This is a genomic window from Marinobacter halodurans (genome assembly GCF_004327985.1).
Lineage (GTDB): Bacteria > Pseudomonadota > Gammaproteobacteria > Pseudomonadales > Oleiphilaceae > Marinobacter_A > Marinobacter_A halodurans.
On record NZ_SJDL01000032.1, the window covers coordinates 1 to 57,671 of the forward strand.

General features: G+C 60.5%; 51 protein-coding genes (1 of these 51 running past the window's edge). 13 read left to right on the forward strand and 38 right to left on the reverse strand.

Annotated elements, in window-relative coordinates:
- Nucleotides 1–464: hypothetical protein (locus tag EZI54_RS24860; RefSeq protein WP_207389260.1), on the forward strand; the 464-nt coding region annotated here is incomplete at its 5' end.
- Here the strand turns inward: EZI54_RS24860 and pssA are convergent.
- From pssA to EZI54_RS17480, 4 genes are all read right to left on the reverse strand, one after another.
- Complete coding sequence (gene pssA, locus EZI54_RS17465; RefSeq protein WP_131483171.1) at nucleotides 458–1,297, reverse strand: CDP-diacylglycerol--serine O-phosphatidyltransferase; 840 nt, start codon at nucleotides 1,295–1,297, stop codon at nucleotides 458–460. The two genes, EZI54_RS24860 and pssA, sit on opposite strands and share 7 nt — an antisense overlap.
- A gap of 142 nt (nucleotides 1,298–1,439) precedes the next feature.
- On the reverse strand, nucleotides 1,440–2,456 hold the full coding sequence (gene ilvC / locus EZI54_RS17470; protein WP_131483172.1) for a ketol-acid reductoisomerase: 1,017 nt from the start codon (nucleotides 2,454–2,456) through the stop codon (nucleotides 1,440–1,442).
- Between the two features lie 58 nt (nucleotides 2,457–2,514).
- Nucleotides 2,515–3,006: an acetolactate synthase small subunit gene (gene ilvN / locus EZI54_RS17475; protein WP_123636764.1), complete on the reverse strand. Its 492-nt coding sequence runs from the start codon at nucleotides 3,004–3,006 to the stop codon at nucleotides 2,515–2,517.
- Between the two features lie 3 nt (nucleotides 3,007–3,009).
- Complete coding sequence (locus EZI54_RS17480; protein WP_131483173.1) at nucleotides 3,010–4,728, reverse strand: acetolactate synthase 3 large subunit; 1,719 nt, start codon at nucleotides 4,726–4,728, stop codon at nucleotides 3,010–3,012.
- A 521-nt stretch (nucleotides 4,729–5,249) separates the two neighbouring features.
- On the opposite strand from EZI54_RS17480, the gene EZI54_RS17485 reads away from it, so the two are divergent.
- A complete protein-coding gene (locus EZI54_RS17485; protein ID WP_131483174.1) occupies nucleotides 5,250–5,705 on the forward strand; it encodes a DUF4124 domain-containing protein in 456 nt (151 codons plus the stop codon).
- An 82-nt stretch (nucleotides 5,706–5,787) separates the two neighbouring features.
- On the opposite strand, the gene clpB is transcribed toward EZI54_RS17485, so the two are convergent.
- From clpB to rluD, 3 genes are all read right to left on the reverse strand, one after another.
- Nucleotides 5,788–8,370, reverse strand: coding sequence for an ATP-dependent chaperone ClpB (gene clpB / locus EZI54_RS17490; RefSeq protein WP_131483175.1), 2,583 nt, complete (start codon nucleotides 8,368–8,370; stop codon nucleotides 5,788–5,790).
- 177 nt (nucleotides 8,371–8,547) lie between these two features.
- On the reverse strand, nucleotides 8,548–9,291 hold the full coding sequence (gene pgeF / locus EZI54_RS17495) for a peptidoglycan editing factor PgeF (protein WP_242674511.1): 744 nt from the start codon (nucleotides 9,289–9,291) through the stop codon (nucleotides 8,548–8,550).
- Nucleotides 9,288–10,259 carry a 23S rRNA pseudouridine(1911/1915/1917) synthase RluD gene (gene rluD / locus EZI54_RS17500; RefSeq protein ID WP_131483176.1) on the reverse strand — a complete coding sequence of 324 codons (972 nt, stop codon included), beginning with the start codon at nucleotides 10,257–10,259 and terminating at the stop codon, nucleotides 9,288–9,290. Before rluD ends, pgeF begins: the two co-directional genes overlap by 4 nt.
- Before the next feature lie 99 nt (nucleotides 10,260–10,358).
- Here rluD and EZI54_RS17505 point away from each other — a divergent pair, with 99 nt between their 5' ends.
- The gene (locus tag EZI54_RS17505) at nucleotides 10,359–11,189 is read left to right on the forward strand and encodes an outer membrane protein assembly factor BamD (protein WP_131483177.1); all 831 of its coding nucleotides are present in this window, start codon (nucleotides 10,359–10,361) and stop codon (nucleotides 11,187–11,189) included.
- A 27-nt stretch (nucleotides 11,190–11,216) separates the two neighbouring features.
- On the opposite strand, the gene EZI54_RS17510 is transcribed toward EZI54_RS17505, so the two are convergent.
- Nucleotides 11,217–12,872 (reverse strand): NAD+ synthase, encoded by a 1,656-nt coding sequence (locus EZI54_RS17510; RefSeq protein WP_131483178.1) that lies wholly within the window; start codon nucleotides 12,870–12,872, stop codon nucleotides 11,217–11,219.
- A gap of 94 nt (nucleotides 12,873–12,966) precedes the next feature.
- Here EZI54_RS17510 and EZI54_RS17515 point away from each other — a divergent pair, with 94 nt between their 5' ends.
- The 3 genes from EZI54_RS17515 (at nucleotide 12,967) to EZI54_RS17525 (ending at nucleotide 16,770) form a co-directional block, all read left to right on the forward strand.
- Nucleotides 12,967–14,601 carry a sensor histidine kinase gene (locus tag EZI54_RS17515; protein WP_131483179.1) on the forward strand — a complete coding sequence of 545 codons (1,635 nt, stop codon included), beginning with the start codon at nucleotides 12,967–12,969 and terminating at the stop codon, nucleotides 14,599–14,601.
- A gap of 56 nt (nucleotides 14,602–14,657) precedes the next feature.
- The gene (locus tag EZI54_RS17520; protein WP_131483180.1) at nucleotides 14,658–16,037 is read left to right on the forward strand and encodes a sigma-54-dependent transcriptional regulator; all 1,380 of its coding nucleotides are present in this window, start codon (nucleotides 14,658–14,660) and stop codon (nucleotides 16,035–16,037) included.
- A 166-nt stretch (nucleotides 16,038–16,203) separates the two neighbouring features.
- Nucleotides 16,204–16,770: a GspH/FimT family pseudopilin gene (locus EZI54_RS17525; RefSeq protein WP_131483181.1), complete on the forward strand. Its 567-nt coding sequence runs from the start codon at nucleotides 16,204–16,206 to the stop codon at nucleotides 16,768–16,770.
- 55 nt (nucleotides 16,771–16,825) lie between these two features.
- Here EZI54_RS17525 and EZI54_RS17530 read toward each other — a convergent pair whose 3' ends face one another.
- From EZI54_RS17530 to murJ, 12 genes are all read right to left on the reverse strand, one after another.
- The gene (locus EZI54_RS17530; RefSeq protein WP_207389261.1) at nucleotides 16,826–17,302 is read right to left on the reverse strand and encodes a type IV pilin protein; all 477 of its coding nucleotides are present in this window, start codon (nucleotides 17,300–17,302) and stop codon (nucleotides 16,826–16,828) included.
- 11 nt (nucleotides 17,303–17,313) lie between these two features.
- Nucleotides 17,314–21,600 (reverse strand): PilC/PilY family type IV pilus protein, encoded by a 4,287-nt coding sequence (locus EZI54_RS17535; protein WP_131483183.1) that lies wholly within the window; start codon nucleotides 21,598–21,600, stop codon nucleotides 17,314–17,316.
- A 16-nt stretch (nucleotides 21,601–21,616) separates the two neighbouring features.
- Entirely contained in the window at nucleotides 21,617–22,156 is a 540-nt protein-coding gene (locus EZI54_RS17540) for a pilus assembly PilX family protein (protein ID WP_131483184.1), read from the reverse strand.
- A gap of 5 nt (nucleotides 22,157–22,161) precedes the next feature.
- Nucleotides 22,162–23,211, reverse strand: coding sequence for a PilW family protein (locus EZI54_RS17545; protein ID WP_131483185.1), 1,050 nt, complete (start codon nucleotides 23,209–23,211; stop codon nucleotides 22,162–22,164).
- Entirely contained in the window at nucleotides 23,208–23,669 is a 462-nt protein-coding gene (gene pilV, locus EZI54_RS17550; protein WP_165495787.1) for a type IV pilus modification protein PilV, read from the reverse strand. Before pilV ends, EZI54_RS17545 begins: the two co-directional genes overlap by 4 nt.
- A 13-nt stretch (nucleotides 23,670–23,682) precedes the next feature.
- Nucleotides 23,683–24,195: a GspH/FimT family pseudopilin gene (locus tag EZI54_RS17555; RefSeq protein WP_131483187.1), complete on the reverse strand. Its 513-nt coding sequence runs from the start codon at nucleotides 24,193–24,195 to the stop codon at nucleotides 23,683–23,685.
- 162 nt (nucleotides 24,196–24,357) lie between these two features.
- Nucleotides 24,358–25,308: a 4-hydroxy-3-methylbut-2-enyl diphosphate reductase gene (ispH, locus tag EZI54_RS17560; RefSeq protein ID WP_131483188.1), complete on the reverse strand. Its 951-nt coding sequence runs from the start codon at nucleotides 25,306–25,308 to the stop codon at nucleotides 24,358–24,360.
- Nucleotides 25,309–25,328: 20 nt separating this feature from the next.
- On the reverse strand, nucleotides 25,329–25,781 hold the full coding sequence (gene fkpB, locus EZI54_RS17565) for an FKBP-type peptidyl-prolyl cis-trans isomerase (RefSeq protein WP_131483189.1): 453 nt from the start codon (nucleotides 25,779–25,781) through the stop codon (nucleotides 25,329–25,331).
- 2 nt (nucleotides 25,782–25,783) lie between these two features.
- Nucleotides 25,784–26,302: a signal peptidase II gene (lspA, locus tag EZI54_RS17570; RefSeq protein WP_131483219.1), complete on the reverse strand. Its 519-nt coding sequence runs from the start codon at nucleotides 26,300–26,302 to the stop codon at nucleotides 25,784–25,786.
- A gap of 2 nt (nucleotides 26,303–26,304) precedes the next feature.
- Nucleotides 26,305–29,124 (reverse strand): isoleucine--tRNA ligase, encoded by a 2,820-nt coding sequence (gene ileS / locus EZI54_RS17575; RefSeq protein ID WP_131483190.1) that lies wholly within the window; start codon nucleotides 29,122–29,124, stop codon nucleotides 26,305–26,307.
- Between the two features lie 54 nt (nucleotides 29,125–29,178).
- Nucleotides 29,179–30,129, reverse strand: coding sequence for a bifunctional riboflavin kinase/FAD synthetase (gene ribF, locus EZI54_RS17580; protein ID WP_131483191.1), 951 nt, complete (start codon nucleotides 30,127–30,129; stop codon nucleotides 29,179–29,181).
- A 98-nt stretch (nucleotides 30,130–30,227) separates the two neighbouring features.
- Nucleotides 30,228–31,808 (reverse strand): murein biosynthesis integral membrane protein MurJ, encoded by a 1,581-nt coding sequence (murJ, locus tag EZI54_RS17585; RefSeq protein ID WP_131483192.1) that lies wholly within the window; start codon nucleotides 31,806–31,808, stop codon nucleotides 30,228–30,230.
- Between the two features lie 240 nt (nucleotides 31,809–32,048).
- On the opposite strand from murJ, the gene rpsT reads away from it, so the two are divergent.
- On the forward strand, nucleotides 32,049–32,318 hold the full coding sequence (gene rpsT / locus EZI54_RS17590) for a 30S ribosomal protein S20 (protein WP_123634204.1): 270 nt from the start codon (nucleotides 32,049–32,051) through the stop codon (nucleotides 32,316–32,318).
- Nucleotides 32,319–32,395: 77 nt separating this feature from the next.
- On the opposite strand, the gene proB is transcribed toward rpsT, so the two are convergent.
- From proB to rplU, 4 genes are all read right to left on the reverse strand, one after another.
- A complete protein-coding gene (gene proB, locus EZI54_RS17595) occupies nucleotides 32,396–33,520 on the reverse strand; it encodes a glutamate 5-kinase (RefSeq protein WP_131483193.1) in 1,125 nt (374 codons plus the stop codon).
- A gap of 79 nt (nucleotides 33,521–33,599) precedes the next feature.
- Complete coding sequence (cgtA, locus tag EZI54_RS17600) at nucleotides 33,600–34,790, reverse strand: Obg family GTPase CgtA (RefSeq protein WP_131483194.1); 1,191 nt, start codon at nucleotides 34,788–34,790, stop codon at nucleotides 33,600–33,602.
- Nucleotides 34,791–34,951: 161 nt separating this feature from the next.
- The gene (rpmA, locus tag EZI54_RS17605) at nucleotides 34,952–35,212 is read right to left on the reverse strand and encodes a 50S ribosomal protein L27 (protein ID WP_131483195.1); all 261 of its coding nucleotides are present in this window, start codon (nucleotides 35,210–35,212) and stop codon (nucleotides 34,952–34,954) included.
- Nucleotides 35,213–35,243: 31 nt separating this feature from the next.
- Entirely contained in the window at nucleotides 35,244–35,555 is a 312-nt protein-coding gene (rplU, locus tag EZI54_RS17610; RefSeq protein WP_131483196.1) for a 50S ribosomal protein L21, read from the reverse strand.
- 319 nt (nucleotides 35,556–35,874) lie between these two features.
- Here rplU and ispB point away from each other — a divergent pair, with 319 nt between their 5' ends.
- Nucleotides 35,875–36,843: an octaprenyl diphosphate synthase gene (gene ispB / locus EZI54_RS17615; RefSeq protein ID WP_131483197.1), complete on the forward strand. Its 969-nt coding sequence runs from the start codon at nucleotides 35,875–35,877 to the stop codon at nucleotides 36,841–36,843.
- Nucleotides 36,844–36,853: 10 nt separating this feature from the next.
- Here the strand turns inward: ispB and EZI54_RS17620 are convergent, their stop codons facing one another.
- Nucleotides 36,854–37,855: a glutathione S-transferase family protein gene (locus EZI54_RS17620; protein ID WP_131483198.1), complete on the reverse strand. Its 1,002-nt coding sequence runs from the start codon at nucleotides 37,853–37,855 to the stop codon at nucleotides 36,854–36,856.
- Nucleotides 37,856–37,991: 136 nt separating this feature from the next.
- Here EZI54_RS17620 and EZI54_RS17625 point away from each other — a divergent pair, with 136 nt between their 5' ends.
- Entirely contained in the window at nucleotides 37,992–38,933 is a 942-nt protein-coding gene (locus EZI54_RS17625; RefSeq protein WP_131483199.1) for a LysR substrate-binding domain-containing protein, read from the forward strand.
- Between the two features lie 128 nt (nucleotides 38,934–39,061).
- Entirely contained in the window at nucleotides 39,062–40,600 is a 1,539-nt protein-coding gene (locus tag EZI54_RS17630; RefSeq protein ID WP_131483200.1) for a WS/DGAT/MGAT family O-acyltransferase, read from the forward strand.
- Nucleotides 40,601–40,657: 57 nt separating this feature from the next.
- Here EZI54_RS17630 and EZI54_RS17635 read toward each other — a convergent pair whose 3' ends face one another.
- Nucleotides 40,658–41,338, reverse strand: a complete 681-nt coding sequence (locus EZI54_RS17635; RefSeq protein ID WP_165495788.1) for a DUF2057 family protein — start codon at nucleotides 41,336–41,338, stop codon at nucleotides 40,658–40,660.
- A 298-nt stretch (nucleotides 41,339–41,636) separates the two neighbouring features.
- Here EZI54_RS17635 and EZI54_RS17640 point away from each other — a divergent pair, with 298 nt between their 5' ends.
- Entirely contained in the window at nucleotides 41,637–41,834 is a 198-nt protein-coding gene (locus EZI54_RS17640) for a DUF6316 family protein (RefSeq protein WP_131483202.1), read from the forward strand.
- A 15-nt stretch (nucleotides 41,835–41,849) separates the two neighbouring features.
- Here EZI54_RS17640 and EZI54_RS17645 read toward each other — a convergent pair whose 3' ends face one another.
- The 8 genes from EZI54_RS17645 to glyA form a co-directional block, all read right to left on the reverse strand.
- The gene (locus EZI54_RS17645; RefSeq protein WP_242674512.1) at nucleotides 41,850–42,380 is read right to left on the reverse strand and encodes a phosphatidylglycerophosphatase A family protein; all 531 of its coding nucleotides are present in this window, start codon (nucleotides 42,378–42,380) and stop codon (nucleotides 41,850–41,852) included.
- On the reverse strand, nucleotides 42,373–43,332 hold the full coding sequence (gene thiL, locus EZI54_RS17650; RefSeq protein WP_131483204.1) for a thiamine-phosphate kinase: 960 nt from the start codon (nucleotides 43,330–43,332) through the stop codon (nucleotides 42,373–42,375). The genes EZI54_RS17645 and thiL overlap by 8 nt, the downstream gene beginning before the upstream one ends.
- Before the next feature lie 27 nt (nucleotides 43,333–43,359).
- Nucleotides 43,360–43,836, reverse strand: coding sequence for a transcription antitermination factor NusB (gene nusB / locus EZI54_RS17655; RefSeq protein WP_131483220.1), 477 nt, complete (start codon nucleotides 43,834–43,836; stop codon nucleotides 43,360–43,362).
- Nucleotides 43,836–44,312 carry a 6,7-dimethyl-8-ribityllumazine synthase gene (gene ribH, locus EZI54_RS17660; RefSeq protein WP_131483205.1) on the reverse strand — a complete coding sequence of 159 codons (477 nt, stop codon included), beginning with the start codon at nucleotides 44,310–44,312 and terminating at the stop codon, nucleotides 43,836–43,838. Before ribH ends, nusB begins: the two co-directional genes overlap by 1 nt.
- Nucleotides 44,313–44,357: 45 nt before the next feature.
- The gene (ribBA, locus tag EZI54_RS17665; protein ID WP_131483206.1) at nucleotides 44,358–45,470 is read right to left on the reverse strand and encodes a bifunctional 3,4-dihydroxy-2-butanone-4-phosphate synthase/GTP cyclohydrolase II; all 1,113 of its coding nucleotides are present in this window, start codon (nucleotides 45,468–45,470) and stop codon (nucleotides 44,358–44,360) included.
- Between the two features lie 65 nt (nucleotides 45,471–45,535).
- A complete protein-coding gene (gene ribD, locus EZI54_RS17670) occupies nucleotides 45,536–46,639 on the reverse strand; it encodes a bifunctional diaminohydroxyphosphoribosylaminopyrimidine deaminase/5-amino-6-(5-phosphoribosylamino)uracil reductase RibD (protein WP_131483221.1) in 1,104 nt (367 codons plus the stop codon).
- Nucleotides 46,640–46,690: 51 nt separating this feature from the next.
- The gene (gene nrdR, locus EZI54_RS17675) at nucleotides 46,691–47,209 is read right to left on the reverse strand and encodes a transcriptional regulator NrdR (protein ID WP_131483207.1); all 519 of its coding nucleotides are present in this window, start codon (nucleotides 47,207–47,209) and stop codon (nucleotides 46,691–46,693) included.
- A 58-nt stretch (nucleotides 47,210–47,267) separates the two neighbouring features.
- The gene (glyA, locus tag EZI54_RS17680; protein WP_131483208.1) at nucleotides 47,268–48,524 is read right to left on the reverse strand and encodes a serine hydroxymethyltransferase; all 1,257 of its coding nucleotides are present in this window, start codon (nucleotides 48,522–48,524) and stop codon (nucleotides 47,268–47,270) included.
- A gap of 253 nt (nucleotides 48,525–48,777) precedes the next feature.
- On the opposite strand from glyA, the gene ettA reads away from it, so the two are divergent.
- Together ettA and radA are read left to right on the forward strand one after the other, a co-directional pair.
- Nucleotides 48,778–50,439, forward strand: coding sequence for an energy-dependent translational throttle protein EttA (ettA, locus tag EZI54_RS17685; RefSeq protein ID WP_131483209.1), 1,662 nt, complete (start codon nucleotides 48,778–48,780; stop codon nucleotides 50,437–50,439).
- A 64-nt stretch (nucleotides 50,440–50,503) separates the two neighbouring features.
- Nucleotides 50,504–51,889: a DNA repair protein RadA gene (gene radA, locus EZI54_RS17690; RefSeq protein WP_131483210.1), complete on the forward strand. Its 1,386-nt coding sequence runs from the start codon at nucleotides 50,504–50,506 to the stop codon at nucleotides 51,887–51,889.
- Between the two features lie 13 nt (nucleotides 51,890–51,902).
- Here the strand turns inward: radA and EZI54_RS17695 are convergent, their stop codons facing one another.
- The 4 genes from EZI54_RS17695 to gltB form a co-directional block, all read right to left on the reverse strand.
- Nucleotides 51,903–52,274: a PilZ domain-containing protein gene (locus EZI54_RS17695; protein ID WP_131483211.1), complete on the reverse strand. Its 372-nt coding sequence runs from the start codon at nucleotides 52,272–52,274 to the stop codon at nucleotides 51,903–51,905.
- Nucleotides 52,275–52,408: 134 nt separating this feature from the next.
- Nucleotides 52,409–53,479, reverse strand: coding sequence for a uroporphyrinogen decarboxylase (hemE, locus tag EZI54_RS17700; protein WP_131483212.1), 1,071 nt, complete (start codon nucleotides 53,477–53,479; stop codon nucleotides 52,409–52,411).
- A 39-nt stretch (nucleotides 53,480–53,518) separates the two neighbouring features.
- Entirely contained in the window at nucleotides 53,519–54,937 is a 1,419-nt protein-coding gene (locus tag EZI54_RS17705) for an FAD-dependent oxidoreductase (RefSeq protein WP_131483213.1), read from the reverse strand.
- 70 nt (nucleotides 54,938–55,007) lie between these two features.
- On the reverse strand, nucleotides 55,008–57,671 hold the 3' portion of the coding sequence (gene gltB, locus EZI54_RS17710; RefSeq protein ID WP_131483214.1) for a glutamate synthase large subunit. Its footprint extends 1,785 nt past the window's final position; the window shows 2,664 of its 4,449 coding nt (coding positions 1,786–4,449); its start codon lies off the right edge, out of view; it ends in the stop codon at nucleotides 55,008–55,010.

Here is a 57,671-nt window from a genome sequence, read left to right on the forward strand (position 1 = left end):
GTCAACCGTTATTTTTCAGCGCTTTCCGCTACTTCCGAAAACCGCCGAACCGGGCCGGCTGCCCGTTCAAGGTGGCGCGCATTCTACACGGCTTTGCCACCCTGTCAACCGTTGCCCTGAAGAATCCTGAAACTCGAAATCCCAAACCAAAACAATCGGTTGCCTTTCGATTTCGGCCCCGCCTCTGTGGCGGGCCCCTCGAAAGAGATGCGCATTCTACAGACCCCAGCGGGCCTGTAAAGCCCTTTTTGACGCTTTTTTCCCAGCGTCTCGGTTTTCCGATACACATCGATCACAAAACGATCGGAATCACCCCGAAACGCTCAAAAAATACCCAGGTCAAGCCGGACCAAGAAGCTCTCAGGAAAAGAGCCTGCCCCCTCACCCCCAAACCTCATCCGAAACAAAAAAGGCCATGCCTGGAGTGGGCACGGCCTTTCTTGAAAAACGGAGGGGACTACTGATCGCTATCCGGTAATTCGGCGGCGGCCGGCTTTGGCTTCCGCATTTTACGAAACAGCGCCTGGGTCGGCCCGGACAGGCCGTAAATCAGGAAACCCGCAAAGAGCACGGTGCCCGGATCGAGCGTTACAACCACAAACACCAGGACAACCACCAGGATGGCTGCAAAGGGGACCCGCCCCCGAAGATCAAGATCCTTGAAGCTGCGATAGAAGATGTTACTGACCATCAGAATGCCGGCACCGGCTACAACGAGCACCGTCAACATCTTCAGCCAGAGCTGGGGCTCGAACCCCTGGAAACACCAGACCAACCCAGCCACGACTGCAGCAGCGGATGGACTGGGCAACCCCACAAAGTACTTCTTGTCCACCGAACCAATCTGGGTATTGAAACGGGCCAGACGCAATGCGGCTCCCGCCACGTAAATAAAGGTGATCGCCCAGCCGAACTTGCCGAAACCGTTCAGGGACCAGAAAAACGCCACCAACCCCGGCGCCACACCGAAAGCCACCATATCGGCCAGGCTATCGTACTCCTCCCCAAACTTGCTCTGGGTATTGGTCATCCGGGCAACACGACCATCCAGACCATCGAGGATCATGGAGACGAAGATGGCGATCGCGGCTTTCTCGAACATGCCATTGGCCGCCGACACCATTGCGAAGAAACCTGAAAACAGCGAGGCCGTCGTCAGCAGGTTGGGCAGCAGATAGATTCCCTTACGGCGAACACGCGCACCCTCGACCACTTCTTCCTCCACAACCTCTCCGTTTTCCTGCAGCGCTTCATCCGCGCTCGCCACACTGTTTTCCGATTCGTTTTTTTCGCTCATTCCCATTCAACCCACAAAACATGCAACGGGCATTATAGCCGATCCATTCCCCGGTACGGTCAAGTGACGAAAATGCTAAGCATGATGCCCATAACGAAAAAAGCGCGACCCGCAGGTCGCGCTTTCCCGAACCAGCTAACGCTTAGTTCTTTTCCTTGTCCACGATCTTGTTCGCGGAAATCCAGGGCATCATGGAGCGCAGTTTCTCTCCAACAACTTCGATGTCATGACCGGCATTGAGTCGACGACGCGCTGTCATGGACGGATAGTTGGTATTGCCTTCCTGGATGAACATCTTGGCATATTCCCCGCTCTGGATACGCTTCAGGGCATTGCGCATCGCTTCGCGGGACTGCTCGTTGATGACTTCCGGGCCCGTCACGTACTCACCGTACTCCGCATTGTTGGAGATGGAGTAGTTCATGTTGGCAATGCCGCCTTCGTACATCAGGTCGACGATCAGCTTGAGCTCGTGCAGGCACTCGAAGTAGGCCATCTCCGGAGCGTAGCCCGCTTCGGTCAGGGTCTCGAAGCCGGCCTTGACCAACTCAACGGTGCCACCACACAGGACTGCCTGCTCGCCAAACAGGTCGGTTTCGGTTTCGTCCTGAAACGTGGTCTCGATGATGCCGGTGCGACCGCCGCCGATGGCGCTGGCGTAGGACAGCGCGATGTTCTTGGCGTTACCGGACGCATCCTGGTGGATGGCGATCAGGTCGGGGATGCCGCCGCCGCGGACGAACTCCGTGCGAACGGTGTGACCCGGCGCTTTCGGCGCGACCATGATCACATCCAGGTCCTTGCGGGCAACGATCTGGTTGTAATGCACGTTGAAGCCATGGGCGAACGCCAGCACACCGCCATTTTTCAGGTTGGGCTCGATCTCGTTCTCATAGATCGCCTTCTGGTTTTCGTCCGGCGCCAGCACCATCACGATGTCGGCTTCCTTGGAAGCTTCGGCAACGGTCTTGACGGTCAGGCCCGCACCTTCCGCCTTGGCCGCGGATGATGAGCCGGCGCGCAGACCAACCACAACGTCAACACCGGAGTCCTTGAGGTTGTTGGCATGGGCGTGTCCCTGGGAGCCGTAACCGATGATGGCTACTTTCTTGCCCTGGACGATGGAGAGATCACAATCTTTGTCGTAATAAACCTGCATAACTTTCCCCTGTTACCTATCGGACCGCATCCGGTCGCAATTCAATGAATGGTTTCAATCAGATACTGAGTACTTTCTCGCCCCGGGCGATGCCGGAAACCCCCGAACGCACGACTTCCAGCACACCGGTGGTACCGACGGCCTGGATAAAGGCGTCGAGCTTGTCGCTGTCTCCGGCCAACTGGACGGTATAGACCGTACTGGTCACGTCCACGATCTGGCCGCGGAAGATGTCGACGGTTCGCTTGATCTCGGCGCGCTGCGATCCGCTCGCCTTGAGCTTGATCAGCATCAGCTCACGCTCGATGTGCGACCCCTCGGTCAGATCCACCAGCTTGACCACCTCGATCAGCTTGTTCAACTGCTTGGTAATCTGCTCGATAACCCGATCCGATCCCGTCGTGGTGACCGTCAGGCGCGAGAGGGTCTCGTCCTCAGTCGGCGCAACCGTCAGGGTCTCGATGTTGTAGTTACGCTGGGAGAACAGCCCGACAACGCGGGACAGTGCACCCGGCTCGTTTTCCAGCAAAACCGAAATGATTCGACGCATGGATCACACCCTCTCCGTTTTGCTGAGCCACATATCCTTCATCGAGCCACGGGCCACCTGCATCGGGTAGACGTGCTCGTGCGGATCAACATAGATGTCGATGAAGACCAGCTTGTCCTTCATCGCGAAGGCTTCCTTGAGCTTGGACTCAAGGTCTTCCTTGCGGTCGATGCGAATACCCACATGGCCATAGGCCTCGGCCAGCCTGATGAAATCCGGCAGGGATTCCATATAGGACTGCGAGTGACGGGATTCGTAGTTCATGTCCTGCCACTGCTTGACCATGCCCAGCGCCTGGTTGTTCAGGTTGACGATCTTCACCGGCAGGTTGTACTGCTTGCAGGTGCTCAGCTCCTGGATATTCATCTGGATGCTGCCCTCGCCGGTAACACAGATCACCTCATCGTCCGGGTAGCTCAACTTGACGCCCATGGCCGCCGGCAGGCCGAAGCCCATGGTGCCCAGGCCGCCAGAGTTGATCCAGCGATTGGGTTTGTTGAACTTGTAGTATTGGGCCGTGAACATCTGGTGCTGACCGACGTCAGTCGTCACGTACGCGTCACCGTTGGTAAGACGGTGCAGCGCCTCGATCACTTCCTGCGGTTTGATATGGGTATCGCTCTTTTCATAGCGCATGCCGTGGAAGGCCCGCCACTCGTCGATCTGTTTCCACCACGCCTTGAGCGCGTCCTTGTCGGGTTTGGCCTTGCTTTCCCGAACCAGGGAGATCAGCTCTTTCAGCACCGAGTCCACCGGTCCCACGATGGGCACGTCCGCCTCAACGGTCTTGGAGATGGACGCCGGATCGATGTCGATATGGATGATGCGAGCCCCCGGACAGAACTTCTCGGTGGCGTTGGTCACCCGGTCATCGAACCGCGCGCCAACCGCCAGGATCAGATCGGAGTGGTGCATCGCCATGTTCGATTCGTAGGAGCCGTGCATCCCCAGCCAGCCCAGGGACTGCTTATCGGATGCCGGGAAGCCGCCAATCCCCATCAGGGTATTGGTGACCGGGTGACCCAGCATATGCGCCAGTTCCGTCAGTTGATCCGAGGCCTTGCCGAGAACGACACCGCCGCCGGCGTAGATCACCGGCCGCTTGGCCGCCAGCAGCATTTCCGCCGCCTTGCGGATCTGGCCGGCATGGCCGCGGATCGCCGGGTTGTAGGAGCGCAGCTTGACCTTTTTGGGGTACTCGTACTCGTAGCGTTCGTTGGGCGTGGTCATATCCTTGGGGATATCGACCACGACCGGGCCCGGACGGCCGGTAGCGGCGATGTAATAGGCCTTGCGGATAACTTCGGGGATCTCCGACGGATGGCGCACACTGATGTTGTGCTTCACCACGGGACGGGACACACCAATCATGTCGGTTTCCTGGAAGGCATCCTCGCCAATCAGGGTGGAAGCCACCTGACCGCACAGGACCACCATCGGGATGGAATCCATGAAGGCGGTGGCAATACCGGTAATGGTGTTGGTCGCACCGGGGCCGGACGTCACCAGGACGGTGCCGGGCTTGCCACTGGCCCGGGCGTAGCCGTCCGCCATATGAACAGCGGCCTGCTCATGGCGTACCAGGATGTGTTTGACCTTGTCCTGCCTGAACAGGGCGTCATAAATATGCAGCGCTGCACCACCCGGATAACCGTAGATGTACTCGATCCCTTCATCCTGCAGGGACCGGATCAGCATGTCTGCGCCAGACAATAACTCCACTTTCTCTACCCTCTCTATAGAGTGAATGTACCGGACTGTCGCCGGTTGCCTGGGGATCCGGTGCATCGCTTCTTGTGGAAGCCGGACCGGACATTCCACCACACTGAGGGACGCAGAGGTTGTCTCTCCTGGCCAGCCGGGCCTCCTGAGGGTGCCGGAGGACGGCCATTCGTCGGGCTGCACGACATACAGCCCGTCACGCGGGATGCGCGAAAGGTTCAGTGTGGTAATCAACGGGGATACTGCTCGGGATTGCCTGCCGTATTCACCCCTGTTTTCAGGCAATCGCCAATTGTGACAGCGGGAAACGTGCTGTCAATAGCGAAACCTCGTCAAGGCGCGTACTGGCGGTGTCTCCGGGAATGTCTCGGTTACATAATTACCACAGCCCGGTGCTGGCCATCGCACAGTTTTTGGCTAATCCTAAGCAGAATGAGTCCGGCCATGGCAGAATGGCGATGTGACAGTTGAATCCGCCGGCATCCAACAGCCGGTTGAACAGGGAAACAGGTTGTATCTGCATGAATAAGACTGGAATCCTTCTGACATGCCTGCTTTCGGTCAGCGCCTTTTCAGCGACGGCAGGCTCCGTCTACAAGTGGACGGATGAGAACGGCGTCGTCCACTTCGGCGATCAAAAACCCATAAACAAGAAGAGCGAAACCGTCAACGTTCGTTCAGGCACATCAAAGGCCGACACCGGTGAAGCCCGAATGTCGCCACAGGAAAAGGTGGACGCTCTCGACAAGTCCCGCGCGGATCAGGCCGAGAAGGACAAGCAGAGCCGCGAGGAAGAGGCCCAGGCCAAGCAGCGCGAGAAAAACTGCGAGATAGCCACCAAGAACCTGCAAACCATCAACTCCCATGCGCGCATCAAGATCAGCGAGAATGGGGAGCAGCGTTACCTGACGCCGGAAGAGATCCAGAAGAAGAAAGACGAGTTCCAGAAAATCATCGACGAGGACTGCAAGAACTGAGGCCCGTCGATCACTCGCGCCAGCAGACAGAAAGGGGCCTCTGAAGGCCCCTTTTCCGTTGGGTCAGGTGTCATCGGCAGAATCAGGCGGCTTTGCGGCTGAAACCCAATTGATCGCCCTCGACGTCGGCCACAATGGTATCGCCCGGCGCAAACGCCCCCTTCAGCAGACGTTGTGCCAGCGGATTCTCGATCAACCGCTGGATCGCCCGCTTCAGCGGACGCGCACCGTAGACGGGGTCGTACCCCACTTCGCTGATCCGGTCCATCGCAGCATCCGTCAACTCCAGTGTCATATCCTGTTCCCGCAGCCGACGACTCAACGAGCCAATCTGGATACGCGCGATGCCTTCGATCTGGTCGCGGGCCAACGGATGGAAGACCACCACTTCGTCCACCCGGTTGATGAATTCCGGGCGGAAATGGGTGCCGACGACCTCCATCACCGCATCCTTCATGGCGTTGTAGTCATCCTTGCCGGCCATGGTCTGGATAAGGTCCGAACCGAGGTTCGACGTCATGACGATCACCGTGTTGCGGAAATCGACCGTGCGCCCCTGACCGTCCGTCAGGCGACCATCTTCCAATACTTGCAGGAGAATGTTGAACACGTCCGGATGCGCCTTCTCCACCTCGTCCAGCAACAGCACTGAGTAGGGACGCCGCCGCACCGCTTCGGTCAGGTAACCGCCCTCCTCGTAACCCACATAACCGGGAGGCGCGCCGATCAGCCGGGCGACGGAGTGTTTCTCCATGAACTCGGACATATCGATCCGCACCATCGCCTCTTCAGTGTCGAACAGGAACGAGGCCAGCGACTTGCACAGCTCGGTCTTACCCACCCCGGTCGGCCCCAGGAACAGGAACGAACCATTCGGCCGGTTGGGATCGGACAGTCCGGCGCGGGAGCGGCGGACGGCATTGGCCACCGCTTCGACGGCCTCGTCCTGACCAATCACCCGTTCGTGCAGGGCTTCTTCCATGCGCATCAACTTGTCGCGCTCACCTTCGAGCATCTTGGACACCGGGATACCGGTCCACTTCGAAACCACCTCGGCGATCTCTTCGTCGGTGACCCGGTTACGCAACAGCTTCATTTCCATCATCTCGGCCTGGCTGGCCATATCCAGCTGGCGTTCGAGCTCCGGAATCGTGCCGTACTGCAGCTCGGACATCTTGCCCAGGTCGCCGGCGCGGCGGGCGTTCTCCAGATCAATCCGGGCCTGCTCCAACTGGCTCTTGATCTTCTGGGAACCGTGCAGGGCCGCCTTCTCGGTATTCCAGACCTCTTCCAGGTCGGCGTATTCACGCTCGACGTTGCCGATCACATCCTTTAGCTCTGCAAGGCGTTTCTTGGAAGCCGCATCGGTTTCCTTTTTCAGCGCCTCGCGTTCGATCTTCAACTGGATCAGCCGACGCTCCAGACGATCCAGGGCCTCCGGCTTGGAGTCCATCTCCATACGGATCTGGCTGGCCGCTTCATCCACCAGGTCGATCGCTTTGTCCGGCAGCTGTCGGTCGGTGATGTACCGATGCGACAGCTTGGCCGCCGCTATGATGGCACCGTCGGTCACCTCGACGCCGTGATGCACCTCGTAGCGCTCCTTCAGGCCACGCAGGATGGCGATGGTGTCTTCTTCAGACGGCTCGGATACCAGCACTTTCTGGAAACGACGCTCCAGGGCCGCATCCTTCTCGATGTTCTCGCGATACTCGTCCAGGGTCGTGGCACCGACGCAGTGCAACTCGCCCCGCGCCAATGCCGGTTTAAGCATGTTGCCCGCATCCATGGAGCCTTCAGCCTTACCGGCCCCCACCATGGTGTGGATCTCGTCGATAAACAGGATGATCTGCCCTTCCTGCTTCGACAGTTCATTGAGTACGGCCTTGAGGCGCTCCTCGAATTCACCGCGGAACTTGGCGCCCGCAATCAGCGAGCCCATATCCAGGGACAGGACTTTCTTGTCCTTCAAGCCATCGGGCACCTCGCCATTGACGATCCGCTGGGCCAGACCTTCAACGATGGCGGTCTTACCCACACCGGGCTCACCGATCAGTACCGGGTTGTTCTTGCGCCGGCGCTGCAGGACCTGGATGGTCCGGCGGATTTCGTCGTCCCGGCCGATCACCGGATCCAGCTTGCCCTCGGCGGCACGCTCGGTCAGGTCGATGGTGTACTTGGACAGGGCCTGACGGTTCTCTTCGGCGGACGCATCGTCAACCGATTCACCGCCCCGAACTTCGTCAATGGCCTGCTCCAGCGCCTGGCGATCCACGCTGTGTTCGCGCAGAACCCGGCCCAGGGAGCCGCGGTCTTCCAATGCCGCCAGCAGGACAAGCTCACTGGAGATGAATTGATCCTTGCGCTGCTGAGCCAGCTTGTCGGCAATGTTGAACAGGCGGCCCAGGTCATTGGACATGGACACGTCGCCGGCGGAACCCTTCACCTCGGGCAACTTCTCGATCTCCCGGGCCACGGACTGGCGCAAACGGGCCGGGTCTGCCCCGACCTGCTTCAGCAGCGGTTTGATGGAACTCCCGTCCTGGTCCAGCAAGGCCTGCATCAGGTGGAGTGGTTCGATAAAGTTGTTGTCTTTGCCAACCGCAATGGACTGCGCATCGGCCAGTGCGGTCTGGAGTCGACTGGTCAGCTTGTCGATTCGCATGTTGTTTCCTCGAGTCTTGATGAATAACGCCGATATCGGAGGCGCTCAAACGGCCTCTGGCGTTGGGATCTGTTTTAAATGTAGGGGCGCCGGAGGGGACTTCAAGCGGCAGTCGGGGAAATCAGGTAGGCGGTTGCGCTGGATCAAATTTTGTTGAACATGGCGAGCGTGCTGGCGTCAGAGGCGCCAGATCAGGCTCGCCATGCGACCGGTTTCACCGTCACGGCGATAGGAATAGAAGCGCCCGGGGTCGCTGAAGGTGCAAAACCCGCCGCCGTATATCCGCTCCGCCCGCACGCCGGCCCGGCAAAGTCGGTGACGGGCAAGGGTATACAGGTCGGCCAGGTAGTGTCCCGGGCGCCCCGGAGCATCCCGGAAGGCGGACGCGGCAGTGCGATCGTCCTTCACGAACGCCTGCAAGACGTCGCTGCCGACCTCGAAAGCGTCCGGCCCGATGGCAGGCCCAAGCCAGACGCGGACACCGGCAATCGCCGGAAAGGTGGCAAGCGTCGCCTCCAGCACGCCTGAAGCCAGGCCGCGCCAGCCGGCGTGGGCGGCCGCCACTTGTGAGCCGTCGTCAGCACAGAACAGCACCGGCAGGCAGTCCGCGGTCAGGACGGCGCAGGCTACGCCGGGCTCACGCGTCCAGGAAGCGTCTGCCTCATGACCGGCGTCAGCGGGCAAGTGGGCCACACCGGTCCCATGAACCTGACGGATCCAACCGATCGACTCCGGCCTGACTTCCAGGGCGTCCGCCAGCCGGGCCCGATTGGCCGTCACTGCCGACACGGCATCACCAACATGATCCCCCAGGTTCAGCGTATCGAAGGGCGGCACACTCAGTCCCCCGACGCGCGTACTCACGGCTGCCCGAACGTTCTCCGGCAGCGGCCAGTCCGGCACAATCAGCGGCAGTTTCACAACGATTCCTGGGCGCGGGCATGAGCTCGGAGGGCCTCGAGGAGCTCAAGCATGTCGGCAGGCAACGGCGCCTCCCAGGTCATTTCTTCATCGGTGGCCGGATGGACCAGTGTGAGCTGACGGGCATGCAGGGCCTGCCTGTGGAACTGGCGAAGAACCTCCTTGAGTTCAGGCGTGCAGCCTTTCGGCAACTGCATTCGCCCGCCATAGACCGGATCACCGACCAGTGCATGGCGGATATGGGCCATATGCACCCGGATCTGGTGGGTCCGACCACTTTCCAGCTTGCAGCGTACGTGGGTGTGGGCCGGAAATCTTTCAACCAGCCGGTAATGGGTCACGGCCGGTTTGCCGTCCCGGACCACCGCCATCTTCTTGCGCTGGGTCGGGTGGCGACCGATCGGCGCATCCACCACGCCACCGCCGGTGATCGTGCCCACCATGACTGCATCGTATTCCCGCCCCATGGTGCGGGTCTGCAACTGGTCGACCAGGGAGGTGTGTGCAATCAGGCTGCGGGCGACGACCATCAGGCCGCTGGTATCCTTGTCGAGGCGGTGCACGATCCCCGCCCGCGGCAGCTTGTCGACTTCCGGCGCATGGTGCAGCAGGGCGTTGACGAGGGTGCCCGCCGCATGGCCGGCGGCGGGATGTACCACCAACCCGGCCGGCTTGTTGATCACCAGGACGTGCTCATCCTCGTAGACGATATCCAGTTCGATGGATTCCGCTTCCCAGGTCACCTGAACTTCCGGCTCCGCATTCACGGTGATGATGTCGCCAAGCATCACTTTGTCCCGCGGCTTCCGGGCCTCGCCGTTAACCGTCAGGTCGCCCGCCTTGATCCAGCCCTGGATACGGGATCGGGAGTGATCGGGCATCAACTCGGCCACCGCCTGGTCCAGGCGTCGGTCGCTCAGCTCGGCCGGCACTTCAAATTCACCGTTGATACGGTCTTTCGCGGACATTCAATCCCCTAAAATTTTCGTAAAGCATGTCAGGCCCCTGCACAAGGTGGTACAGGGCCGTTACAATGTCGAACGCTTTTCATTATACGGGAATCAGGCATGAGATCAGGTGTTCGCTTGCTGCTGTTGTCGGCCATCCTTGCGATGATCGCCGGCTGTGCATCCAAACCGGAAGAAGTCCTGCCGGAAAAAACCTACTACGAGCAGGCCCGATCGGCCATGAACAGTGGCAATTTCAACGAAGCCGAGCGCAACCTGGAATCGCTGGAAACCTACTATCCCTTCGGTCGCTATGCCGAACAGGCCCAACTGGACCTGATCTATGCCCGTTACCAGAATCTCGACCTGGAAGGGGCCCGTTCCGCCGCCGACCGGTTCCTGCGCCTCAACCCGCAAAGCGAACACGCCGATTACGCGCTCTACATGCGTGGGCTGGCCTCCTATAACCTGGATATCAGCCTGGCCGGCAAGTTCTTCCCCATCGATATCTCCGAGCGGGATCCGGGGGAGCAGCGCCAGGCTTTCCGGGACTTCTCCGAACTGCTGAGCCGTTACCCGAACAGCGATTACGCCGCCGATGCCCGCCAGCGCATGGTGGCCATCCGCAACCGCCTGGCCCGTCTGGAGTTGCATGCGGCCCGTTACTACATCAAGCGTCAGGCCTATATCGCGGCAAACAACCGCGCCCGCTACGTCCTGGAGAATTTCCCCCAGACGCCCGCCGTCGAGGATGCCCTGAAGATCCTGATCGACACCTACCGTTTCCTCGACCTGCAGAAAGCGGCCGACGATGCGACGGCGCTGCTGGCCATCAACTACCCCAACAGCGACGCCTTCGACAAGAACATGAAGTACCAGCCAAGCACCATGAAGGAAGAGGATCGCTCGCTGAGCAGCGTGGTGACCTTCGGCCTGATGGGCGACGAGTAACCGTACCCCGTCGCCCTCTCCCCGGCGCTATTTCCCCAGTTTCCAGCCATTGGTGATGGGATAGCGCCGGTCCTTGCCGAAGCCTCGCTCGGTAATCCGCACACCGATGGGCGCCTGCCGGCGCTTGTACTCGTTGATATCCACCAGCCGAACCACCCTTTCGACATCCGCACGCTCGAATCCCTGGGCGATGATCGCCTCGGCGCTCATGTCGCGTTCGATATACTGATGCAGGATCTGGTCGAGGATGTCATAGCCGGGCAGGCTGTCCTCATCTTTCTGGTCCGGAGCCAGTTCGGCCGACGGTGGCCGGGTAATCACCCGTTCCGGAATGACCGCCCCCAGGGTATTGCGATAGTTGGCGATCCGATACACCAGCGTTTTCGGCACGTCCTTGAGCACGTCGAAACCACCGGCCATATCGCCGTACAGCGTGGAATACCCGACCGCCATTTCGCTCTTGTTACCGGTGGTCAGCACCAGTGAGCGGAATTTGTTGGACAGGGACATCAGCAACACGCCGCGTAACCTGGCCTGGAGGTTCTCCTCGGTGGTATCCGGCTTTGTGCCTTCAAAGGGCTCAGCCAATGCGGCCATGAAGGCGTCGTACATCGGCTCGATGGAAAAGACGTCGTATTGCACACCCAGCGCCGTGGCTTCGGCTTCGGCGTCTTCCAGGCTGATGCCCGAGGTGTACCGGAATGGCATCATCACCGCCCGCACCCGATCCGCGCCCAGGGCATCGACGGCAACCGCCAGCGTGACCGCGGAATCAATGCCTCCGGAAAGGCCCAGTACGACAGAGGCGAAGCCGTTCTTGTTCACATAATCGCGCACCCCCCAAACCAGGGCGTTGTAGACATTCTGCTCCAGCGACGGTTCGGGAATCGGCACCTGTGCTACGGGCTGGCAGTGATGCTCCACAATGAACTCAACGGGATACAGACCTTCGGCAAACTGGGGCACCTCAACGGCCAGCTCCCCGGAATGGTCGACCACCATCGAACCGCCATCGAAGACCAATTCGTCCTGACCACCCACCATATTGACGTACACCACCGACACACCATTCTCTCGGGCGCGCCGCTCCAGCAACGCCTTGCGACGAGCCTGCTTGTCCATGTCATAGGGGGAGGCGTTCAGGTTCAGGATCACCTTGGCGCCCGCCACCGCAGCCTTTTCCACAGGCCCGTCCATCCAGACGTCTTCACAGACCGTCAATCCAACCGGCACGCCACGAATCAGCGTGACGCAGGGCTCGGTCCCCGCGGCGAAATAGCGCTTCTCATCGAATACCTGGTAGTTAGGCAACTGTTGCTTGAAGTAAGTGGCCCCACGCTCCCCCTGGTCAATAACAACCGCGGCGTTATAGAGCAGACCGTCACGGCGTACGGGCGTGCCCACGACCAGGGCCGCCGGCAACTTCTCTGCAGCCAGCCGCGCCAGTGCTTCTTCGACACGGCCGTCGAGGCTGGGTCGCAACAGCAGGTCTTCCGGGGGATAGCCGGTCAGGGCCAGTTCCGGGAAGACCACGATATCCGCCCCCTGCTCTTCCACAGCCCGGCGGGCCGAAGCCAGTATTTTCTCGGCGTTGCCCGGGATATCGCCAACCAGGCAATCCACCTGGGCCATGGTCACGGTGAGTCGCTGGCCGGGGGAAGCCTCTGTCTGGCCGGAATTCATGCCTTTCTCCTGTCCACAAGCGGGTTTAAACCGCTATTATACCTGCCAACGTTTTATCCCTTCGACAGGAAACAGGAATTTTCGACCGCCTGCCATGACTCCGGACAGCGTCACATCAGCCAGCGACATCCTGCCGTTCCAGGAAAGCCAGCGTCCTCGACTGTTCCACGTCTATAACCACTACCGGCTGGTGATCAGCCTGATCCTGGCAGGCCTGCTGTTTGTCGACCCGGGCACCCTGGACACCAAGTTCCGGGAGCCCGAGTTCTACCAGATCTGCGTATTGGCGTACCTGACGCTGACCGTCTTCACGGCAGTCATGCTGTTTTCCGGAGCCAGACCCAATCAGCGCCACATCATCCTGTCTATCCTGATCGACATCATTACCCTGCATACCTTGTTGCTGTTCAGCGCGGGCATGACCAGCGGGCTGGCCAACCTGATCATCGTGACGGTCGCAGCCGGTAACATCCTGACGCCCAGCCGGGTGGGCCTGTTCTATGCCGCACTGGCCACCATTGGCTCACTGGGCGTCGCGACCTGGTCGTCCCTGACGTTCGGGACCAATGCCGACGAGATCGTCCGGGCCGGCTCGCTTGGCATCCTCTATTTCGCGGCGGCCTTCCTGCTGCAGAACATCACCCGCCGCATGATCCGTAGCGAACAGCTGGCCAGTTCCCGGGCCCAGAGCCTGCACGAGCTGGAGCAAATCAACCAACAGATCATCCAGCGGATGCGGACCGGGATCATCGTCACCGATCGCTTCGGACAAGTGCGATTGGCCAACGCCGCCGCCCACGAATTGCTGTTTGGCGACAGGCCCGGCCAAGGCGAAATGGGGCGCCTGCCACCGCCTCTCAGGCAGCGACTGGACCAATGGGTCAGTACACCGGGCACCCGTACCGAGCCGTTCCAGGCCACACCGATAACACCCATGCTTCAGGCCAACTTCACCCGGCTGCATCAGGAGCGGGGCGACCACATCCTGATCTTTATCGAGGACATGAGCAAAGTAACCCTGCAGGCCCAGCAGATGAAACTGGCCTCGCTGGGACGGCTGACCGCCGGGATCGCCCATGAAATCCGCAACCCCCTTGGCGCGATCAGCCACGCGGCCCAGTTGCTGAATGAATCACCGAACTGCGATGCCGCGGACCGTAAAATGGTCGACATCATCCAGCGGCATTCCAAGCGGGTCAACGACATCATCGAGAACGTGCTGGACCTGTCCCGCCGCCGTCAGGCCAATATTGACCTGGTCCAGATCGACAGCTGGCTGCAGGAATTTGTCGAGGACTATCAGCATGGCGCAAGCAATGGGATGGACGGCAACACGCCGACCATCACGCTCGATCTTCCCGACCAGGCGCCACCGGCCCGCTTCGACAAGAGCCAGATGGCCCAGGTGCTGGTCAACCTGTGCGATAACGGCTTGCGCTACAGCAAGGCCCAAACCGGCAAGGCAACACTGAAAATCTGTGTGGGCGTCACCGGGGATGGCGAACGCAGCTATATCGACATTCAGGATCAGGGAGCCGGTATCAGCAGCGAGAAACGCGAACACATTTTTGAGCCGTTCTACACCACCGATCAGAGCGGCACCGGCCTGGGACTTTATCTGGCGCGGGAGCTGTGCGAAGCCAACCAGGCCCACCTGGCCTTACTCGACAACGGCCGGCCGGGGAGCTGCTTCCGGATCACCTTTGCCCATCACGGGCGGCTGATCTGACTGCAGACCTTGACGAGACGTACAAGAAGACTATTCGAAACAGGACGAGACGGGCAATGACAACGCCAACAGCGCTGATTATCGACGACGAACCGGACATCCGGGAATTGCTGGAAATCACCCTGATGCGGATGGACATTAAGGTCAGGACGGCCGCCGATGTCACCTCCGCAAAGGCGATCCTGGAAGCTGATCCGCCGCAATTGTGCCTGACGGACATGAACCTGCCGGACGGCAACGGCATTGAGCTGGTCCAGTGGATTCAGCAGGTCTGTCCGCAGACACCGGTGGCCGTGATCACCGCCTACGGCAGCATGGACACCGCCATCGAAGCCCTCAAGGCCGGCGCCTTCGATTTCGTCTCCAAGCCCGTCGAACTGCCCCGCCTGCGGGAACTGGTGAACAGCGCCCTAAAGCTGTCCAAACCGGAAGTCGAACGAACCGGGGATGATGACCCGGGTCTGTTGCTGGGCCAGTCTGAAGGCATCCGCCGGCTGCGCACGCAGACCCGAAAACTGGCCCGCAGCCAGGCCCCGGTCTTCATCAGCGGCGAATCCGGCAGCGGCAAGGAGCTGGTAGCGCGCATGATCCACATGCAGGGGCCGCGGCAGGAAGGTCCGTTCATCGCCGTGAACTGTGGCGCGATTCCCTCCGAGCTGATGGAGAGCGAGTTTTTCGGGCACAAGAAAGGCAGCTTTACCGGCGCCACCGACAACAAGGCCGGCCTGTTCCGCTCCGCCGACGGCGGCACGCTGTTCCTGGACGAGGTCGCCGACCTGCCCCTGAACATGCAGGTCAAGCTGCTGCGCGCCATTCAGGAAAAAGCGGTGCGCCCGGTGGGAGAATCCCGCGAGTTTCCGGTCGATGTCCGCATCCTCAGCGCCACCCACCGGGATCTGCCAAGCCTGGTCCAGGAAGGCGACTTCCGCCAGGACCTCTTCTATCGCATCAACGTCATCGAACTCAAAGTCCCACCGTTGCGCGAACGGCCGGACGACATCGAACTGCTGGCCCGCCATATCCTGACCCGATTGGCCCGGGACTACGAGTGCGATCCGGCAACCCTGACCCCCTCTGCCCTGGAAAAACTCAGGCAATACGATTTCCCGGGCAACGTACGTGAACTGGAAAACATCCTGGAGCGCGCCTTCACCCTGTGCGACCTGGACCAGATCGACGCCGATGACCTGCACATGGGCCACGCCCCGGTGCCCTCCAGCCGCATAGAGGCCGACCCGGACGCCGCACCCGGCGCTGCGGTGGAGCTGCCGGATGATGGCGAACTGGATCTGGAAAACTATCTCGAGTCCATCGAGCGCAAGGCAATTGAAAAGGCGTTGGAGGCGACGCGGTGGAACAAGACGGCGGCGGCTAAGAAACTGGGGATCAGTTTTCGGGCGTTGCGGTATAAGTTGAAGAAGTTGGGAATGGAGTGAGCGCCAGGAAAAACGATTTCAGTTCGACTTATTCTTTTCAGCTTCAGGATCATAGTAAATTCTGAGTCGACATCACATTACCGGGACGTATCGGGAAAGCCGTATAATTGCACGCAACCGGGACAGGACGTCCTAGCGAAATCCAACGGAAACCAAGGAGTCAAGGATGACAAATCTGCGAGCCTTTCAGGGGCTCTCGCTTATAGAGCTTTGCGTTTGTTTAGCAATCGCTTCGGCGGTAACAGCGTTCGCTTTGCCGGCCTTCGCTAACTGGATTGAAAAAAACAAAGACGAAGATGCTGTAAATTCCCTATGGGAGGCCATGTACTATGCGCGGACGGTCTCCATAACAAAACAAAGACTCATCATTATATGCCCTTGGTCAACGACATCTGGATGCCATTCCAATTGGAAAGACTCCATCGCCGTTTTTATGGACCAAGACAACAACTTAAAGCCCGACGAGGGGAAAATACTCAGACTATTTAATTCAGACTATACTGGTCGGTTAATCGCTCGACCGTCAGCAAAACGCTATTTTCGTTTCGCTCCAACGGGATTGCTCTCCGGACAGGCCGGTGGATTTATCTTTTGCTCTAAATCCGATAGATCTCAAGGCATAATGAAGTACCTCGCCATAAATTTTGGCGGACGTCTTCGGGTTGAAAATGACGAGGATGGCGACGGGCTGATCAAAACATCATCAGGCTCTGAGCTAACCTGTCCTCATTAAGCCGGGAGATATAACGACAAGTGCCAGAACGATGACGTTCCGGCACTTTAATCCATCACTGATCCCAGCTTTTCTCTGAGGCAGACAGCGCGCCACCGGAATTATCTGAATCCCACCCTCTTGCTCCGGTTGAGCTTAATTCAAGGTAACCATCTCCAGCTTGCGGGCCTTTTGGTATGGCTCTCAATACATACGAGTTTGCCTGCAGATTGTAGATCCTGAGGTTATAGGACTTGGGGTTACCATCAATTGGTGCCTCGTCCGGAAAAACAGACGCGGCCGGCGCGGTCAGAGTCGCCGAGAATGCAGCGGGTGGAGCAGCCCCGTCAGCCCCCAGGTATGTCCCATTTTGGGTATAGTAGCGCTCCATAGCGTTTGAAAACGACATTAAAGCGCCTTCTGCGTCACCACGCCGAGTGCTTTTGACCTGGTCAAGATAGCTGGGATAAGCAATCGCGGCGATGATTGCCACAATAGCCACAACAATCATCAGCTCGATGAGCGTAAAACCTCGCTCTTGTACAGCTCTCATACTTCTCATCCTCAACTACCTGTTATTTCGTGCCACCCAAGTCGGCCAGCGCGATTGGTGTCTTTACCCGTGTCTACCTCACGTTCCCCGGGCTGACCATTCTTCTTCTGGTAGTACTGCTTGTTACCCAATAAACCGGTAGAGCCCGTGGAGCTGTCATCTTGACGCTGCCCGCCATAGTTTCCGTCATCATCATCGACGGTCCCATCGTTGTTGGAATCGAAGACCGATGAATCTGGCGCTGATCCATCGGGACTGGTGGACATGAACCAGTTTGACCCACCCGAAGAACAGGCGTTTTGGCTTGGCGTGTAGGTTTCGTAGAAAAGTACTTCACCCCTGAATTTCGGCGTATTCAAAACTCGTTCGCCCTCTTCGGGCAGATCCGAATACCAACCGTACTGTTGTTTGACGTTGCCAGCCCAATCGACGCTATTTTCCGATACTTCCCTTAAATCCTCGCTGGCTGTGGTTGTAATGGTTTGCTCTTGAAGCGAATCCCGCTTGAGGCTACCAACTCCACGGTCCCAAATACCGTACATTGTCTGCTTAGACGTATCGCCGGGATCGCCATTTTCAAAATATTTACCGGTACCGAAATAGACCATATAGTCCTCGCCGTTCGTACCCTCGGATCCTACAGGCGAATCATTATTTCTCAGGACCAGCGGCGCCATAGCGATCGGCTGACGCTCTATTACGCCATCACCATCGAAGTCGTTCGCTGCTGTAAATAGGGGCGCAGGTTCAGCATTATTACCGGTACCCGAACTGAAGGCGGATCCCCACTTGCTAGAATCAGAATTGGAAACATCGAACGTCCACATGTTCCCTTCCAAGTCCCCGGCGTAAACCCGATCGGCGACACGATCGCCATTGGTGTCGATGACACTAACGCCTCCCAAGCCACCGGTAGAGCCCACTTCTATGAACTGATAATCCGAGTCCGACCCTCGCGTCCAGGTGCCATCGAGACCGCCATCCATATAAATAATAAACAGACCGGTTTTCTCGTCATCGACTGAGCTTCCATCAGCAAAGCCATTACCCATGAGAAGCGCCCAACGCCCGTTGTTCATCATGGCGACGACAGGCTGATCAAATTGATAATTAAGCTCCGGGGCGCCGTCACTTGCATCAAACTCCCACAGCACCGTACTCGAAGCGTTGGCATCCGAAAACGTGCTCGGATCCGTAACGTCCAGCGCAAAAATACCGGCGCCCCCTCCACGCAAACCTCCGATAAGCACGGTTCGCCAAGCTGGCGTACCACCATCCGATCCAGGCATGTATACATCAACGGCCTGCGGGGAAAGATCGACATAATACTTGTGCCGATAATCCGGGTCTGTCAGATAATGCAAGCCGCTCTTCTTGTCAGAGGAGAAAATCGAGCGAGGAACGTAGGCAAGCAGTTCCTTACCACCACCATCACTCTCGTTTTCCACCGCCTTAAACCCATGAAGCATGCCATCGTTGGCGCCAACGTAGACCATCGGCGTCCGGTTCACGTTATTCGTATCCCCTCGAAACGACGTGTATCGCTCAGCATCGGTTCCAAAAGGGTCAGCATCCGGCCAGCTCAGGCGAGGGGCACCAACATACAGAGGCGTTGAGTGGACAATATCGCCCAAGCGACCATCCCTGTTTCTGAAATCAGTCGAAGCGGTTCCTCGCAGATAAGCTAAACGCTCTTCACCTAATGAATCTGTTACGCCGGTAGGCGACGTTTGCAGGTCCGCCTTTTGACCGGAATCCAAAAGGTCATAGGAGCCATCCCACCGAAACGGAACGCCATCCCCGGTATCGTTGCTGTACGTCAGGATCGTCCGAGATGAAGGTGCCGTATCGTCCAATACATCGGCCGCACTCCAGGATGCATCTTCGGCGATATCTCCAGACTGCGGGTCAAGAGCCCTTGCCTCAACATCTCCACTCCAGGCCGTCGAGTTGAACAATGCACTGAAAATCAGGCTGTCAGACTCCAACGTCGCGCTGTTAAAGGTTACGCCTGAAGCACTCCCCAGCGACGCAATGATGTCCCGCAATGCAGACGATAGTTCGCTGGCAAGCAGTGCAGGCGTATTCGCATTGAATATTTCGCCGCGACCATTAACCGCCGCATGATAGAGGTCATCAATTTGCCGCCGGTCTCGTATCGTACTGACATCGGGCCACGTCGGCGGGTGGTCATAGGCATTCTGCACAGCCTTGTATGAATATTTCTCAGAGTCCTTGGTAATGGTCTGATTGAAGAGTGTGCCTATAGCACCAAGTCCAACGGTATAGGTATTGATATGCAAGTTAGTATTGCAATCCGCAGTGTTCGGCGGATTCGCGCTATCACAGGAAGAAGGAACCCTGACCGCACCGAGGGGTTTCAAATCCGATCTCGGGTTGTCCACATACATTTTATAGGCGATATCGGCGAGCGTGCTTGAATACTTATCCTGGTATGGCTCGCCTGCCTCCCCGTCTGCGTTATCTATACCCGAAATTGTCTCGCTTTGCGCAAAACCATCAGTGAACAGAAGCGTGAAATTCTTCTGACATGCATATTGAATGGGAGCGTTATCACCGGTGCGCTTGAACTGTGATCGAGCATGATCCAATGCATCGCGAAGAGGCGTCCCCCCACTGCTCACGTGATCGTAATTGTCTTGCAGGAACGTTTTCAGGTCGGCCGCCTTGTCAAGATCATACATCGTGACATCACGCTGGTTGTTAATCCAGTACATACCCGCGTAAATGCCGCTTATACCCTGGAACGCAGCTCCCAAACCACCTCGAATGGATTGATGCCGGCGGCGATAATATGTAAACCAGTTGGAAAAGTTCTGTAACTCTTCTTTGTAGCTACGACCACTGGGATAGTCGGATACAGTCGACTTGATCTCATACTTTTTGAGACAACGCCCATCTGGGCCAATCGCGTCGACGCCACTAAAGGCATCCGGATACAGACGAAAAGCATTGTAATAGCTAGGCTCTGCATCGGTCGCACAATTGCGTGTCACGATACTAGTCGTTTCTTTTCCCGGCAGGTTGGAGAATGCACCAGTGGGGGTTGAGTCCAGGCTCGTCACCATAATCTGGTCAATCGGAACAGGGACCTCTCGCGGACGAATTCGAAGTGTCTGAGTTCCGGTTGAATTAAATGTGACCGTTCCCCACTTATCCCAAGTCCAACCGGGATCATACTTGAGCCCTTTCCACCATTTTGTCCACTCAGCACCATCAGATGCCGTCCGGAAATCATTTCCATCAATTGCGATCGTTATGTCCGATGAACCATAGCCAAGCAAATTGACCCACATGGAGTCTGAATTTCCATCCCGGGTGTTTTTCCGAATCCATATGGCGTACTCACCAGATACAGGCACGTTAAAACTCAGAGAGACTTCGCCATAGCTGGCAGGAGAAGGTGAATCATTAGCATCCCCTGTTGGAGAAACTATGTAATCGTTACCACCAGCTGACTGGAGAAGACCTGAATCCGCACCAGCAGATTTGCTGCCGATCACATAATCGCCGTTCAAAACACCATTCTCGGCCTCCAGAAGGACAGAGTTACCTTGATTAAACTGCTGTTCTGCGCCTGCTTTTTGGGGATCAAAGGTATATGAGGAGGTCTCATCGATTACCCAGTATGTCGCAGGATAATATGTGTAATCTTTATCTCCGGCACTACAGGTATTACCCTGATTATCGCAAACCATATCATCATCATTGATGTCGAAGTCCCATTGACTGTCGGTTTTCTTCGACGTATCGAAATCGGACGTCAGGTCCAGGGTGTCACTCGTGTAGTTTGGATCATACGGCGCTGCAGTCCCTGGATATTCCGAGAACGAAAAACCACCGTAGCTTGGCCAAGGGTCATACGTTTCATTAGGATCGTAGTAGGCCTTGTTGTAAGCGGCACTACGGGCAAATGCGTAGGCTTTTATCGGAGGCACCGCCCCTTGATTACCTGCCTGGGTTGCGGCAGCGTTGGAATAGTCACTGCTCGAACCATTTGGGAAGAGATAGGCGTACTTGTCCCCCGTCCCATCGACGAAGGTTCCATCAGACTTGACAAACGTTCCTTCGTCGTTGAGCCATAGCGCGCCGTCATTGGCTGGCATGAGGAGTTCGAAGTCCATACTGCCTGAATCGTCGATGCCCAGGATCAAATTGTGTTTGACTGAGCCGGCCAGAAACAGTGGTTGGGAAGACGGAACGACCGGATCAGCCGCGCCTGCCGCCGGTAACACCAGCGCCATCGCGCCAAAAAAAGTCTTTAATTTATCGCGCATCTTACTTCCTCCGATGCTATTTAGCCGTTCCGTAATAGGATTCAATCACTCGACGGGTCTCACCATTCCGCCCGGAGCTCCATGCCACTATTTTGAAACCCAGCGGCTTGGATCCACCGGTGTTGTCGTCGTAGTTGGTAATCTGTATATCGCCGGGCGCCTCTTTAGTACTGGTCTGGCCGATATACTCAATAAAGTATCGGGGGTTTTCCGCTAATGTCTCCGGAAACCCAGTAGCAGCAATACTTGCTGATCCGGAACTATCCCATGTTGAGTCATCAAGTGGGTCGGGTGCATTTCCTCGTGTATAAAGCCCGTTATCGGTGCCAAAACTTCCAAGAGTGACCGTCTTATCTTCGAGAAATAGCTCAGCTTCTCTGAGAGCATACTCAGCGCTTTCCAGCGATATCTGGCCTTCCCTGACGGCCGACGTCATTTTGTCTTGCAGTAACGCTCCCTGCATTCCGGACAGCGCAAGCAGAGTCAGGACGAGCAATATCAAAAGACTAGTCAGGAGAACGGCGCCACGTTGACGAAAACCTGATATTGGCTGCATTCCCGTTATCCTCCAATGCGATTTCGTATCGATGCAGTGATGGTGTATTGCCGCCGCAACCGCCCGTCACCCCCGTATGTCTTACCGAAAAAGTTGATGTCCGGCTGATCGGGGGCAACGTTGGTCTCCTGAGAACGGCTAAGCAGGCTCACTCGCAGCGCGACGACAGCCCCCATATCAGAGACGCTGCCCGCATCGCGCCAAACTTCTGCCGTGTAGTCACCATCGAGATCTTCCCCATAGAGAATCTGCATGTCTTCGATTCCCTCGATGAGTTCAATCGCCTGGATGCTTCCTACCCCACCAGAACCACCATAATCGGCGCTTCGCATAAAGAGCGCCGGTTCTCCGCTCGCGCCAGCTGCAATGTAATATTGTTCGAAATAAGGAACATAGATGGACGCACCTTCATCATAAACTTGAGAGAGGCAATGGGCGTTGGAACCAGGGCACCCCGGATTGCCTGCGTTATAGTTTCCTGGCGAGGAATTCCCGGTGTTATGCACAACGGTACCGTTGCTAGCGTTCACGTTCGTTGCCTGAAATATATCTCCACCCCGGCAATCCGTGATGTAAACAATGTCATCGTCAGCCAAGCTGCTTGAATCATTGACGTGCAGATTGGCAGAAGCCTGCTCCATGACTTTGGTGATCGTGATGTTAGAATCGCCTCCTACACCTCTGACAATGAAGCTGTCCGTTCCAGCAAGTTCCACGCCGCTCCCATCAGCATTATCGGTACCATCAAGACCTTCCTTGAAACCAAACGTGGCATCATTATAGCCAGAACCAGTTGGATCCAAATTGTTGACAGCGTTAGAAATACCGCCGGCGCATCCCCAGTAATCCGCATTCCTTATTGCCTTGGATAGAAGCTCGGACGCCATCCGTCCGGACTCTTGGACGCGACCACTTGCTGCCGTCAGGGAGAAGCTGCGCTGGTTGCTGACGAAAAGCTGAATCAACCCCGCCGTCAAAATCAATCCCAGAGTCAACGCGACCATGATTTCAACGAGCGACAACCCCGCCTGGGAGCGCCTATTAACGACAATCATTGCAGAATCCTTGCGTCTAATTTGTAGCTCTGATTAACAGCATCATTACCTAAATCCCGCTCCGACCAATTGATCGTTATCGTGGCAACTCCGGATGCATACTTGACGCTGGCGGAAGTGAATCCGGGAAGAGTGCTATTGAGATTAGAAAACCATTCATTGGAATCTATTGCAGCCATTTGGGTTGGCGTACAGGATGTTCCGCAACCCGGCAGGGTTTTCGAGGCGGTGATATTGTCATATGCGCCGGCTTGCACACCGGGCACGTTGGCGCGTATCCGCTCAACCATGTCATACGCCAGCAAATTCACCTGTGACCGAACATTGGAGTTGGTCGTTGACTTCATTGCGAGTGCCTGGACGCCCACGACACCGAGCAACCCGATAGCCAGAATCAAGAGCGCCACAAGCACCTCAATCATAGTGAAGCCTTTTTCGCCCCGGCCCTTAATCTTCATATGATGCATCTACCTAGCCGCAAGTTATGGTATCGCTCCGGACTCGACCGGATGTATGAATTCGTATTATCCGACCCGTTTCACCTGTTCGGTCGTCACAGAGCTGGAATGAATACTCTGCCCCCCCGCCTGGTAACGGATCGACAAAACCATTCGCCCTAAATCCGAACGTTGTGAGTGCATCGGGCCCATCAATCGTCATCTTGTCGCTGACGTCCGAGTACACCCGGATTTCTTCACCGGCGTCATAGCCATTTGAGCCTTGATCAACCCAAACCCGCCAGCCACCGCCCCATTCGTTTGCACTTCCTGCACTGGAGATCGCTGTAATCTCCACAGTGCGGCCACGCTTCACTGCTTCTGTTCGCGCATAATTCAGCGCACCAATGAAAACATTGCTGGTGGATGACATCCGATTGTTGGCAATGAGCTGCGCAAACGAAGGGATTGCAAACCCGGCAATGATCCCAACCAGGGCGAGCGTCACTAACAGTTCAATGAGGGTAAACCCGTTTTTAAAGCGCATAGGTAATTAGTTCCATTATTCCGCACATACAGGATAGCCACCGGCGACGGAAGGAACACATCACGGCCGATAGACGGCCAGCTAAGTCTGACGAACGGCACTGCAGCCGCCGAAAATGTGATCGTTATCTAAAGTGCGGTAAAAAATATCGGGCTAGGAAAATCAGATTTCCCGGGTAGGAATCCGCAACTCTTTGGGCATGGAGAACACAATATTCTCCTCCCGCCCAGGCACTTCCTCGGGCGCGTCACAGCCAAGGTCCTGGAGTTTGCGGATCACGTCATGCACCAGCACTTCCGGTGCGGAGGCGCCAGCGGTGACGCCGACGGCGTCGCGGCCTTTGAGCCAGTCGGGGTCGATCTGGGCCGCGTCGTCTATGAGGTAGGCGGGGGTGCCCATGCGTTCGGCGAGTTCGCGCAGGCGGTTGGAATTGGAACTGTTGGGGGAGCCGACGACCAGCATCAGGTCGCAATCGCCGGCGAGTTGCTTGACCGCGTCCTGGCGGTTCTGCGTGGCGTAGCAGATGTCGTCCTTGCGCGGTCCCTGGATCTCGGGGAAACGGGAGCGAAGCGCGTCGATGACCCGGGCAGTATCGTCCATGGATAATGTGGTCTGGGTGACGTAGGCCAATCGACTGGGATCGCGGACAGCCAGCTCTTCGACATCCGCCTCGTCTTCCACAAGGTAGATATCGCCGCCGTTGCTGCGGTCGTACTGGCCCATGGTGCCTTCGACCTCCGGATGGCCTTCGTGGCCGATCAGGACGCATTCATGGCCGTCGCGGCTGTAGCGCATGACTTCCATGTGCACCTTGGTGACCAGCGGACAGGTGGCGTCGAAGACTTTCAGGCCACGACGGGCGGCTTCCTTCTGCACCGCCTGGGACACGCCGTGGGCGCTGAAGATCACCAGGTGATCGTCGGGCACTTCGTCGAGCTCATCGACAAAGATGGCCCCGCGATCGCGCAGATTGCTGACCACGAACTTGTTGTGGACGACTTCGTGACGGACGTAGATCGGCGCGCCGAACACGTCCAGTGCCCGGTTGACGATCTCAATTGCCCGGTCGACGCCGGCACAGAAGCCGCGGGGATTGGCCAGTCGAATCTGCATAGTTGCCCTGTCTTGCTGAATCAGTGTGTCGTCTGCGCGGGTTCCACGCTGACGATTTCCACGTCAAAGGTCAGTGTACGCCCGGCCAGGGGGTGATTGAAATCCACCTCCACCTGATCGCCTTCCACGCGATGAACCACGCCCGGCAGCTCGCCCTGGCGCGCATCAGCGAAGGAAATCACGGCGCCACGCTCCAGCACCATATCCGGCCCGAAATCGGACCGCTTGAAGGTCTGGATGTTCGACGGATTATGCTGACCGAACGCCTGCTCCGGCGGCACTTCGAAGGTTTTACGCTCACCGGGCTTCATGCCCACAATGAGGGCCTCGAAGCTTTCCGGCAGGTTGCCGTCACCAAGCTCCAGCGAGGCCGGCTTTTTACCAAAGGTCGAGTCGATCTCGCTGCCATCCGGCAGCCGTAACGCAAAGTTCAGGGTGACACGGGTCCCCTTGCTCACAGGCAGCGCTGTCATGCTTATTCTCCCTGATCGGCCGGCTGCTCCGGCGATTTGCGAAACAGGTCCACGACCATCATCAATGCGCCAATCGTAATGGCCGTATCCGCCAGGTTAAAGGCGGGGAAATGGTACTGGTTCCAGTAAAAGTGTAGAAAATCGACGACATAACCGTGCACCACACGATCATAGACGTTGCCGATCGCACCGCCCAGGATCAGGACGATGGCCACCGCCATCCACCGTTCTCCCGCCCCCAGGCGGGAAAGCCAGCGGATCAGCACCACGCTGACCACCGCCGCCAGGGCGACGAAAAACCAGCGCTGCCAGCCGTCGGCGCCGGCCAGGAAACTGAAGGCGGCGCCGGTGTTATGCAGCAACGTCAGGCTGAAGAATGGCAACACGTGGACCGACTCGCCATAGCTCAGCGACGCCGACGCGATAGCCTTGGTGCCCAGGTCGACGGCGATGACCAGTGCCGCCAGCCACAGCCAGTGCAACGGAGAGCGGGTCACGGCCATCTCCTCTGTCTGAGCCATCATCAGGCAAACGCCCTCTTCTCGCCGTTGCCCTCGATGTTCTCGATGCAGCGACCGCACAGTTTGGGATGATCGGCATGCTGCCCGACGTCTTCACGGTGATGCCAGCAACGGTCACACTTGGAATGAGCCGTCGGCACGACGCGGACCCGCAGCCCTTCCAGGCCGGTCTGCTCGGCATCGCCGGCTTCCGCAATCGGTGCCACGGTCGCTTCAGAGGTGATCAGCACGAAGCGGAGTTCGTCGCCCAGCGCTTCCAGATCGGCCTTGAGATCACCCTCGCAATACAGGGTCACTTCGGCACTCAGGGAGCCCTTGATGTCGCCCCGGTTACGGGCATCTTCCAGGCACTTGTTCACAGCTTCTTTCACGCCCTGAATGTCATCCCAGTATTCGCGACCCATCGACAGGTCCGCCGGCAACGCGACCAGGCCGCTGTACCAGTCTTCCAGGAAGACGCTCTCGCCACGCTCGCCCGGCAGGTGCTGCCAGATCTCGTCGGCGGTGAAGCTCAGGATCGGCGCGATCCAGCGCACCAGCGCCTCCGCCACATGGAACAGCGCGGTCTGGCAGGATCGACGGGCGAGGCTGTCCGCCTGGGTGGTGTACTGACGATCCTTGATGATGTCGAGATAGAACCCGCCCAGCGTCGCTTCACAGAAGTTATAGATCTTCTGGTAAACCTTGAGGAAGGCGTAGTTCTGGTAATCCTCATTCAGGGACTGCTGCATCGTCAACGCCCGATCCACCATCCAGCGATCCAGCGCGAGCATGTCTTCCGGCGCAACGGCGTGCTTGTCCGGCTCAAATCCGGTGAGGTTGCTGAGCAGGAAGCGCGCGGTGTTGCGGATCCGGCGGTAGCCATCCGCGGTCTGCTTGAGGATGTCGTTGGACACCGTCATCTCGCCGCTGTAATCCGTTGCCGCCACCCACAGGCGCAGGATATCGGCACCCAGCTGGTTCATGACTTCCTGCGGCGCGATGACGTTACCCAGCGACTTGGACATCTTGCGGCCCTTGCCGTCCACGGTGAAGCCATGGGTCAGCACCTGCTTGTACGGCGCGACACCGTTGATGGCGATGGACGTCTTGAGCGAGGACTGGAACCAGCCGCGATGCTGATCCGAGCCCTCCAGGTACATATCTGCCGGGAACTGCCCCAGATCTTCGCGCTTCTGCAGGACGGAGGCGTGCGTGACGCCGGAATCGAACCACACGTCCAGGGTATCGGTAACCTTGTCGTACTGATCCGCGTCCGCGCCCAGCAGGCTGGCCGTGTCCAGTTCGTACCAGGCGTCAATGCCGCCCTCTTCGACCTGCTTGGCGACCGCCTCGATCAGCTCCGGCGTGTTCGGATGCAGCTCCTGGATTTCCTTGTGGATAAAGAGCGCAATGGGCACGCCCCAGGTGCGCTGACGAGAGATACACCAGTCGGGCGACTGCTCGACCATCGCCTCGATGCGGTTCTGGCCCCAGGCCGGCACCCAGCGTACGCCCTTGATGGCTTCCAGAGCCTTATCCTTGAGGCCTTTCACGTCCATGCTGATGAACCACTGCGGCGTCGCACGGTAGATCAGCGGTGTCTTGGTCCGCCAGCAATGCGGGTAGCTGTGCTGGAACTTTTCCTTGCGCACCAGCTTGCCTTCACGCTCCAGTGCCTCGCAGATGGGGTCATCCGCCTTGTAGACATGAACGCCCGCGAACTCGCCGGCCGCACTGGTATAGGTGCCATCGGCCTGGACCAGGTTCAGCGTGTCAATGCCGTAGACCTTGCCGACTTCAAAATCTTCCAGGCCGTGATCCGGCGCCGTATGCACCGCACCAGTACCGGCGTCCGTCGTGACGTGATCACCGAGAACGACAGGCACCTGCTTGTCATAGAACGGATGCTGGAGTTTCTGGTGCTCCAGCGACGTGCCGCTGCAAGTTGCGAGGACCTTGTAATCCCCGATACCCCAGCGCGTCATGATGTCTTCCAGCATGTCGGAGGCCAGCACCATACGCTCAGGTCCGTTGCCGACTTCGAGCTGCACCAGTGCGTATTCCAGTTCCGCGTTCAACGACACCGCCTGGTTGGCCGGGATGGTCCAGGGTGTGGTGGTCCAGATCACGACCGAGACCGGGCCATCGCCACCGGGCTGACCGAAGGCACTCAGTACCGCCTCCTGATCGGCCGCGGTAAAGCGCACGTCGATCTGGGTCGACGTTTTGTCCTGATACTCGACTTCAGCTTCCGCCAGTGCAGATTGACCGACGACACTCCAGTACACCGGCTTATAGCCGCGAACCAAGTGGCCATTTTCAACAATCCGGCCCAGGGCGCGGATGATGTCGGCTTCCACCTTCGGGTCCATGGTCAGGTACGGTTTATCCCAGGTACCAAACACGCCCAGCCGGATGAAATCGGCCTTCTGACCCTCGATCTGCTTGGCGGCATAGTCGCGACAGGCCTGGCGGAAGGTCTTGTAGTCCACCTTCACCCCGGCCTTGCCGATTTCCTGCTCCACCTTGTGCTCGATCGGCAGACCGTGGCAGTCCCAGCCCGGCACGTAGGGCGCGTCGTAGCCCATGAAACTGCGGGACTTGACGATCATGTCCTTCAGAATCTTGTTCACCGCATGACCGATATGAATGCTGCCGTTCGCGTACGGAGGACCATCGTGGAGAATCCAGCGCTCGCGGCCCATGCGGGCTTCGCGGAGCTTTCCGTAGATATCGGCATCCTGCCAGCGCTGGAGCATTTCGGGCTCGCGCTTGGCCAGGTTGCCACGCATCGGAAACCCGGTTTCCGGCAGGTTCAGGGTATGCTTGTAATCGCTCATAGTGCTCTGTCGGTCAATGGTGAATCGTGCTGTTGAAAGGCTCTCAACAAGGCGTCAATGTGCCGCAATCCAGGCCCGGGCATCGTCGATATCCTGATCGATCCGGGCCTTCAGCGCGTCCACAGAGTCAAACTTGATTTCATCCCGCAGCGGATGGCGGAATTCCACACGTATACGCTGGCCATACAGTGTGCCAGCAAAGTCAAAAAGGTGCACTTCCAGTGAGGGCCGGCGCCCGTCAACCGTGGGCCTGAGACCGATATTGGCGACGCCGTCACAGTCAGTGCCATCCGGCAGGAATGTTCGCACCACGTAAACGCCCCGCAGGGCCGGCATCCGTTTCAGGAGGATATTGGCCGTCGGCGCGTCCAGTTGGCGCCCCAACTGCCGGCCATAGACGACCCGCCCGCTGATCGCATAAGGCCGCCCGAGCAGGCGTTCCGCGGTGGCCAGATCGTTGTCCTGCAGGCAGGTCCGGATGCGCGTACTGCTGACCCGCTCGTCCTCGACCTCCACCGTCACGGTGCGCTCGACGCCATAGCCCCGCTCGCGCCCCATGGCCTCCAGCAACGCAAAATCGCCGGCCCGGTCGCAGCCGAAGCGGAAGTCGTCACCAATGACCAGATGGCGCACCGCCAGCCCGTCGATCAGGATGTCTTCGATAAAGCCCATGCCGGAATACTGACGGAATTGCTCATCAAACCGGATGCACAACACCACATCAACGCCTTCATCGCGCAGTGCCTCGACCTTCTGGCGAAAACCGGTGAGCCGGGGCGGCGCTTCGCTGCCCTGGAAAAACTCCCGGGGCTGGGGCTCAAAGATCATGACCAGGCTGGGCACGCCCAGTTCGGCCGCCTTGGCCTTGACCTGCCCGATGATGGTCCGGTGCCCGACGTGCACACCATCGAAATTGCCGATGGTGGCCACACAGCCGTCCTGAAGCGGCGAGTCGGGCCGTCCGGCCAGTGAACGCAGGTTGGAGAGGCCTCTGATGAGCCGCATGAACTACACACCTTTGGCGGGTCGTGGTGATAAAACACGCGATTATAAACGATCTGCCGCAGCGGGATAAGGTGCTGAAAGCCGAAGGCCCGCCCGGATCAATGCAACCGGAAATGACGGACCCGCACCCCGACCAGCGCCAGCACCGCAAAATAGGCCACCACGCCGCTGCCCACCAGCACCGTCATGGACTGTGCCCGCGCCAACCCGGTCATGGCCAGCCACTGTGATACAGGCGCCCCCATGAACAGGATCACCGCCGCCAGCGCCGCGTTGGCGGCCGCCAACTGGCCCAGGAAGCGAAGCCAACCCGCCTGCCGCTGCCAGGCCCCTTCCCGGCGCAGGTTACGCCAGAGCAGCATGGCGTTCAGCCAAGCCGACAACGAGGTCGCCAGCGCCAGACCGGCATGGGCCAGCGGGACGATCAGCGCCAGGTTGAATACCATATTGGCGACCATCGCCATGACACCGATGCGCACCGGCGTACGCGTATCCTGGCGGGCAAAGAATCCCGGCGCCAGCACCTTGATCAACATGAAGGCCAAAAGCCCCAGCGAATAGGCGCGCAGGCTCTGGGCCGACATTACCACATCCCGGTCGGTCACCTCGCCGTAGTGGAACAGGGTCGCCAGCAGCGGTTCGGCCAGCAGGCAGAGCGCCAGTGCCGCCGGCACACCGATCAGCAGCACCGCGCGAATCGCCCAATCCACCGTTGCGGCAAACTGCTCCGGGGCCTCCGCGGCATGCTTGCGCGAGAGATTGGGCAGGATGACAGTGCCGATCGCCACGCCGAACACTCCCAATGGCAGCTCCGACAGGCGATCCGAGTAGTACAGCCAGGATACGCTGCCGGTCTGCAGGAACGACGCCAGCACCGTATCCAGCAGCAGGTTGATCTGGCTGACCGAGACCCCGAACAGGGCCGGCGCCATCAATCGCAACACCCGGCGCACCCCTTCGTGACGGTAGTCGACTCTGGGCCGCGGCAGGAGCCCGAGCCGCATCAGGAACGGCAACTGGAAGAACAACTGCAAGGCACCGGCCAGGAACACCCCCCAGGCCAGCGCCATCACCGGCGTTTCCATCAACGGTGAGAGAAAGATGGCCGCCCCGATCATCGCCAGGTTCAGCAGCACCGGGGTAAACGCCGGCACTGCGAACCGGTCGTAGCTGTTCAGGATGGCGCCGGCGAAGGCCGTCAAAGAGATCAATAACAGGTACGGGAAGGTAATCCGCAGCATGTCGGCGGCCAGCGCGAACTTCTCCGGTTCATCCGAAAAGCCCGGCGCGAAGATCCAGGTCAGTACCGGCGACCCGATCATCGCCACGATCGTCACCCCCAGCAGCACGACCCCCAACGTGCCGGCCACGGCGTTGACCAGTCGCCGGACATCCGACATCGACTGGGCCTCGCGATACGAGGACAGCACCGGCACAAACGCCTGGGAGAAGGCGCCTTCGGCAAACAGGCGGCGCAGGAAGTTGGGAATCTTGAACGCAACAAAGAAGGCGTCCGCCCCAGTCCCGGCGCCAAAATAGCGGGCAATGACCATATCCCGGACCAGCCCCAGCACGCGGGACAGCATCGTCATAACGCCGACCACCCCGGATGAGCGCAACAGGCCCGGGGCTTTCGGCGGGGTTCTCTGGGAATCGTTCGGAGCGGGCTCGGAGGCCATCAAGCGAGATCCTTGTCACAGCCAAAGGAAAAGCAGTACGGAAACACCGAAATGACCGCCGCAACAGCAGTCAGAGCGCGTGCCGACGGGGAGTCTACCACACCCGGCACAGCGGGGATTTGAGCCGTCTTTCACTTGACATCAAGCCCCCGAAACGGCATAGTTCCGCGTCATTTATTTCGAGGCGCTGATTGTCGGCGCGCCCGCTATTTTTCAGAAACGAATTTCAGGAGTTACACGGTGGCAAACTCTCCCCAAGCCCGTAAGCGCGCTCGTCAGAACGAGAACAACCGCAAGCACAACGCCAGCCTGCGTTCCATGTCGCGCACCTACGTCAAGAAAGTTCAAAGCAAGATCGAAGCTGGCAACTACGATGAAGCGCAAGCCGCTTTCACCACAGCCCAGCCGATCCTGGACAGCATGGTCAACAAAGGCATCTACACCAAGAACAAGGTGGCCCGCCTGAAGAGCCGTATGTCCGCCAAGATCAAGGCCCTGAAAAGCGCCTGATCTGCAGACTGATCACAAAAAACCGGCCTGATGGCCGGTTTTTTTATGCCCGCTATTCCCGGAGCCTCCCCGGAACCTCAAACAATGACCAGGTTATCCCGGTGGATCACCTCCTCGTCGGAGACATAACCCAGCACTTCGGTGATCCGGTCACTGGAACGCCCGGCAATGGCCCGTGCCTCATCGGCATCGTAGTTGACCAGCCCCCGCGCCACTTCGCGCCCGGACTCATCGACACAGGACACCATCTCACCGCGCCGGAACTGCCCGGAGACCGAACGCACCCCGACCGGCAGCAGGCTGCGACCACCCTGGCACAAAACCCGCACCGCACCCGCATCCAGCACAAGCTGACCCCGCGTCTTCAGATGGCTGGCCAGCCACTGCTTGCGAGCCGCAAGCCGCCCCTGCTCCGGTAGCAGCAGAGTCCCCAGTAGCTCGCCCTGCCGCACTCTCGCGACCACCTGCGGCAGCCGGCCGCCAACAATCACCGTAAACGCGCCGGAACGCGCGGCCAGACGCGCCGCCCGCACCTTGGTCTGCATGCCGCCGCGACCGAGCATGCCGGCACCCCCGGCCGCCATGACATCCAACTCCGGATCGCTGGCCAGGCGCTCGTCGACCAACCGGGCGTCCGCATGCTTGCGGGGATCGCGATCGAAAAGACCGTCCTGATCCGTCAGGATCACCAGACCGTCCGCTTCCACCAGGTTCGCCACCAGGGCGCCGAGCGTGTCGTTATCGCCAAAGCGGATTTCGTCGGTGACCACCGTGTCGTTCTCGTTCACGATCGGCACAACCCCAAGGTCGAGCAGGGTGCGCAGCGTGCTGCGGGCATTGAGATAGCGCTTGCGGTCGGACAGGTCATCGTGGGTCAACAGGACCTGCGCGGAATGCAGGCCATGACGCTTGAACTGCGCCTCCCAGGTCTGCACCAAGCCCATCTGCCCCACCGCAGCGGCGGCCTGAAGCTCGTGCAGGTGCTGCGGGCGATCCGACCACCCCAACCGGCTCATGCCTTCAGCCACGGACCCGGACGACACCAGCACCACCTCAACGCCGGACTCGATCAATGCCACCAACTGGTCCACCCAATCCGCCAGCACAGGTATATCCAGGCCCTTGCCGTCATTGGTCAGCAGGGCACTACCGATTTTCACCACCAGGCGCCGGGCCCGCTCCATCCGTCGACGTTCTGACATACTCTCCCGCCTACTCCCTATCCCGACCGGACGACCCACTCAGCCCCGGCCGCCCCGAAGGATCGCAAACAGACCCGGTTTATTCCGGGGCATAAACGACCTCGACACCGTCGTCATCATCGTCGTCGAAGTCATCGTCATTTTCGCGTTCTGCACGGCGCGCCGCCTTGATCGCATCGATCTGCTGACGCGCCTCCTCATCCATTTGCCGACGCATGGCGGCCTCCTGCTCTGCCAGCTCGGGATTCTCCGCTTCCTCTTCGGCACGAGTCTCGATCCAGCGCATCACAGCCTGACACAGGGGCTTGGTGCCCTCGCCACTGAGCGCGGAGATGCGGAAGACCGGACCATCCCACCCCAGCTCATCGACGATGGCCTGGCAGACCGCTTCCCGCTGATCCTCAGGCAACATGTCGACCTTGTTAAACACCAGCCAGCGCTCGCGTCCAGCCAGCGTTTCGCTGAACTTGCGCAGTTCGCCGACGATCGACCGCACACTGTCCACCGGCGATGAACCATCATAAGGCGCCACATCCACCAGATGCAGGAGCAAACGGGTGCGCACCAGATGCTTGAGGAAGCGGATTCCCAGCCCCGCCCCCTCGGCGGCGCCTTCAATCAGCCCGGGAATATCCGCCACCACGAAGCTCTGGTGTGCCTGGACACTGACGACGCCCAGGTTCGGCACCAGCGTGGTAAACGGATAGTTGGCGACTTTGGGCCGCGCCGCCGAAACCGACCGGATGAACGTGGACTTGCCGGCGTTGGGCAAACCCAGCAATCCCACATCCGCCAGGACCTTCAGCTCCAGGCGCAGGTTGCGGACCTCGCCCGGCGTGCCGTTGGTGGTCTGGCGCGGCGCCCGGTTTACCGACGACTTGAATCGGGTATTCCCCAGACCGTGAAATCCGCCCTGGGCCACCTTCAGGCGCTCGCCGGGGCGGGTCAGATCGCCCAGCACCTCGTTGGTATCCATATCGACAACGGTGGTTCCCACCGGCACCTGCAGCACCAGGTCCTCGCCCTTGCTACCGGAACAGTTGCGCCCGGCCCCGCCTTCCCCGGACTGCGCCTTGTAGGAACGCTGGAACCGATAATCCACCAGCGTGTTCAGCGCCGTATCCGCCTCCAGGTACACCGAACCACCGTCGCCGCCATCGCCACCGTCCGGACCGCCTTTGGGCACATATTTTTCGCGACGAAAACTCAGGCAGCCGTGCCCGCCATTGCCCGCCTGCACCCGAATTGTCGCTTCATCTACGAATTTCATGCTCTTTGCCTGTCCGGATGACTTTGGGAGCCTCTGATCAACTCCCCTGTATGAACATTCTATAGCGCCGTCACCGGCGAGCCATACGAAAAAGCCCCGCACGCTTCATTCAAAGCTGCGGGGCTTCTTGTGAACAGCAATGGCTGTATACGCTCGGCCCCTTACTGGGCTGGAACGATGCTCACAACCTTGCGGCTCTCGGGACCCTTGGTCTCGAACTTCACGACACCGTCCGACTTGGCGAACAGCGTGTGATCACGACCCAGGCCTACGTTGGTGCCGGCGTGAAAACGGGTGCCGCGCTGACGAACGATGATGCTGCCGGCGCTAACCACCTGACCACCGAAGCGCTTCACACCAAGTCGTTTCGACTCGGAATCGCGACCGTTACGGGTACTACCTGCTGCCTTTTTATGAGCCATGACTAGCCTCCTCTAATGGGGTTTCAGAGCCTCAGCCCTGGATACCCGTGATCTTGACTTCAGTGAACCACTGACGGTGGCCCTGACGCTTCATGCTGTGCTTACGACGACGGAACTTGATGATCTGAACCTTGTCACCGCGGCCGTGACGAACGACTTCAGCCGTCACCTTGGCACCACTGACAACCGGCTCGCCGACTTTAACGTCGTCGCCATTGGCAACCAGCAGCACCTTGTCGAATTCGACGGTACCACCGGTTTCAACTTCAATCTTTTCCAGCTTCAGGACTTCGCCTTCAGCGACGCGGTGCTGCTTACCACCGCTGACAATCACTGCGTACATGAGCTTCTCCGCTGTGTAACAGGCCTGCGCCCAACCGTTTGCAGACCGGCAATTGACCCATCCCTGCTCTTTAATCCACCTGGTTCTAAGGGAAGCGCTCTGGCGACCCTATAGCAGGGAGCGCAGGTTGGGATGAGTTAGGGCGCGCAATTGTACGAAAAGCGGCCGCCCTTTACAAGCGTCGACCGGCGCCATTTCCAGTACGCCTAAATGGTGCCATAGTGGATCCAGCGACGACGGACCCGACGCCCAAGTTGACAGTCCCCGGAGCAATACCTAGCATTGCCGCGTCCTACCCGATAATGACCGGATCATCCGCATGACAGCGCAGCGTATCTATGAAACCGTCGCGGACGATTTTGCCCGCGTCAATGACCTGATTACACACCGGCTTTCCTCCGATGTCCCCCTGGTCGAGAAGATTGCGCAGTACATTGTCGAAAGTGGTGGCAAGCGACTACGCCCCCTGCTGGTCCTGCTGACCGCCCGCGCCCTGGGCTACGAGGAGGACGACCACCTCAAGCTCGCCGCCGTGATCGAGTTCCTGCATACCGCCACACTGCTGCATGATGACGTGGTGGACACCTCGGACCTGCGACGCGGCAAGGCCACGGCCAACGCCCGCTGGGGCAACGCACCCAGTGTGCTGGTCGGGGATTTCCTCTACTCCCGTGCCTTCCAGATGATGGTCGAACTGGGCAGCATGCCGATCATGGACGTCCTCTCCAACGCCACGGTGGTGATCGCCGAGGGCGAAGTCCTGCAGTTGATGAACACGCGGAATCCGGATATCTCGGAAAGTCAGTACATGACGGTCATCCACAACAAGACCGCCATGCTGTTCGAAGCCGCCTCCCACTCCGGCGCCCTCCTGGCCGGCGCGGGCAGTGACGACGAAAACCGCCTGAAGGCCTACGGCAAGCATCTGGGCATGGCTTTCCAGTTGGTCGATGACGTGCTGGACTATCGCGGCAACGCCGATGAAATGGGCAAGAACGTCGGCGACGACCTGGCGGAGGGCAAACCCACGCTGCCGCTGATCCACGCCATGGCCCACGCCAATGAGCTGGACAGCCAACTGATCCGCTCAGCCATTCGCAAGGGCGGCCTGGACGAGTTGTCGCGCATCCTCGAGATCGTCGAGACCTCCGGCGCGCTGGACTACACTGTCAGCCGGGCGCGGGAAGAGGCCGAACTGGCGTGTGCCTGCGTCGCCGACCTGCCCGACTCCGCCCAGAAGGAGGCGCTAATTCTCCTGACCGAGGTCGCCGTCGCCCGGACGGCCTGACCGATTCCGATCAGCCCGGGAAACGCGGCCCCAGCGCATCCCGTCCGTGGGGCGCCGCCAGCGTGACCGCAGGCCCGACCGGTACAATCTGCGTCGGATTCACCGTCCGCTGACTCACGTAGTAATGCTGTTTGATCTGCTCCAGATCCACTGTCCCTGCCACGCCGGGCACCTGATACAGGTCGCGCAGGTAACCGGCGAGGTTCGGGAAGCTGGCGAGCAACTGCCGGTTGCACTTGAAGTGCGAGTAGTAGACAGCATCGAAACGCACCAGTGTCGTGAACAGGCGCCAGTCGGCTTCCGTCGGCACGTTGCCCACCAGGTAACGCTGGGTCGCAAGCCGGTCGTCCAGCCAGTCCAGGCTGTCGAACAGGGCTGCGTAGGCTTTTTCGTAGGCATCCTGCGCAGTGGCAAACCCGGCCTTGTAGACACCGTTGTTGACCGCATCGTAGACCCGCTGGTTCACCGCATCGATGTCCTCTCGCAGCGCTTGCGGATACAGGTCCAGGTCGGCCCGCACGCCCTCGATGCCGTCGAACGCCCGATTGAACATGCGGATGATCTCGGCCGATTCGTTACTGACGATTTGCCCCTGCGCCTTGTCCCAGAGCACCGGCACCGTGACACGCCCGGTGTAATCCGGCGCCACCGACGTGTAGACCTCATGCAGGAAGCGCCTGCCGTTGATGTCATCGCGGTGGGCCGGATCGTCGGGCCGGAACTCCCAGCCGTTTTCCAGCATGTGGGGGTGCACCACCGAGACGGAAATGTGCGGGGCCAGTCCTTTCAGCTCACGGAAGATCAGCGTCCGGTGGGCCCAGGGGCACGCCCTCGATACGTACAGGTGATAACGGCCGGACTCGGCCGCAAAGCCGCCTTCGCCGCTCGGGCCCGGGGAACCGTCCGCGGTCACCCAGTTGCGGAACCGGGCGCTCTCGCGCTCGAACTTGCCGCCGCTTTTGCGGGTGTCGTACCACTTGTCCTGCCATTGGCCGTTTACCAGCAGTCCCATGTCTCCTCCCATCAATCATGCTGTCGATGCGCTCTCGGCCTGCAGGCCTTAACGCTGGTTCTATCTGGCAGACTACGGCTACACTGGCAGCCACTCAAACGATGTTTTCTGGCCAACTCCATCAGAATGACTGAACATGCATAACGCGATCACGATCGACGCCCTCAAGGTTCTCGATGCCATCGACCGACGCGGCAGCTTTGCAGGCGCCGCGTCGGAACTCTTCCGGGTCCCCTCCGCCATCAGTTACACCGTGCAGAAACTGGAAGACGACCTGGACATCGAGATTTTCGATCGCTCCGGACATCGAGCCAGGCTGACACCCGCAGGCCGCTACCTGCTGGAGGAGGGACGCGCCCTCCTCGATGCAACCGATGCCCTTGCCCACGCCACCAAGCAAGTGGCACAGGGCTGGGAAACCCGGATCAAGATCGCCGTTAACAGCCTGCTACCCATGCAGGCCCTCTATCCGGCCATCCGCGACTTCCAGGCCCTGGGGGTCCCGGTGGAGATCCAGCTGATCGAGGAAGTATTCACGGGCGCCTGGGACGCCCTGCAGTGCCGCCGGGTGGACCTGGTCTTCGGGGCCGATGCCCTGAGCCGCCCGGCCGGACAGTTCATGACACGCATCCTGGGCCAGATCCCCTTCCGTTACGCCGTTGCGCCCAACCACCCCCTGGCGTCCCATAAGGGCCCCATCAGCGAGGAAGAGATCGCCGGCTTCCCGGCCATCGTCGCCGCCGACTCAGCCCGCCACCTGCAACCGGCGACCGCCGGCATCTTTTCCCGGCAGCGGACCATTACCGTGACCAATGTGGAGCAGAAGATCAGCGCCCAGCAGGCAGGTTTGGGCGTGGGATGGCTGCCCGAGCCCCTGATTCGCGACCGCCTCGAACGCGGGGAGCTCGTGGAGCTGGACGTCGAAGCCGTGCGGCAGCCGGCGGTGATCTACCTGGCCCGCCACCAGGAAAACCAGACCGGCGAACAACGCTGCCAGGGCAATGCGCTGAAATGGTTCTGGGATCGCCTGTCGGAACCCGGGCAGTTCAGCCGCTGGATCGACCCGCATACCCAGTAGAATCGCCGGAAAGGCCTCACAGGCCCGGAAAAAAGCCCGCAATGACACTCGACGCCATCCGGCCGGCAGAGCAAAATGGCCTCGCGTCGATTTTATTCTTGTCAGGCCGTTAACGCAGGGAGTTCTTCATGCGGCAGTTGTCCGAACTGGATGCCTCGTTTCTCTATCTCGAATCCGATACGGCTCCGATGCACATCGGAGGCATCTACATCTTCGATGGCCAGGATTGCCAGAAACCCCTGTCGTTCAGCACGTTTGTCTCCTACCTGCGCAGCCGGCTGCACGTGGTGCCCTTCTTCCGGGAAAAGCTTCAACCCATCCCATTCCGGCTGGGCCATCCCTACTGGGTCGATGACGCCAACTTCTCCATCGAGCGCCACCTGGCGTACGTGAAGATGGGCGCCCGCAACGACCAGGACAGCCTGATCGCCCTGGCCTCCCGCATCCTGCAGGAACCGCTCAAGCGGGACCGGCCCCTCTGGCACATCACCTTCGTTGACGGCCTGCGCACGCCAGGCACGCCCGAGGACGGGGAGGACGCCCGTGGCTTCGCCCTGATCGTCCGCCTGCATCATGCCGCCATCGACGCGTTCAGCGGTGAGGAGATTATGGGCAAGCTGCTGGAATACAGCCCCACGCCGGACCCGATTCGACCACCGCAGCCCTGGCAGCCACGCCCCGCGCCGAGCGACCAGAGGGCGCTGTTCCAGGTAGGCACCAACCTGTTGCGCAAGCCATTCCGGATGGCCTCGCTGGCCGCCAATGCGGTCGAGGCAACCACCCACGGCATGATCCAGAAGCAGCTGCGCAAACTGCCCCTGCCGCTGCCCCTGTTTTCGGCACCACACAGCCCGTTCAACCGACAGATCACGGGCAACCGTCAGATCCTTGGCAAGAGCGTACCCCTGTCACGCCTCAAGAGCATCAAGGCGGCCATTGGCGATGTCACCCTCAACGATGTGGTGCTGGGCCTGTGCGCCGAAGTGCTGCGACGTTACATGGAAGAGCACGGCGCCGACCTGACCCGCTCGCTGGTCGCCATGACGCCCGTGTCGGTCCGCTCGAAGAGCCTGCGCCGGCCCACCGGCAACCAGATGTCGGCGATGCTGCTGGACCTGGCGACCAACCAACCCTGTCCCGCGTCGCGGATTCGGCGCATCCATTGGAACGCCGTTGCCTCCGAACCCTACCAGGAAGCCATCGCCGCGGACCGCCTGACCGAGCTGGTGCCGTCGACCATGCTGGCGCTGTCCGCCCGTCTTTACAGCGAGCTGCAACTGGCCCAGCGCTACCATCCGGTGTTCAACGTGCCCATCACCAACGTGCCGGGACCACAGGTCCCACTGTATCTGCAAGGCGCGCGTCTCAGCCACCAATACAACTCAGCACCGCTCTTCGACAGCATGGGGCTGGTGATCGTCGCCGTCAGCTACGAAGGCCAGTTGACCCTCAACTTCACGCTGTGTCCGGATGTGGTCCCTGACGGCCACCGGCTGGTGGACCTGGTGGAGGACAGCCTGCAAGCCATCGAGTCGGCGGCGGAAAACCTGCCCGCCGAGATGCCGCCGGAACTGGAGCAACCCGGCCACGGATCCACATTGCTGGACGACACGCTGCACCTGATTGAAGGGGCCATCCAGAAATCCATCAACAAACTGCGTCATTGACGCAGGGCATAAAAAAACCGGGCCGAAGCCCGGTTGTTGCTGGTCATCCCTCTCAAATCACTGGAACGCCCAGCGCAGGAAGTTCTTTTTGTCTTCGGTCGAGGCCCGCTCCCAAAGCACCTTCAGGCCTTCCAGTGTCGGCAGGTTATTGGCTGCAGCCGGTACGGTCGGCGCCTGTGCCGGCGCGGTTGATGGGGCTGTTGTAGCGGCGGCCCCGGTAGTTGCCGCTGCCGCCGTTGCCGGGGCTCCCGGCAGTGTGGGCAACTGGGGCGCCGGCTTCACGAATTCGGACGACACCGCCACCTGACGGTTCTGCTCGTTAACCACCTTGGCCTGGAAGTTCTGGCGGATGCTCTCCGCCTCGCTGCGCGTTTCCGCCGTGGGCAGGACAAAGTGGTAAGACTCGCCGGCGCGGGCATTGATCACCACCTGCTGCGGATCGGTTTCGATCACATGAACCTTCGACTCGCCATTGTTGACTACGCCCTGCTTGGCCCAGATGGTCTTGTAGGTGAACACCACGGTGTTCTGGCCGGGCAGCAGTTCGTAAGTCAGCTCCAGATCGTCAGTGAGGTAGTTGGCCATCTCCCGACCATTGACGGAGACGATCTTCACCGAACCTGGCTTGTGCAGAAGGGCAACCTGCCCGGGCTGCGCCTCGGGACCTTCCCAGGTTTGCACCTGCTTGAAAGCGCTGCTGCAGCCTGCCATGGCAACGACGGCAAACAGTGCGACCATGAGCTTCAAACACGTGAAAATTCCCTGTCTGTTCTGACCAGATGCCATGAAAACCTCGCGATAATGATTCAGTGAAGGAAGGCCGCTGATCCGCCCGGGGCGCGGCGACCGAAGGGGCATTTTGACGATTGCCTCAGCCAAGCGCAAGACGGCGGCCTGCCCCACGCCATCGGGAAACAGGCCGTTTGCAAACTTTTGATTGAAATCGGACCCGTTTGCATTAAATTGAATGGATCGGCATCAATCCATAATAAGAAAAACAGCGCTCAACCGGAGGGTTGGAGAAAGGAGACGCCAGATGGATACCAACAAGCGTGCCGGTGAAGCCGGGCCGGTGCCTTTCCGCAGCAGTCGCTTTTTCTGCGTGGGAGGCAAATGGTATTTCACCACCAGGGAAGGCTTCGACAGCGGGCCGTTCGCCTCCCGTGATCGTGCCGAGGTTGGGCTGCGACGCTTTTTGCACGTGATCAGCCTGTTGCCCGAGGATATCCACTGACCACTGGGGCCAGGTTCACAGGGCAAACGGAATGAGCGTCTGGTCAACGACATAGACCAGTGCCATCGCCATGAAGCCGGCGATCACATCGTCGATCATGATGCCCAGCCCCCCGGGCGTGTGCCGGTCGATCCAACTGATTGGCCAGGGCTTGAGCACGTCAAAGAAACGGAAGGCCACGAAAGCGATCAGTACACCTTCCAGCGTTTGCGGATGCAGCCCGAGGACAATCCACATCCCCACGAACTCATCCCAGACGATGCCACCATGGTCGTGTACTTTCAGGTCCCGGGCGGTTTTCCCACACAGCCAGATACCCAGCAGGAAAAAGCCGACAATCGCGATCCAGTAGACCGGCCCCGGCAACCAGAACAGGAGCCAGTACAACGGAATCGCGGCCAGGCTTCCCCAGGTGCCCGGGGCACGGTTGACGGCGCCACTACCGAAACCAAAGGCCAGCAGGTGTACCGGATCGCGCAGGAAATGCGGCGGTAATATCGGCTCGATCTGCTCCGGCTCCTGCTGTGGCAGGGAGGGATCAGTCATTATCGGCTCCGAAATGCTCATAACCGGAGCGCCCCGGCGTGGCATGCTTGTCGGCATTCAACAGCGTAAGCCCAGGCTCGGCGACCACGTCACCAATAACCTGAAGCGGAATGGGGCTCTGGCGATGCAACGCATCCCGGAACCGGGCAGGCAACGTAAAACACAACTCGTAGTCGTCCCCGCCCCGCAACGCATGCCCGATAGCCTCCTCTCCCGCCAAGTCGCGCAGGGCGGGCGACAGCGGTATGCGACCGGCGTCGATCACCGCGCCACACCCCGACGCCTGCAGCAGGTGTCCGAGGTCCGCCAGCAACCCGTCCGAGATATCGATGGCGGCACTTGCCCGATTACGGAGCAGTTGCCCGAGAGCCAATCGGGGTTGCGGCCGGTTATAGCGATCGAGGAGAGTCTGCTGGTATTGCGACGGAGCCCCGGTCTCCAGGTAGTCGAGCGCGGCCGCTGCATCCCCAAGCGTGCCGGAAACCACCACCAGATCTCCGGGCTGCGCTCCGCTTCGAAGCAGTGCCTGCCCTTCCGGTACCGTGCCGTGCACCTGAATCGTTAACGTGAGCGGGCCGCGCGTGGTATCGCCGCCGGCCAGCGCCAGTCCGAATTCCCGACCGGCCTGCGCCAGTTCGGACGAGAACCTCTCCAGCCAATGAGCGTCGGCCTTCGGCAACGTCATGGCCAGCGTGAAGCAGACCGGTTTCGCCCCCATCGCCGCCAGATCGCTGGCAGCGACCGCCAGTGCGCGTCGGGCCAGCCGGTCCGGGGCGTAGCGGCTTGGAAAGTGAACGCCTTCCACCAGGGTATCGACGGAAAACACCAGCTCATGCCCGGGCGGAATACGCTGAATCGCGCAGTCGTCGCCGATGCCCAGCTTGACATCCGGGTGTGCCGTATCCCGCGCTACCGGCTGGAAATACCGTTGGATCAGCTCGAACTCGCCCATCGTCGACTCCAGTGGCGCCGCCGGCAATCAGCGCGGCCGCGTCTCTGCCAGTCGCAGGCGTCGGCTCAGCTTGTCGAGCACGCTGTTGACGAACTTGTGCCCCTCGGTCCCGCCGAATCGTTTGGCCAGTTCAATGCCTTCGTTGATGACCACCCGATAGGGCACATCGATGCGATGCTTGAGCTCGTAGGTGCCCAAACGCAGGATGGCCAATTCGATCGGATCCACCTCGCCCAGCGGGCGATCGAGGAAAGGCTCGAAGGTCCGGTCCAGGTCGTCCTGCTCGCGATGGATGCCGCGCAACAGATCGCGGAAATAGGCGGAGTCCACCTTGGACATATCGTTATCCACCATGAATTCCGCCTCGATGTCGCTGATCGAGCTCTTGGAATAATGGCGGTGATACAGCGCCTGCATCACCAGGGCACGCGCCCGGCGCCGTTCACCGGCTCTCGGGGCGCGGCTGCCGGGCCCTTCCGGCGTGGTCGGTTCCTGGTCGCTCATCATTCACCTATCTTCTTGAACAGGCTGACCATTTCCAGCGCGGTCACGGCCGCCTCGGCCCCTTTGTTGCCGGCTTTGGTACCGGAGCGCTCGATGGCCTGCTCGATGGAATCGACGGTCAGCACACCAAAGGCCACCGGCACGTTGGTGTCCAGGCTGACGACGCCCAGGCCGCTGGACGCTTCGCCGGCCACGTAATCGAAATGCGGTGTACCGCCACGGATGACCGCGCCCAGCGCGATGATCGCATCGTACTGGCCGGTCTCGGCAACGCGCTTGACCGCCAGCGGCATTTCATAGGCGCCGGGCACCCGGATCAGGGTGATGTCGCTCTCGGCGATGCCATGGCGGCGCAACGTATCGATCGCGCCTTCAACCAGGCTTTCCACGACGAACGCATTGAAGCGGCCGACGACGAGCGCATAACGCCCGCTGCACTGGGTAAAATCACCTTCCAGCGTCTTGATTCCAGACATGTCTGACTCCTGTTTCCGGGTCCGGTTACAACGGACACCGGTGGTTTATGGGTTGAAGGGCAGGTATTCCACCACTTCCAGGTCGAAGCCGGAAATCGCGGAGAACTTGATCGGCGCACTGAGCAGACGCATCTTGCCAACCCCCAGGTCGCGCAGGATCTGGGAACCGGTGCCGACGGTGAAGTAGACGCCGGAGCTGCCCTTGGCCGCCGAACGGGGCCCTTCATCAAAGAATTCGTGAATCCGGTCATCCAGATTGTAGCTGTCTTCGCCACTGTTCAGGATGACCACCACACCACGGCCTTCCGCCCCGACTCGTTCCAGAGCCCGGTGCAGGGGCCAGCTGTGGGATCCGGTGCGACGCGCACCCAGCAGGTCACGCAGGGTGTCGGTGATGTGGACCCGCACCAGGACCGGGTCGCCTTCCTGCACATCGCCCATGGTCAGTGCCAGATGGGTGCCGCCCTGGATGGTGTCGCGATAGGTGTGCAGCTGGAACATGCCGTATTCCGTATCCAGCTCGTGCGCTTCCAGGCACTCGATGGTGCGCTCGTGCAGGGTGCGGTAGTGAATCAGGTCCGCAATGGTGCCGATTTTCAGACCGTGCCTCTCGGCAAAGGCCTCGAGATCCTCGCGTCGGGCCATGGAGCCGTCATCGTTCATGATCTCGCAGATCACGCCGGTGGGCTCGGCTCCCGCCAGAGCTGCCAGGTCACAGGAGGCCTCGGTATGACCGGCCCGACTCAGCACGCCGCCCGGGTCACTCATCAGCGGGAAGATGTGCCCCGGCTGGACGATATCGGACGGCTTGGCATCCTTGGCGGCCGCCGCCAGCACCGTCCGCGCACGATCGGCCGCGGAGATGCCGGTACTCACCCCTTCTGCTGCTTCAATCGAGAGCGTGAACTTGGTCCCGAATCCGGAGGCGTTCTTCTGCACCATCAGGGGCAGGTCCAACTGCTCGCAGCGTTCACGGGTCATGGGCATGCAGATCAGGCCGCGGCCATGCCGGGCCATGAAGTTGATGGCTTCCGGCGTGCAGAATTCCGCGGCCATGACCAGGTCACCCTCATTCTCCCGGTCCTCGTCGTCCATCAGGATGACCATCTTGCCCTGACGGATGTCCTCAATAATCTCTTCGATCGTGTTCAGTGCCATAACAGATTGCACCCTTTGTCAGAAAACAGGTCGTCACCCGATCCCGGACCGCCGCGCTGCCGTTTTCAGGCGTCTGCGGCATCCGGCGTCAGGATCAGGCGCAGGTCATCACCGAACTGGCGACGCTCGCGGACCTTCCAGAATTTGCGCTCAGCCATCCGGCTCAGCGGCAGCGTCACCGTCGGTCGACCGTCGCTGCCCAGGAACACCGGCGCCTGGTACAGCCAGAATTCATCCACCAGATTGGCCGATACGGCCGCACCGGCCAGGGTGGGCCCGGCTTCCACCAACACCTCGTTGATACCGGCCTCGGCGATTGCCCGGGCCACGGCGGGCAGTGCCAGCCGTCCGGCCATGAGCGGCAATGGCTGTATACGCGCGCCGCGGGCGGTCAGTTCGTGGGCGGCGTCACTGCTGGCCATCGTCTCGCCACAGAAAATCACGACCGGCCCGTTACCCAACACGCGGGCCGTTGGCGGCGTCCGCAGTTGGGTGTCCAGAATAATCCGCTGCGGTTGGGGGCCGGGTGGCACCGCGTCGTGCAGATCGCCCATCTCGTCCGGCCGTACGGTCAGCGACGGATCATCCGCGAGAATCGTCCCCACTCCGGTCAGTATGGCATCACTCATGGCGCGCAGGCGCTGGACGTCGCGACGGGCGGCCGGACCAGTAATCCACTGGCTTTCACCCGACGCCATCGCCGTTCGACCGTCCAGGCTGGCCGCCACCTTGACCCGGAAGAAAGGGCGCCCACGACGCATCCGATAGAGATAACCGGGATTAAGGATCTCGGCCTCGGCGGCCAGGACACCTTCGACCACCTCGATACCGGCCTCGCGCAGCCGGTGCAGGCCTGCGCCAGCCACGGACGGGTTGGGATCGATCATGGCCACCACCACCCGGCTAACACCGGCGCTCACCAGCGCATCGGCACAGGGCGGCGTGCGCCCGTAATGGCTACAGGGCTCCAGGGTCACATACGCCGTCGCGCCCCGGGCCCGTTCGCCGGCGGCACGCAGGGCGTGCACTTCAGCGTGGGGCTCGCCGGCCCGCTCGTGCCAGCCTTCGCCGACGACAGCGTCACCCTGACAGATCACGCAGCCCACGCGGGGATTGGGGTGGGTGGAGAAACGCCCGCGCCAGGCCAGTTGGATGGCGCGGGCCATCATGGCGGCGTCGGTACGGGCCTGCTCATTCCGGGAACTCAATGCGGCCGTCCTTCAGTCCTTGGAGTTGTCAGGCGCGGTCAGCGCCTTGGCGACGTCGACCGCATCCGCCTTGTCGCCCATGTGGACGGTCAGGCGTTCAATCTCTTCCTTGAACTCGTTGATATCCTGAAAACTGCGGTAGACCGAGGCAAAACGGACGTAGGCCACCTTATCGAGCTGGCGCAGCTCCGTCATCACCTCTTCGCCCAGCTCCATGGACTTGATCTCGCGCTCGCCTTTCGAGCGCAGACGGAACTTGATGCGATTGAGCGACGCCTCGATTTCCTCGATGCTGACCGGCCGCTTCTCCAGCGCCTTCATGATGCCGGAGCGCAGCTTGTCCTCATCGAAGGGCTGGCGCGTGCCGTCCTGCTTGACCACGCGGGGCATGACCAGTTCCGCCGACTCGAAGGTCGTGAACCGCTCCTTGCAGGACAGGCACTCACGGCGGCGACGCACCTGGTCACCTTCGGCCACCAGTCGTGAATCGATAACCTTGGTGTCTGCTTCACCGCAAAACGGACAATGCATCTTGGCTACTCCCAGCCCCGTCGGGGCGCCGGCCAGCGCCCCGTCAAAGTGTCAACGCTCAGCCGGCATACACCGGGAAACGCTTACACAGATCCTGGACCTGCTCGCGTACACGGTTGATGGTCGACTCGTTGTCCAGATCATCGAGGATGTCACAGATCCAGCCGGCCAGATCGCGGCACTCGCCTTCCCCGAAACCCCGGGTGGTCACCGCCGGCGTACCGATGCGCAGACCGGAGGTCACGAACGGCGAGCGCGGGTCGTTGGGCACGGCGTTCTTGTTGACGGTGATGTGTGCCTTGCCCAGAGCGGCATCGGCATCCTTACCGGTGATGTCCTGCTTGATCAGGCTCAACAGGAACAGGTGGTTCTTGGTGCCGCCGGAGACCACGTCAAAACCGCGCTCGATGAAAACGCTGGCCATGGCCTGGGCGTTCTTGATGACCTGCTTCTGGTAATCGCGGAACTCATCGCCCATGGCTTCCTTGAAGCAGACAGCCTTGCCTGCGATGACGTGCATCAGCGGGCCGCCCTGGCCGCCCGGGAATACGGCGGAGTTCAGTTTCTTCTGAATGTCTTCATCGGCACACGCCAGGATCAGGCCGCCACGGGGACCGCGCAGGGTCTTGTGGGTGGTGGTGGCGACAACGTGGGCATGGGGCATCGGGTCCGGATAGACACCGGCGGCCACCAGGCCGGCCACGTGGGCCATGTCCACAAACAGGTATGCGCCCACCTTGTCCGCGATCGCGCGGAAACGGGCGAAGTCCAGGTGCTGGGAATACGCGGAGAAACCGGCCACGATCATCTTCGGCTTGTGCTCTTCCGCCAGACGCTCGACCTCGTCGTAGTCGATCAGACCGGTGTCGGGGTCCAGACCATACTGGACAGCCTTGTAGATCTTGCCGGAGAAGTTGACGGACGCACCGTGGGTCAGGTGACCGCCATGGGCCAGGCTCATGCCCAGCACGGTATCACCCGGCTTGACCAACGCCATGTAGACGGCACTGTTGGCCTGGGAGCCGGAGTGCGGCTGAACGTTGGCGTAAGCGGCGCCGAACAGCTTCCTGGCGCGTTCGATGGCCAGAGCCTCAACCACGTCGACGTGTTCGCAGCCGCCGTAGTAGCGCTTGCCCGGGTAACCTTCAGCATACTTGTTGGTCAGGACACTACCCTGCGCTTCCATGACTCGCGGGCTGGTATAGTTCTCCGACGCAATCAGCTCGATGTGAGCTTCCTGCCGCTCGCTCTCCGCCTGGATGGCGTTCCAGACATCATCATCGAAGCCGGCGATTTTCATATCACGGTTAAACATGGATGCGCTGCCCCTGTATGGCTGATCAGAAATTTGGAGGGCCCGTATTCTAGCCCAAAAGCCCGCCTTAAATCATCTTTTAACCCGCATGATACGGGTTTTTCGCAGGCGGCGTTACAGGCCTTGCCGAATTGCCAAAACCACCCTGTTTCGCTACCGTAGTACGCCTTCTGAATCTGATCTTTTCCGGGGTCCCGACGCGGTTATCCACACCCCGGCCGTCCCCATTGCAACGAGAGGACATTGCCTGACCATGGCTCAATACGTCTACACCATGAATCGCGTGGGAAAAGTCGTCCCGCCCAAGCGCGAAATCCTCAAGGATATCTCCCTGAGCTTCTTCCCCGGCGCCAAGATCGGCGTACTGGGTCTGAACGGTGCCGGTAAGTCGACACTGCTGCGCATCATGGCCGGCGTCGACCAGGATTACATCGGCGAAGCCCGGCCCCAGCCCGGCATCAACGTGGGCTACCTGCCGCAGGAGCCGGAACTGGACGACAGCAAGACGGTCAAGGAGATCGTCGACGAGGCCGTTTCCGGCATCCACGATGCCCTGACGGAACTGGACCAGGTTTACGCCGCCTACGCCGAACCGGATGCGGACTTCGATGCCCTGGCCAAGAAACAGGGTGAGCTGGAGAGCTTCATCCAGGCCGCCGACGGTCACGACATCGAACGCAAGCTGGAAGTCGCCGCCGATGCACTGCGCCTGCCGGCATGGGATGCAAAAGTCGTCAACCTGTCCGGCGGTGAGCGCCGCCGGGTCGCCCTGTGCCGCCTGCTGCTGTCCAGCCCGGACATGCTGCTGCTGGACGAGCCCACCAACCACCTGGACGCCGAGTCCGTGGCCTGGCTCGAGCGCTTCCTGCACGACTTCAGCGGCACCGTGGTGGCCATCACCCACGACCGCTACTTCCTCGACAACGTCGCCGGCTGGATCCTGGAGCTGGACCGCGGCCAGGGCATTCCCTTCGAAGGCAACTACAGCCAGTGGCTGGAAGCCAAGGAGAAACGCCTGGAAATCGAGGCCAAGCAGGAAGTCGCCCGCCAGAAGAGCATCAAGCACGAGCTGGAATGGGTACGCAGCAATGCCAAGGGTCGCCAGTCCAAGAGCAAGGCCCGTCTGGCCCGCTTCGAGGAAATGAGCTCCCAGGATTTCCAGAAACGTAACGAGACCAACGAGCTGTACATTCCGCCCGGCCCGCGTCTGGGCGACAAGGTGATCGAGGTGGAAGGCGTGAGCAAGGCCTTCGAAGGTCGCCTGCTCTATGAGAACCTCAACTTCCGGGTACCGCCGGGCGCCATCGTCGGCATTATCGGCGGTAACGGGGCGGGTAAATCCACCCTGTTCCGCATGATCGCCGGCGTCGACCAGCCGGATGCCGGCACTATCACCGTCGGCGAGACCGTCAAGCTGGCCTACGTCGACCAGATGCGCGACCTGGACGGCGACAAGACCGTCTGGGAAGAACTGAGCGATGGCCAGGATATCATCCAGGTGGGTAACTACCAGACGCCGTCCCGCGCCTATGTGGGCCGTTTCAACTTCAAGGGCAGCGACCAGCAGAAGCGGGTCGGCGACCTGTCCGGAGGCGAGCGCAACCGCCTGCACCTGGCCAAGCTGTTGAAGGAAGGCGGCAACGTCCTGCTGCTGGACGAACCGACCAACGACCTGGATGTGGAAACCCTGCGGGCGCTGGAAGAAGCGCTGCTGAACTTCCCGGGCGCCGCGCTGGTGATCTCGCACGACCGCTGGTTCCTGGACCGTGTGGCCACCCACATCCTCGCCTTCGAGGGCGACAGCGAAGCCGTATTCTTCGAGGGCAACTTCTCCGAGTACGACGAGGACCACAAGCAGCGCAAGGGCGATTCCGCGATGGTGCCCCAGCGCATGAAGTACAAGAAACTGGCGTAAGGCCGGCACCGGCAGCCGGTCGCCCGACCGGCTGCCTCCCCTTTTCCCCGACGATCGAGCAGCCATGGCCAAGACCAAGACCGCCTACGTGTGCACCGAGTGCGGTGCGGATTACTCCAAGTGGCAGGGCCAGTGCCCGGCCTGCTCCGCCTGGAACACCATCAGCGAAGTCCGCGGCGTCAGCAGCTCGAGCGGTGGTGGCAACCGGGGTTCCCGCTTCGAGGGCTTTGCCGGCAGCCTGTCCGGTGTGCAGTCGCTGGATTCCGTCAGCCTGACCGAGCAGTCCCGCATCAGCTCCGGCATGAAGGAACTGGATCGCGTGCTGGGCGGCGGCCTGGTGGAAGGCTCGGCCATCCTGATGGGCGGCCATCCGGGTGCCGGCAAAAGTACGCTGCTGCTGCAGACGGTGTGCAACCTGGCTGGCCAGTATCCGGCGCTCTACGTCACCGGCGAGGAGTCCATGCAGCAGGTGGCCCTGCGGGCCAAGCGCCTGGGCGTGCCGACCCGCGATCTCAAGATGCTCTCCGAGACCAGTGTCGAACGCATCGTCCAGGTGGCCGAGACCGAGAAGCCCCGCATCCTGGTGGTGGACTCGATCCAGGTGATGCACGTCAGCGACGTGGAGTCGGCACCCGGCAGCGTGTCGCAGGTCCGCGAAAGCGCCGCCTACCTGACCCGCTTCGCCAAGCAGACCGGCACCATCCTGTTCCTGGTCGGCCACGTCACCAAGGACGGCAGCCTCGCCGGGCCCAAGGTGCTCGAGCACATGATCGACTGCTCCATCCTGCTGGAAGGCTCCAGCGACAGCCGCTTCCGCACCCTGCGCGGCATCAAGAACCGCTTTGGCGCGGTCAACGAACTGGGCGTGTTTGCCATGCTGGAACAGGGACTCAAAGAGGTCAAAAACCCCAGTGCCATTTTCCTCAATCGCGGTGAGGATGCCGCGCCCGGGAGTGTGGTGATGGTGGTCTGGGAAGGCACCCGACCCATGCTGGTGGAAGTCCAGGCGCTGGTGGATCTCTCGCAGGGCAGTTATCCGCGGCGGGTGGCCGTGGGCACGGACCAGAACCGGCTGGCCATGCTGCTGGCCGTCCTGCACCGCCATGGCGGCATGCACGTGGCCGACCAGGATGTGTTCGTGAACGTGGTGGGTGGCGTCAAAGTCAGTGAAACCAGTGCCGATCTGGCCATCCTGGCGGCGATCGTGTCCTCGTTCCGGGACAAGGCGCTGCCGCAGGATCTAGTGATTTTTGGCGAGGTGGGACTGTCCGGCGAAATCCGCCCGGTCCCCAGCGGCCAGGAGCGCATCTATGAGGCGGCCAAGCACGGCTTCACCCGCGCCGTGGTTCCCAAGACCAACGTGCCGCGCAAGCCGATGGAGAACATGCGGGTTATCCCCGTCACCAAGCTCAGCGAAGCGCTGGACGCCCTGCTCGATCTCTCCAACTGACGGGTGGTGGCGCTCAGTCTTTCTCGATCAGGTGGCGCAGTTCACGGTCCAGCAGGGACGGATCGCCCAGGTTGAGCTCGACCAGGCGCTTGAGGTGAGTGGCGCTGTCCAGATCGATGTACTGGCACTTGAAGCCCAGGTGATCGCCTTCCACATGGCGTAACGCCACGGCCATGACAATACCGCTGTCCAGGTCGTTCAGATGGATGGTGATTTCGAAAGGATGGTTCAGTTTGGCCGTCCAGTTTTCGGGACGGCGCACCAGCACGCCTTTCATGGAGATATCCAGCACTTCGCTGTGCCAGACGTCCTCCCCGGCGTGGATATCGCAGGGCGCATCGAACAGGATGCGTTCAAAGCGGCGACGTTCAGTCGATTGGCTCACCGTGACAGTCTCTTGTTGATGCAAGCGATTGACCTGAAAGCCGCTGAAGCACCTAACCCCTCACTTCAACGACGTCCAGCTATCACTATAGTCCCGCATACGGGCGCAACCAACCCTATCGCCTTGATCGCCGGCTACTTGCCGCCGTGGTAGGGCGGACTCAGCTCGCAGACCGCGCGAATGAAGGCATCCGCATGGGCCGGGTCCACATCCGGCGTGATGCCGTGGCCCAGGTTGAAGATATGGCCGGACCCTTCACCGAAGCGCGCCAGGATATGCGCCACTTCTTCGCGAATCCGCTCGGGCGGCGCGTACAGCATGGCCGGGTCCATATTGCCCTGCAACGCGACACGGTCGCCGACCCGGGCACGGGCCTCGCGAATGTCGGTGGTCCAGTCCAGGCCCAGGGCGTCGGCGCCGGAATCCGCCATCGCCTCCAGCCACTGGCCGCCGTTCTTGGTGAACAGGATGACCGGCACGTGACGACCTTCATGCTCGCGAATCAGGCCATCCACGATTTTCGTCATGTAAGCCAGCGAGAACTCGGCGTAGGCCCAGCTCGGCAGGACACCACCCCAGGTGTCGAAAATCTGGACGGCCTGGGCACCGGCCCGGATCTGGGCGTTCAGGTAATCGGTCACGGCATCGGCCAGCTTGCCGAGCAAGGCGTGCATCACGGCCGCCTCGCCGTAGAGCAGACGCTTGGCTTCGCGGAAGTCCCTGGAGGAGCCACCCTCAACCATGTAGGTCGCCAGCGTCCAGGGGCTGCCGGAAAAACCAATCAGCGGCACGCTGCCGTTCAGGGCCTTGCGGATGGTTGCAACGGCGGAGACCACGTAGTCCAGATCGGTTTCGGCGGTCAGCGTCGGCAATGCCTCGACGTCGGCGGCTGAACGCACCGTATTGCGGAACCTGGGACCTTCGCCCGTTTCGAAGTACAGGCCCAGCCCCATGGCATCCGGGATGGTCAGGATATCGGAAAACAGGATGGCGGCATCCAGCGGATACCGCTCCAGGGGCTGCAGGGTCACCTCACAGGCGAGCTCGGCGTTCCTGCACAGACTCATGAAGTCGCCCGCCTTGGCGCGCGTAGCCCGGTACTCCGGCAGGTAGCGCCCAGCCTGGCGCATCATCCAGACCGGTGTGCGATCCACCGGCTGGCGCTGCAATGCGCGCAGGAACCGGTCGTTCATGAGTGCTGACATAATGCCCCTTAATCAATCTGTGTCGATGTGTTGGCCGTTCTAGACGTCCAGGTAGTCGAGGATGCCTTCGGCTGCCTGACGCCCTTCCCAGATAGCGGTTACGACCAGATCCGAACCGCGGACCATATCGCCACCGGCAAAGATCTTCGGGTTGGACGTCTGGAACTGGAACTCCGCCTCCTCCGGCGCCGTGACCCGGCCGGAATCGTCGATGTTCACATCCAGCTTGTCGAACCATTCGGCCGGGCTGGGACGGAAGCCGAAAGCCACCAGGACGGCGTCCGCCGGGATCACCTCTTCACTGCCGGGCACCACTTCCGGACGACGGCGTCCGTTCTCGTCAGGCTCACCCAGACGGGTCTGGACCACCTTGATCCCCTCGACCCGATCCTCGCCGATGATGGCGATCGGCTGGCGGTTGAACATGAACTTGACGCCCTCTTCCTTGGCGTTGGCCACCTCGCGACGGGAGCCTGGCATATTCGCCTCATCCCGACGATAGGCACATGTCACGCTGGTCGCCTGCTGACGGATCGCGGTGCGGTTGCAGTCCATCGCGGTGTCACCACCGCCGAGGACCACCACGCGCAGGCCCTTCATGTCGATGAACTCGCTGTCCGTGGCGGCAAAGCCCAGGCGACGGTCGACATTGGATACCAGGTACGGAAGCGCATCGTAGACACCCGGCAGGTCCTCGCCCGGGAAGCCGCCCTTCATGTAGGTGTAGGTGCCCATGCCCATGAAGACCGCGTCGTATTCGTCGATGATGTCTTCCAGCAGGACGTCGGTACCCACGTCCGTGGACAGGCGGAATTCAACGCCCATGGATTCGAAGATCTCACGGCGGCGCGCCATTACACTCTTTTCCAGCTTGAACTCGGGGATACCGAAGGTCAGCAGGCCGCCGATTTCCGGGTAGCGATCGAACACCACCGGCTTGACGCCGTTGCGGGCCAGGACATCGGCACAGCCGAGACCGGCCGGACCGGCGCCAATCACCGCAACTTTCTTGTCCGTCCACTTGACGTGAGACAGGTCCGGGCGCCAGCCCAGGGCAAAGGCGGTGTCGGTAATGTACTTCTCCACCGAGCCGATGGTGACCGCGCCATAACCGTCGTTCAGGGTACAGGCCCCTTCACACAGACGATCCTGCGGGCAAACCCGGCCGCAGACTTCCGGCAGGGAGTTGGTCTGGTGGCACAGCTCGGCCGCCTCCAGGATGTTGCCCTCGGACACCAGCTTCAGCCAGTTCGGGATGTAATTGTGTACCGGGCACTTCCACTCGCAGTACGGATTGCCACAGTGCAGGCAGCGATGCGCCTGACTGGCAGCGTCTTCCTGCTTGAACGGGTGGTAGATTTCCTGGAATTCCTTTTTCCGCTTGCTGGCCGGAACCTTCTTCGGATCGACCCGGCCAACCTCGATAAACTGGAAATCGTTATTCAGTCTCTCTTTCATCACGCGACTCTCAAGTATTCAATTTCGATGCGGGGTTCAGGTGGCGCCGCCGAAGCGGCGCGTGCGGCCGTTATTCCGGTCGCGCCCGAGTGCTGGCCAGCAGGGTGCGCAGGCTCGCCGCCTTGGGCTTAACCAGCCAGAACCGGCCAATATAGTCATCGAAATTGTCGAGGATGTGCTCCGCCCATTCGCTCTGGGTCTCCGTCACATGCTCACGGATTACGCTGCGAAGATGGTTGCGATACGGCTCCATGTCTTCGCTGGAAATACGCTGGATTTCCACCAGCTCGTGGTTGTACTTGTCCACGAAGGTGTTCTGCTGGTCCAGGACGTAGGCGAAACCGCCGGTCATACCCGCCCCGAAGTTGTGGCCGGTATTGCCCAGTACGGTCACCAGACCGCCGGTCATGTACTCACAACAGTGATCACCCACGCCTTCAACGACGGCGTGCGCCCCGGAATTCCGGACACCGAAACGCTCACCCGTGGTGCCCGCAGCGTAGAGTTTGCCGCCGGTCGCCCCGTAGAGACAGGTGTTGCCGATGATCGACGTGTCCTGGGTCTTGAAGCTGCTTTCCCGCGGCGGACGGATAACCAGTTTGCCGCCGGTCATGCCTTTACCGACGTAGTCGTTGGCATCGCCTTCGAGGATCAGGTTCAGGCCACCGACGTTCCAGACGCCGAAGCTCTGCCCGGCCGTGCCGGTCAGCTCCAGCGTGATCGGCGCGCCGACCATACCCTGGTTGCCGTGCAACTGGGCGATTTCACCCGAGATCCGGGCGCCAATGGAGCGATCGCAGTTGGTGACGCGGTACTGCCAGGTACCACCGGCCTTATTGGTGATCGCCTCGCTCACGTCACTGACCATCTGCTCGGCCAGCGTACCTTTATCGAAAGGCGTGTTGCGTTCCACCTGACAGGTGTGTGGCTTGTCAGCCGGAATGTGATCGTTCTGCAGCAGCGGGTTCAGGTTCAACTTCTGCTGACGCGGCGTGTCACCCGGCAGCACTTCCAGCAGATCGGTCCGGCCCACCAGCTCTTCCAGACTGGTGACGCCCAGCTTGGCCATCCACTCCCGGGTTTCCGCCGCCACGAAGCGGAAGAAGTTCATCGCCATTTCGACGGTGCCCTTGAAGTGATCTTCACGCAGCTGGTCGTTCTGGGTGGCGACACCGGTCGCGCAGTTGTTCAGGTGACAGATCCGCAGGTATTTACAACCCAGCGCCACCATCGGCGTGGTGCCAAAGCCGAAGCTCTCCGCCCCCAGGATGGCCGCCTTGACCACATCCAGGCCGGTCTTCAGGCCACCGTCCGTCTGCAGGCGGATCTTGCCACGCAGGTCGTTGCCGCGCAGCGCCTGGTGCGCCTCGCTCAGGCCCAGCTCCCAGGGCGAACCGGCGTAGCGGATGGAGGTCAGCGGGCTGGCCGCCGTTCCGCCGTCGTAACCGGATACGGTAATCAGGTCGGCATAGGCCTTGGCCACGCCGGCCGCAACGGTGCCGACGCCCGGCTCGGAGACCAGTTTCACCGACACCAGCGCTTTCGGGTTGACCTGCTTGAGGTCAAATATCAGCTGTGCCAGATCCTCGATGGAATAGATATCGTGATGCGGCGGCGGCGAGATCAGGGTCACGCCCGGCACGGAATAACGCAGGCGGGCTATCAGCTCGTTGACCTTACCACCCGGCAACTGGCCACCCTCACCCGGCTTGGCGCCCTGGGCAACCTTGATCTGCATGACGTCTGCGCTGCGCAGGTACTCGGCGGTCACGCCGAAGCGGCCGGAGGCCACCTGCTTGATCTTGGAGCGTTTCTCGGTGCCGTAACGGGCCGGGTCTTCGCCGCCCTCACCGGAGTTGGAGCGGCCGCCCAGGGTGTTCATGGCCACCGCCAGCGCCTCATGGGCTTCCGGCGACAGTGCGCCCAGGGACATCGCCGCGGAATCGAAGCGCGGGAAGATGGCTTCGACCGGCTCGACCTTGTCGAGATCCACCGCCTTGATATCCTTGCGGAAAGTCAGCAGGTCCCGCAGCGTGGCCACGGGACGCTCGTTCACCAGGCCGGCGTATTCACGATAGGTACCGTAGTCGCCATCGATGACCGCACGCTGCAGGGTGTTGACCACATCCGGATTGAACGCATGGTACTCCTGGCCGTGGACGTACTTCAGCACACCGCCCTGGGAGATCGGTTTGCGCTGTTTCCAGGCATTACCGGCCAGCAGTTCCTGATCCTGCTGGAAATCGTAGAATCCGGCCCCCTGGATGCGGCTCGGCACCTCGCAGAAGCACAGATCAACCACTTCGTCAGCCAGCCCGATGGCTTCGAACAACTGGGCCCCCCGATAGGAGGTCATGGTCGAGATGCCCATCTTGGACAGGATTTTGAGCAGGCCCTTATTGATACCTTTACGGTAGTTATTCTTGGCCTCGATCGGATCCATCATGACCTCACCGGTGCGGATCAGGTCATTGAGGATCTGGTACGACAGGTAAGGGTAGACGGCCGTCGCGCCAAAACCGAAGAGCACCGCGAAGTGATGCGGGTCCCGGGCCCAGCCGGTTTCGATGATCAGGTTGGAATCGGAACGCAGCCCCTGCCGTACCAGATGGTGGTGTACGGCACCGGTCGCCATCATGGCGTTCACCGGCAGCTCGCCTTCCTTGAGGTCCTTGTCGCTCAGGATCAACAGCACCTTGCCATCGCGCACGGCCTGCTCGGCCTCGGCGCAAAC

Coding starts and splice junctions, on each gene's coding strand:
- ribH (WP_131483205.1), bottom strand. CDS start 44,312: ATGTCTGGAATCAAGACGCTGGAAGGTGATTTTACCCAGTGCAGCGGG.
- cgtA (WP_131483194.1), bottom strand. CDS start 34,790: ATGAAATTCGTAGATGAAGCGACAATTCGGGTGCAGGCGGGCAATGGC.
- pssA (WP_131483171.1), bottom strand. CDS start 1,297: ATGAGCGAAAAAAACGAATCGGAAAACAGTGTGGCGAGCGCGGATGAA.
- EZI54_RS17705 (WP_131483213.1), bottom strand. CDS start 54,937: ATGAAAGAGAGACTGAATAACGATTTCCAGTTTATCGAGGTTGGCCGG.
- EZI54_RS17555 (WP_131483187.1), bottom strand. CDS start 24,195: ATGCGCTTTAAAAACGGGTTTACCCTCATTGAACTGTTAGTGACGCTC.
- EZI54_RS17515 (WP_131483179.1), top strand. CDS start 12,967: ATGACTCCGGACAGCGTCACATCAGCCAGCGACATCCTGCCGTTCCAG.
- EZI54_RS17520 (WP_131483180.1), top strand. CDS start 14,658: ATGACAACGCCAACAGCGCTGATTATCGACGACGAACCGGACATCCGG.
- ileS (WP_131483190.1), bottom strand. CDS start 29,124: ATGAGCGATTACAAGCATACCCTGAACCTGCCGGAAACCGGGTTTCCG.
- EZI54_RS17620 (WP_131483198.1), bottom strand. CDS start 37,855: ATGGGACTGCTGGTAAACGGCCAATGGCAGGACAAGTGGTACGACACC.
- ilvN (WP_123636764.1), bottom strand. CDS start 3,006: ATGCGTCGAATCATTTCGGTTTTGCTGGAAAACGAGCCGGGTGCACTG.
- EZI54_RS17530 (WP_207389261.1), bottom strand. CDS start 17,302: ATGAGAGCTGTACAAGAGCGAGGTTTTACGCTCATCGAGCTGATGATT.
- hemE (WP_131483212.1), bottom strand. CDS start 53,479: ATGTCAGCACTCATGAACGACCGGTTCCTGCGCGCATTGCAGCGCCAG.
- nrdR (WP_131483207.1), bottom strand. CDS start 47,209: ATGCATTGTCCGTTTTGCGGTGAAGCAGACACCAAGGTTATCGATTCA.
- clpB (WP_131483175.1), bottom strand. CDS start 8,370: ATGCGAATCGACAAGCTGACCAGTCGACTCCAGACCGCACTGGCCGAT.
- glyA (WP_131483208.1), bottom strand. CDS start 48,524: ATGTTTAACCGTGATATGAAAATCGCCGGCTTCGATGATGATGTCTGG.
- EZI54_RS17485 (WP_131483174.1), top strand. CDS start 5,250: ATGAATAAGACTGGAATCCTTCTGACATGCCTGCTTTCGGTCAGCGCC.
- EZI54_RS17525 (WP_131483181.1), top strand. CDS start 16,204: ATGACAAATCTGCGAGCCTTTCAGGGGCTCTCGCTTATAGAGCTTTGC.
- ribF (WP_131483191.1), bottom strand. CDS start 30,129: ATGCGGCTCATCAGAGGCCTCTCCAACCTGCGTTCACTGGCCGGACGG.
- EZI54_RS17635 (WP_165495788.1), bottom strand. CDS start 41,338: ATGGTCGCACTGTTTGCCGTCGTTGCCATGGCAGGCTGCAGCAGCGCT.
- ilvC (WP_131483172.1), bottom strand. CDS start 2,456: ATGCAGGTTTATTACGACAAAGATTGTGATCTCTCCATCGTCCAGGGC.
- radA (WP_131483210.1), top strand. CDS start 50,504: ATGGCCAAGACCAAGACCGCCTACGTGTGCACCGAGTGCGGTGCGGAT.
- EZI54_RS17535 (WP_131483183.1), bottom strand. CDS start 21,600: ATGCGCGATAAATTAAAGACTTTTTTTGGCGCGATGGCGCTGGTGTTA.
- EZI54_RS17540 (WP_131483184.1), bottom strand. CDS start 22,156: ATGCAGCCAATATCAGGTTTTCGTCAACGTGGCGCCGTTCTCCTGACT.
- murJ (WP_131483192.1), bottom strand. CDS start 31,808: ATGGCCTCCGAGCCCGCTCCGAACGATTCCCAGAGAACCCCGCCGAAA.
- EZI54_RS17645 (WP_242674512.1), bottom strand. CDS start 42,380: ATGACTGATCCCTCCCTGCCACAGCAGGAGCCGGAGCAGATCGAGCCG.
- ettA (WP_131483209.1), top strand. CDS start 48,778: ATGGCTCAATACGTCTACACCATGAATCGCGTGGGAAAAGTCGTCCCG.
- pilV (WP_165495787.1), bottom strand. CDS start 23,669: ATGAAGATTAAGGGCCGGGGCGAAAAAGGCTTCACTATGATTGAGGTG.
- thiL (WP_131483204.1), bottom strand. CDS start 43,332: ATGGGCGAGTTCGAGCTGATCCAACGGTATTTCCAGCCGGTAGCGCGG.
- rpmA (WP_131483195.1), bottom strand. CDS start 35,212: ATGGCTCATAAAAAGGCAGCAGGTAGTACCCGTAACGGTCGCGATTCC.
- proB (WP_131483193.1), bottom strand. CDS start 33,520: ATGTCAGAACGTCGACGGATGGAGCGGGCCCGGCGCCTGGTGGTGAAA.
- EZI54_RS17625 (WP_131483199.1), top strand. CDS start 37,992: ATGCATAACGCGATCACGATCGACGCCCTCAAGGTTCTCGATGCCATC.
- lspA (WP_131483219.1), bottom strand. CDS start 26,302: ATGGCTCAGACAGAGGAGATGGCCGTGACCCGCTCTCCGTTGCACTGG.
- EZI54_RS17630 (WP_131483200.1), top strand. CDS start 39,062: ATGCGGCAGTTGTCCGAACTGGATGCCTCGTTTCTCTATCTCGAATCC.
- EZI54_RS17640 (WP_131483202.1), top strand. CDS start 41,637: ATGGATACCAACAAGCGTGCCGGTGAAGCCGGGCCGGTGCCTTTCCGC.
- ribD (WP_131483221.1), bottom strand. CDS start 46,639: ATGATGGCCCGCGCCATCCAACTGGCCTGGCGCGGGCGTTTCTCCACC.
- ribBA (WP_131483206.1), bottom strand. CDS start 45,470: ATGGCACTGAACACGATCGAAGAGATTATTGAGGACATCCGTCAGGGC.
- EZI54_RS17545 (WP_131483185.1), bottom strand. CDS start 23,211: ATGATTGTCGTTAATAGGCGCTCCCAGGCGGGGTTGTCGCTCGTTGAA.
- ispB (WP_131483197.1), top strand. CDS start 35,875: ATGACAGCGCAGCGTATCTATGAAACCGTCGCGGACGATTTTGCCCGC.
- EZI54_RS17510 (WP_131483178.1), bottom strand. CDS start 12,872: ATGAATTCCGGCCAGACAGAGGCTTCCCCCGGCCAGCGACTCACCGTG.
- nusB (WP_131483220.1), bottom strand. CDS start 43,836: ATGAGCGACCAGGAACCGACCACGCCGGAAGGGCCCGGCAGCCGCGCC.
- rluD (WP_131483176.1), bottom strand. CDS start 10,259: ATGTCCGCGAAAGACCGTATCAACGGTGAATTTGAAGTGCCGGCCGAG.
- fkpB (WP_131483189.1), bottom strand. CDS start 25,781: ATGACAGCGCTGCCTGTGAGCAAGGGGACCCGTGTCACCCTGAACTTT.
- rplU (WP_131483196.1), bottom strand. CDS start 35,555: ATGTACGCAGTGATTGTCAGCGGTGGTAAGCAGCACCGCGTCGCTGAA.
- EZI54_RS17505 (WP_131483177.1), top strand. CDS start 10,359: ATGAGATCAGGTGTTCGCTTGCTGCTGTTGTCGGCCATCCTTGCGATG.
- ispH (WP_131483188.1), bottom strand. CDS start 25,308: ATGCAGATTCGACTGGCCAATCCCCGCGGCTTCTGTGCCGGCGTCGAC.